General features: G+C 38.7%; 49 protein-coding genes, 2 tRNA genes and 3 rRNA genes (2 of these 54 running past the window's edge). 17 read left to right on the top strand and 37 right to left on the bottom strand.

The window, feature by feature from the left end; all coding sequences use genetic code 11:
• A protein-coding gene (locus MHH88_RS01255) for an Ig-like domain-containing protein (RefSeq protein WP_339261093.1) crosses the window boundary here: on the bottom strand, positions 1–911 show its 5' portion. The gene continues 514 nt to the left of window position 1, outside the view; the window shows 911 of its 1425 coding nt (coding positions 1–911); its start codon is at positions 909–911; its stop codon lies off the left edge, out of view.
• 513 nt (positions 912–1424) lie between these two features.
• Positions 1425–3458 carry a methyl-accepting chemotaxis protein gene (locus MHH88_RS01250; RefSeq protein WP_339261091.1) on the bottom strand — a complete coding sequence of 678 codons (2034 nt, stop codon included), beginning with the start codon at positions 3456–3458 and terminating at the stop codon, positions 1425–1427.
• A gap of 300 nt (positions 3459–3758) precedes the next feature.
• Between MHH88_RS01250 and MHH88_RS01245 the strand changes: the two genes are divergently transcribed.
• Genes MHH88_RS01245 through tatC form a run of 4 tightly spaced genes read left to right on the top strand, consistent with a single transcriptional unit; the run spans position 3759 to position 7333 of the window.
• Positions 3759–4502: a gluconate 2-dehydrogenase subunit 3 family protein gene (locus MHH88_RS01245; RefSeq protein ID WP_069508791.1), complete on the top strand. Its 744-nt coding sequence runs from the start codon at positions 3759–3761 to the stop codon at positions 4500–4502.
• Positions 4503–4521: 19 nt separating this feature from the next.
• Complete coding sequence (locus tag MHH88_RS01240; protein ID WP_339261089.1) at positions 4522–6234, top strand: GMC family oxidoreductase; 1713 nt, start codon at positions 4522–4524, stop codon at positions 6232–6234.
• Between the two features lie 45 nt (positions 6235–6279).
• Positions 6280–6483: a twin-arginine translocase TatA/TatE family subunit gene (tatA, locus tag MHH88_RS01235; protein ID WP_069508787.1), complete on the top strand. Its 204-nt coding sequence runs from the start codon at positions 6280–6282 to the stop codon at positions 6481–6483.
• A gap of 10 nt (positions 6484–6493) precedes the next feature.
• On the top strand, positions 6494–7333 hold the full coding sequence (tatC, locus tag MHH88_RS01230) for a twin-arginine translocase subunit TatC (RefSeq protein ID WP_339261086.1): 840 nt from the start codon (positions 6494–6496) through the stop codon (positions 7331–7333).
• Between the two features lie 72 nt (positions 7334–7405).
• Here the strand turns inward: tatC and MHH88_RS01225 are convergent, their stop codons facing one another.
• The 11 genes from MHH88_RS01225 to MHH88_RS01175 all read right to left on the bottom strand — a co-directional run bounded on the left by MHH88_RS01225 (position 7406) and on the right by MHH88_RS01175 (position 16954).
• The gene (locus tag MHH88_RS01225; RefSeq protein WP_103977982.1) at positions 7406–8221 is read right to left on the bottom strand and encodes a metallophosphoesterase; all 816 of its coding nucleotides are present in this window, start codon (positions 8219–8221) and stop codon (positions 7406–7408) included.
• 284 nt (positions 8222–8505) lie between these two features.
• A complete protein-coding gene (locus tag MHH88_RS01220) occupies positions 8506–9228 on the bottom strand; it encodes an amino acid ABC transporter ATP-binding protein (protein ID WP_339261083.1) in 723 nt (240 codons plus the stop codon).
• Positions 9221–9880, bottom strand: a complete 660-nt coding sequence (locus MHH88_RS01215; RefSeq protein WP_069508779.1) for an amino acid ABC transporter permease — start codon at positions 9878–9880, stop codon at positions 9221–9223. Before MHH88_RS01215 ends, MHH88_RS01220 begins: the two co-directional genes overlap by 8 nt.
• A gap of 80 nt (positions 9881–9960) precedes the next feature.
• Positions 9961–10749, bottom strand: a complete 789-nt coding sequence (locus tag MHH88_RS01210; protein ID WP_069508777.1) for a transporter substrate-binding domain-containing protein — start codon at positions 10747–10749, stop codon at positions 9961–9963.
• A 438-nt stretch (positions 10750–11187) separates the two neighbouring features.
• Complete coding sequence (locus MHH88_RS01205; protein WP_103977981.1) at positions 11188–11547, bottom strand: Na+/H+ antiporter subunit G; 360 nt, start codon at positions 11545–11547, stop codon at positions 11188–11190.
• Positions 11525–11809 carry a Na(+)/H(+) antiporter subunit F1 gene (locus MHH88_RS01200; protein ID WP_024360779.1) on the bottom strand — a complete coding sequence of 95 codons (285 nt, stop codon included), beginning with the start codon at positions 11807–11809 and terminating at the stop codon, positions 11525–11527. The genes MHH88_RS01205 and MHH88_RS01200 overlap by 23 nt, the downstream gene beginning before the upstream one ends.
• A complete protein-coding gene (locus tag MHH88_RS01195; RefSeq protein ID WP_069508773.1) occupies positions 11809–12291 on the bottom strand; it encodes a Na+/H+ antiporter subunit E in 483 nt (160 codons plus the stop codon). The genes MHH88_RS01200 and MHH88_RS01195 overlap by 1 nt, the downstream gene beginning before the upstream one ends.
• Complete coding sequence (locus MHH88_RS01190) at positions 12291–13796, bottom strand: Na+/H+ antiporter subunit D (protein ID WP_069508771.1); 1506 nt, start codon at positions 13794–13796, stop codon at positions 12291–12293. The genes MHH88_RS01195 and MHH88_RS01190 overlap by 1 nt, the downstream gene beginning before the upstream one ends.
• Positions 13789–14127: a Na(+)/H(+) antiporter subunit C gene (locus MHH88_RS01185; RefSeq protein WP_069508769.1), complete on the bottom strand. Its 339-nt coding sequence runs from the start codon at positions 14125–14127 to the stop codon at positions 13789–13791. The genes MHH88_RS01190 and MHH88_RS01185 overlap by 8 nt, the downstream gene beginning before the upstream one ends.
• Positions 14128–14130: 3 nt before the next feature.
• On the bottom strand, positions 14131–14553 hold the full coding sequence (locus tag MHH88_RS01180) for a Na(+)/H(+) antiporter subunit B (RefSeq protein ID WP_069508767.1): 423 nt from the start codon (positions 14551–14553) through the stop codon (positions 14131–14133).
• Positions 14543–16954 carry a Na+/H+ antiporter subunit A gene (locus MHH88_RS01175; RefSeq protein WP_339261074.1) on the bottom strand — a complete coding sequence of 804 codons (2412 nt, stop codon included), beginning with the start codon at positions 16952–16954 and terminating at the stop codon, positions 14543–14545. Before MHH88_RS01175 ends, MHH88_RS01180 begins: the two co-directional genes overlap by 11 nt.
• A 634-nt stretch (positions 16955–17588) precedes the next feature.
• Between MHH88_RS01175 and MHH88_RS01170 the strand changes: the two genes are divergently transcribed.
• A complete protein-coding gene (locus MHH88_RS01170) occupies positions 17589–18275 on the top strand; it encodes a histidine kinase (protein ID WP_339261072.1) in 687 nt (228 codons plus the stop codon).
• Positions 18276–18708: 433 nt separating this feature from the next.
• On the opposite strand, the gene MHH88_RS01165 is transcribed toward MHH88_RS01170, so the two are convergent.
• The gene (locus tag MHH88_RS01165; protein WP_069508763.1) at positions 18709–19917 is read right to left on the bottom strand and encodes an MFS transporter; all 1209 of its coding nucleotides are present in this window, start codon (positions 19915–19917) and stop codon (positions 18709–18711) included.
• Between the two features lie 119 nt (positions 19918–20036).
• On the opposite strand from MHH88_RS01165, the gene MHH88_RS01160 reads away from it, so the two are divergent.
• Positions 20037–20762 carry a DUF421 domain-containing protein gene (locus tag MHH88_RS01160; RefSeq protein ID WP_339261070.1) on the top strand — a complete coding sequence of 242 codons (726 nt, stop codon included), beginning with the start codon at positions 20037–20039 and terminating at the stop codon, positions 20760–20762.
• 16 nt (positions 20763–20778) lie between these two features.
• Here MHH88_RS01160 and MHH88_RS01155 read toward each other — a convergent pair whose 3' ends face one another.
• From MHH88_RS01155 to MHH88_RS01130, 6 genes are all read right to left on the bottom strand, one after another.
• Entirely contained in the window at positions 20779–21486 is a 708-nt protein-coding gene (locus tag MHH88_RS01155) for a CBS domain-containing protein (protein WP_024360788.1), read from the bottom strand.
• A gap of 312 nt (positions 21487–21798) precedes the next feature.
• Entirely contained in the window at positions 21799–22581 is a 783-nt protein-coding gene (locus MHH88_RS01150; protein WP_339261067.1) for an ABC transporter permease subunit, read from the bottom strand.
• Entirely contained in the window at positions 22578–23471 is an 894-nt protein-coding gene (locus MHH88_RS01145; protein ID WP_069508757.1) for an ABC transporter ATP-binding protein, read from the bottom strand. Before MHH88_RS01145 ends, MHH88_RS01150 begins: the two co-directional genes overlap by 4 nt.
• Entirely contained in the window at positions 23468–23668 is a 201-nt protein-coding gene (locus tag MHH88_RS01140; protein ID WP_069508755.1) for a PLD nuclease N-terminal domain-containing protein, read from the bottom strand. Before MHH88_RS01140 ends, MHH88_RS01145 begins: the two co-directional genes overlap by 4 nt.
• Positions 23669–24282: 614 nt before the next feature.
• A complete protein-coding gene (locus MHH88_RS01135) occupies positions 24283–24717 on the bottom strand; it encodes a dual specificity protein phosphatase family protein (protein WP_339261064.1) in 435 nt (144 codons plus the stop codon).
• Between the two features lie 20 nt (positions 24718–24737).
• On the bottom strand, positions 24738–25688 hold the full coding sequence (locus MHH88_RS01130; RefSeq protein ID WP_069508752.1) for a carbohydrate kinase: 951 nt from the start codon (positions 25686–25688) through the stop codon (positions 24738–24740).
• 446 nt (positions 25689–26134) lie between these two features.
• On the opposite strand from MHH88_RS01130, the gene MHH88_RS01125 reads away from it, so the two are divergent.
• From MHH88_RS01125 to MHH88_RS01085, 9 genes are all read left to right on the top strand, one after another.
• Entirely contained in the window at positions 26135–26698 is a 564-nt protein-coding gene (locus MHH88_RS01125; protein WP_339261062.1) for a GNAT family N-acetyltransferase, read from the top strand.
• Positions 26699–26716: 18 nt separating this feature from the next.
• Positions 26717–27625 (top strand): DMT family transporter, encoded by a 909-nt coding sequence (locus MHH88_RS01120; RefSeq protein ID WP_339261060.1) that lies wholly within the window; start codon positions 26717–26719, stop codon positions 27623–27625.
• A gap of 446 nt (positions 27626–28071) precedes the next feature.
• Positions 28072–29175: an extracellular solute-binding protein gene (locus MHH88_RS01115; RefSeq protein WP_339261058.1), complete on the top strand. Its 1104-nt coding sequence runs from the start codon at positions 28072–28074 to the stop codon at positions 29173–29175.
• Positions 29176–29379: 204 nt separating this feature from the next.
• Entirely contained in the window at positions 29380–30045 is a 666-nt protein-coding gene (locus MHH88_RS01110) for a hypothetical protein (RefSeq protein ID WP_339261056.1), read from the top strand.
• 319 nt (positions 30046–30364) lie between these two features.
• A complete protein-coding gene (locus tag MHH88_RS01105; RefSeq protein ID WP_339261054.1) occupies positions 30365–32071 on the top strand; it encodes an ABC transporter ATP-binding protein in 1707 nt (568 codons plus the stop codon).
• 45 nt (positions 32072–32116) lie between these two features.
• Positions 32117–33187 (top strand): ABC transporter ATP-binding protein, encoded by a 1071-nt coding sequence (locus MHH88_RS01100; protein ID WP_069508744.1) that lies wholly within the window; start codon positions 32117–32119, stop codon positions 33185–33187.
• A 12-nt stretch (positions 33188–33199) separates the two neighbouring features.
• On the top strand, positions 33200–34921 hold the full coding sequence (locus MHH88_RS01095; protein WP_339261052.1) for an iron ABC transporter permease: 1722 nt from the start codon (positions 33200–33202) through the stop codon (positions 34919–34921).
• Between the two features lie 27 nt (positions 34922–34948).
• The gene (argH, locus tag MHH88_RS01090) at positions 34949–36463 is read left to right on the top strand and encodes an argininosuccinate lyase (RefSeq protein ID WP_339261050.1); all 1515 of its coding nucleotides are present in this window, start codon (positions 34949–34951) and stop codon (positions 36461–36463) included.
• Positions 36460–37407, top strand: a complete 948-nt coding sequence (locus tag MHH88_RS01085) for a BadF/BadG/BcrA/BcrD ATPase family protein (RefSeq protein WP_339261048.1) — start codon at positions 36460–36462, stop codon at positions 37405–37407. The genes argH and MHH88_RS01085 overlap by 4 nt, the downstream gene beginning before the upstream one ends.
• Positions 37408–37862: 455 nt before the next feature.
• Here MHH88_RS01085 and MHH88_RS01080 read toward each other — a convergent pair whose 3' ends face one another.
• The 4 genes from MHH88_RS01080 to MHH88_RS01065 all read right to left on the bottom strand — a co-directional run bounded on the left by MHH88_RS01080 (position 37863) and on the right by MHH88_RS01065 (position 41885).
• Complete coding sequence (locus MHH88_RS01080) at positions 37863–39155, bottom strand: transglutaminase domain-containing protein (protein ID WP_339261046.1); 1293 nt, start codon at positions 39153–39155, stop codon at positions 37863–37865.
• 145 nt (positions 39156–39300) lie between these two features.
• Entirely contained in the window at positions 39301–40452 is a 1152-nt protein-coding gene (locus MHH88_RS01075; protein ID WP_069508735.1) for a transglutaminase domain-containing protein, read from the bottom strand.
• 372 nt (positions 40453–40824) lie between these two features.
• Complete coding sequence (locus MHH88_RS01070) at positions 40825–41085, bottom strand: metal-sensitive transcriptional regulator (RefSeq protein WP_024360805.1); 261 nt, start codon at positions 41083–41085, stop codon at positions 40825–40827.
• 101 nt (positions 41086–41186) lie between these two features.
• On the bottom strand, positions 41187–41885 hold the full coding sequence (locus MHH88_RS01065) for a glycosyltransferase family 2 protein (RefSeq protein ID WP_069508843.1): 699 nt from the start codon (positions 41883–41885) through the stop codon (positions 41187–41189).
• 162 nt (positions 41886–42047) lie between these two features.
• Between MHH88_RS01065 and MHH88_RS01060 the strand changes: the two genes are divergently transcribed.
• Positions 42048–43985: a tetratricopeptide repeat protein gene (locus tag MHH88_RS01060; protein ID WP_339261041.1), complete on the top strand. Its 1938-nt coding sequence runs from the start codon at positions 42048–42050 to the stop codon at positions 43983–43985.
• Positions 43986–44134: 149 nt separating this feature from the next.
• Here the strand turns inward: MHH88_RS01060 and MHH88_RS01055 are convergent, their stop codons facing one another.
• The 8 genes from MHH88_RS01055 to aceA all read right to left on the bottom strand — a co-directional run bounded on the left by MHH88_RS01055 (position 44135) and on the right by aceA (position 52919).
• A complete protein-coding gene (locus MHH88_RS01055; RefSeq protein ID WP_024360807.1) occupies positions 44135–44539 on the bottom strand; it encodes a hypothetical protein in 405 nt (134 codons plus the stop codon).
• Positions 44540–44611: 72 nt separating this feature from the next.
• Positions 44612–45982, bottom strand: a complete 1371-nt coding sequence (locus tag MHH88_RS01050; protein WP_339261038.1) for a HAMP domain-containing sensor histidine kinase — start codon at positions 45980–45982, stop codon at positions 44612–44614.
• On the bottom strand, positions 45979–46653 hold the full coding sequence (locus MHH88_RS01045) for a response regulator transcription factor (protein WP_069508731.1): 675 nt from the start codon (positions 46651–46653) through the stop codon (positions 45979–45981). Before MHH88_RS01045 ends, MHH88_RS01050 begins: the two co-directional genes overlap by 4 nt.
• A 71-nt stretch (positions 46654–46724) precedes the next feature.
• Positions 46725–47822: a DUF5808 domain-containing protein gene (locus MHH88_RS01040; protein WP_339261036.1), complete on the bottom strand. Its 1098-nt coding sequence runs from the start codon at positions 47820–47822 to the stop codon at positions 46725–46727.
• A 1-nt stretch (position 47823) separates the two neighbouring features.
• Positions 47824–48219 (bottom strand): GntR family transcriptional regulator, encoded by a 396-nt coding sequence (locus MHH88_RS01035; protein WP_024360811.1) that lies wholly within the window; start codon positions 48217–48219, stop codon positions 47824–47826.
• A 275-nt stretch (positions 48220–48494) separates the two neighbouring features.
• Positions 48495–49667, bottom strand: a complete 1173-nt coding sequence (locus tag MHH88_RS01030) for an alanine--glyoxylate aminotransferase family protein (protein WP_339261033.1) — start codon at positions 49665–49667, stop codon at positions 48495–48497.
• Between the two features lie 270 nt (positions 49668–49937).
• Entirely contained in the window at positions 49938–51536 is a 1599-nt protein-coding gene (aceB, locus tag MHH88_RS01025) for a malate synthase A (protein WP_339261031.1), read from the bottom strand.
• Between the two features lie 99 nt (positions 51537–51635).
• Positions 51636–52919 (bottom strand): isocitrate lyase, encoded by a 1284-nt coding sequence (gene aceA / locus MHH88_RS01020; RefSeq protein WP_339261029.1) that lies wholly within the window; start codon positions 52917–52919, stop codon positions 51636–51638.
• A 214-nt stretch (positions 52920–53133) separates the two neighbouring features.
• Between aceA and MHH88_RS01015 the strand changes: the two genes are divergently transcribed.
• Entirely contained in the window at positions 53134–53805 is a 672-nt protein-coding gene (locus tag MHH88_RS01015; protein WP_069508718.1) for a LytTR family DNA-binding domain-containing protein, read from the top strand.
• Positions 53806–53886: 81 nt separating this feature from the next.
• On the opposite strand, the gene rrf is transcribed toward MHH88_RS01015, so the two are convergent.
• From rrf to MHH88_RS00990, 5 genes are all read right to left on the bottom strand, one after another.
• Positions 53887–54002 (bottom strand): 5S ribosomal RNA (gene rrf / locus MHH88_RS01010).
• A 185-nt stretch (positions 54003–54187) separates the two neighbouring features.
• Positions 54188–57115, bottom strand: a 23S ribosomal RNA gene (locus tag MHH88_RS01005).
• Positions 57116–57332: 217 nt separating this feature from the next.
• Positions 57333–57408: transfer RNA gene (locus MHH88_RS01000), tRNA-Ala, on the bottom strand.
• Between the two features lie 13 nt (positions 57409–57421).
• Positions 57422–57498, bottom strand: a tRNA-Ile gene (locus tag MHH88_RS00995).
• Between the two features lie 96 nt (positions 57499–57594).
• Positions 57595–57671 (bottom strand): 16S ribosomal RNA (locus tag MHH88_RS00990) (it continues 1475 nt past the right edge of the window).
• Together the 16S, 23S and 5S rRNA genes with 2 tRNA genes alongside form the textbook arrangement of a ribosomal RNA operon.

Raw genomic sequence — 57671 nt, 5'->3', positions numbered from 1 at the left:
GCTGTTACTGTAATTGTGCTTGATCCGATTGCTTTCGGTTGTAGTGAGAGAGTAGTCCCATTTAAAGTAACAGCAGCAACTGCCTCATTACTTGAATTCACACTTAATGTTAAGGCATCCTGATCTCCATCGGTAAATACGTCTTTCAGTTCTATAGTCCAAATAACTCCATTTTCATTTCCTCGTTGATCTTTAATCGTTTTCGCTACGATTGGCGCATGATTAGAAGAAGCTGCTGTAACTGTTACTGTAAAGTTTGTTGAAATAGTGCCCCCATTGCCATCAGTAGCCGTTAAAGTAATCGTAGCTGCACCAACTTTTTGGGGTGAAATGCTCAAAATTGTGCCATTCAAACTAACAGTAGCTATGTCTGTATCATTCGATACGGCACTCAATGTTAAAACATCATTATCTGCATCTGTAAATACATTGCTAATATCAATAGTACTATCCGCGCTATTAACAGCTAATGTTTGATTTGTAAGAGCCTCTGCTACTACGGGATCTGTATTGGCTTGAGGTAAAACTTCCACTTCGAAGCTGGTCATAGCTCGTCCTAACTTCCCATCATCTGCAGTTACTTTTATTCTTGTATTGCCAGGTGCTACCCCTTCAATAATAAGTTGGTCGCCGTTAACTTGTGTCGAAACAATTCCAAAAGGAGCTGACATAACCTTATAAGTTAATGTGTCTCCATCGGCATCATAGAATACCTTACTTAAGTCAATCACCTTTTGCGGTTGTCCCAGTGTAATAGTTTGCTTTGGGATTCTCTCAGATGCTACAACAACAGGCAATTGATTGTTCGAAGCCGCATAAGTGAATTGTGTAGAGAAACTAAGAATAATAGAAATAACCAACATTAAACAGAGCGTTACTAAAATTTTTCTCGTATTTAATTTAATATCCAACACGAAGCCTCCTCTAATAATGTAATTGTGTTTTCTTTTGACAATGCTTGTTATGTAAACCTTAAAAACTTTAAAACATCTAAAAATGTATAGATGTCCTGACTGATTATATCAATCGAAACTCTCCAATTTCTCTCCAATAATCCAGTGTGTAAATCCATTCAATTCATAAAAAATGAGGCTGGGACAAAAGAGAAAAAGTGTTAGATTGATGGCAGTCAATCTAACACTTTTTTGCTATACCGTTGTTGTCCGCTATGGCGGTGCTTTCCGCGGGCACACACGTAAGCCGCAACCCTCGCTAACGCGCGGTCTGTTGCGTCTTACATTATGTGCTGCTCCCGCAGGAGTCACCGCCTCCGCTACCAACAACTAGTGAACACTTCTAATTTTTTATTTAATGCAAATGCAAGAATAGCTAAGTTTGCTAAGCTCCATATAGCAAAAAATTATGAACACCTTTCATCTGTTTCTTAAATTTTTTTAGTTATGTCCCAGCCTCTAGCTTGTATTTTATAATTTAAATTTTTGGATGGCTCCATGTAGACGGTTTGCCATGTCCGACATTTTTACAGTTTGCTTGTTCATTGCTTCTACCGTGTTCATTTGCTCGGCAGTAGCATTTTTCACTTCCGCTACATAATCACTTGCTGCATGGGCAGTTGCCGCCATTTCTTCCATAGAGGCAGAAACCTCTTCCGTATTAGCAGACATTTGTTCTGCGGAAGCATTCATTTCCTCAATTTGACCTGCTATTTCACCGACAGCTTGAACTATTTCTTCAAAGCGCTCTCCTACTGCTTCTATTGCTACTAGACCTCGCGCTACATTTTCTTCGCCATTTTCTGCTGCTTTCACAACCTCTAATGTGTGCGCCTGCACTCTATCAATTAATATATTAATTTGGGCAGCAGAGCCAGCTGTTTGTTCCGAAAGTTTTCTTACCTCCTCTGCGACTACCGCAAAGCCTTTACCTGCATCTCCTGCACGTGCAGCTTCAATTGAAGCGTTTAATGCTAATAGATTTGTTTGGTCTGAAATATCCGTAATCATTTTAGAAATTAGCTCTATTTCTTTCGATTCCTGTTCTAGCTTATGGATAATGTCGAGCTCTATGGCTGTTCCACGTTGTATTTCATCCATACGGCTAATCGACTGCTGGACTGCTCCGTTACTTTCACTTATTTTCTCGGAAATAAAATCAGTATTCGTAGCTATCGTTGAAGCAACTTCAGCAAAGTTTTGAATACCAAGTGCCATTTGCTCCATCGCTGAGGCACTTTCCTCTGCCATTGCCGTTTGACTTTGTGCGCCACGATCTACCTCACCTATTGCAAGTGCGATTTGCTCGGATTGTTTAGTGACAGCAATTACATCTCCCATTAACTCACAAGAGGTTTCATTTACCGCAGTCGCTTCTTTACCAGCCTGTGATATCATATCTCGCATATTATCTGCCATTTTATCTAAAGCCCGCACCATTGTCCCCATTTCATCAATACGCTTCAAATATTTAGCGGGGATTTCTTGCGTAAAATCTCCCTCAGATAATCCTTCACTAATACGAAGTACGTGGCGAAGCGGTTTACTTACAGATCTCGATATCGCAAACGAAATCAACAATCCCAAGATAGAGACAATAATCGTCATTACAATAAAGTTGGTCTTCAATTGAGAAAGCCCTGCTAGCATTTCATCCTCTAGTGCGATGACCCCCATTTTCCAACCATTATCTAACGTATGATATCCCATTAAACTCGTACCGTGGTCCTTCGTATCGAAAGAGAAATAGCCATTTGTATTACGTATCATTTCCTTTGCTGCTAACGATTCACCAGTTATTTCGCCAGATTCTTCTGCGGCAGAAATTGCATTCACCTGCTCTTTAACAAGAGCATGATTTTTATGTCCAATAACGGTACCTTTTGCATCTAACATAAGGGCATAACCATTTTCTCCAACTTGAATGTCTTCAACAATGTTAGATAAATAATAACCATCTATACGTGCTAACAATAATGCTTTTTCTCCAGTCACAGTATCGATTGGTGCTACGATTAAAATAACTGGTTCACCCGTGACACGGCTAATCGTGATTTCTGACATTACTGTCTTGCCTGTAAATCCTTCCTTTACATAATCACGATCACCTAAATCTGCTGTTGTATTATCTAAATAATGGGCTACCCCGTCAGATGTGATAATGCCAAAGCCTAAATAATTTTTACTATCATCCATACGCTTTGTTAAATAAGTTTTTTGCTCCTCAAACGCCATACCACGGATAACTGCTTGTTCCGCAATAGCCTCCACTTCCACTAAAGCTAGCTGAAAATGCTCCTCTATGTATTTTGATACATCTGCTGCTCTCGCTATCAAATTCGATTCAACCTGTTCTTCAACTGCTTTTGTACTATTCAACCATGTAGAAAAACCAAGGGTACCACATGTAACAAATACTAAAGCGATAATTGCTATAACTAATTTACCACCAATACCTTTAATCCACATATTCGCTTTGCTCATTTCTCCAAATTTATTTTTCATTATCATTTTAATTTTTGTAATTTTTTGCCCTTCTTCTTCAAGAGTAAGGTCACTAAAACTAGAAGTCAATAAAAGTTTTCCAATAAGAATAAAAATTGTCTAAAATTGTATTTATCATCATAAGCATAGTGCTTATAGTCTAATACATATTATCCACACACTTCCTAAATCGTTATTAAATAGATTTTTAAATGGATAAAAATAAAACTTTTTCCATGGTAATTTGATTATAATTTGCTTTTTTTGCTGATTATAAAACATAGAACACAATCTGTTTACTTTTGGAGGGGTGGATTTTTTATGAGTGCAGATAATAATGTCTCACGTCGTGATTTTTTAAAAACAACAGGTATTGCAGCTGGTACATTAGTCGGTGGTGGATTAATAGGTGGTCTTGTTGGCTATAACATCAACGGTAAAGGCACTTCTACATTAGAGCATGGTAATGGGACGACAAATGAAGCTGCTGGTTCACCTAAAGCAAAAATGTTTTTCATGAACGAGCGCGATTTTAAAATTTTATCGAATGCTACTGAACGTATTTTTCCCAAGGATGATTTAGGACCTGGTGCGATTGATTTAGATGTTCCTTACTTTATAGATCATCAGTTAGCAGGACAATATGGCAGTAATTCAAAAGAATATATGAAGGGTCCTTTTGGTGAGGGTTCCCCGACACAGGGCTATCAAAGTCGCTTAACACGCGCTGAAATTTTCAAACAAGGCATTGCCAAAATGGAAACGGAAGCTCAAAGTCGATTCAAAAAAGGCTTTAATGATTTAGAGGGCAAGCAAATGGATGAAATTTTAACAGCTTTTCAAAAAGGTGACATACAAATGAGTGGCGTAACTTCCGCATTCTTTTTTACGCTATTACGTGCCGCTACTTTAGAAGGAGCGTATTCAGATCCTTTATACGGGGGCAACCGAAACATGGAAGGTTGGCGTATGAAAGGCTTCCCTGGTCATCAAATGGCTTATATCACCATGATTGAAGATCCTAAGTTCCAAAAAATCGAACCAAATCAATTAGGTAATCACTAATCTAAGGGGGGTTTTATAGATGGCAACAACATTACCAAGTGTAGACGTTGTAACAGTAGGTGTTGGATGGACAGGTGGCATTGTCGCCGCTGAGTGCTCGAAAGCTGGATTAAAGGTAGTTGGTTTAGAACGTGGTCAGAAACGTGGCACCGAGGATTTTTTAAGTATTCATGATGAATACCGCTACGCAATTCGCTATGATTTAATGCAAAATCTTTCAAAGGAAACGGTTACTTTTCGTAATAATCGAAAGATGCAAGCTTTACCGATGCGTCAACTCGGTTCCTTTTTATTAGGTGAGGGGCTTGGTGGGGCCGGAACGCACTGGAATGGTATGACATTCCGCTTTTTACCGTATGACTTTCAGATTAAAACAATGACAGACGAGCGTTATGGGGCAAATAAATTAGGGCCTGACTATCTATTGCAGGATTGGGCACTAAACTACGATCAATTAGAGCCCTATTTTGATAAATTTGAAAAAACACTCGGCATTTCTGGGGATGATAAAAATCCGTTTGCGGGTAAACGCTCAAGTGCCTATCCAACACCTCCTATGAAAATGACGCCTATGCTACAACAATTTGAGAAAGCAACGAAAAAACTAAAATTATCACCTTATATGGTTCCTTCCGCCAACATTTCAGAAGTCTATAAAAATCCTGATGGTGAAACAATTAATGCTTGTCAATACTGTGGCTTCTGTGAACGTTTCGGTTGTGAATATGGGGCAAAATCTTCCGCGGAAATTACCGTAGTACCTACTGCTTTAAAAACAGGAAATTTCGATTTGCGCTTTAACTCTAACGTTGTAGAAATTTTAAAACAGGGTAACAAGGCAACCGGCGTAAGATATATCGACACGGTATCTGGTGAGGAGTTTATTCAACCTGCGAATATTGTCGTATTAACAAGCTATGTCTTTAACAACGCTAAACTGTTAATGGTTTCTAATATTGGTCAACTATATGATCCAACAACAGGTAAAGGAACATTAGGTCGCAACTATTGTTATCAAATATTACCTGGTGCTAGCGGATTCTTCGATGAACAATACAATACGTTCATGGGTGCAGGGTCTCTTGGTATGAGCATAGATGATTACAATGGGGATAACTTTGACCATAGTGAATTAGATTTTATCCACGGTGGCAATATAGCGCTTACTCAAACAGGTGCACGTCCTATTAGTTCAAATCCAACCCCTCCTGATACACCAACATGGGGACCAGAATTTAAAAAGCAGTCTATTCATTACTACACACGTTCGTTTGGTATTGGTGCGCAAGGGGCCTCTATGCCACATAAAGAAAATTATTTGTCTCTTGATTCCAATTACAAAGATGCGTATGGGTTACCACTCGTACAATTAACCTACAACTTTACTGATCAAGATCGTGCACTGCATAAATTTATTTCAGCTCGCGCTGCGGACATTATGAAAGAAATGGGTGCCAAAACGATTGTACCTAATGCAGAAATTACAGACTACAACATTGTCCCTTATCAAACGACACACAATACAGGTGGGACAGTTATGAGCTCAACACCTGATAAGGGCGTTGTGAATAACTATTTACAACATTGGGATGTAGAAAACCTTTTCGCTATAAGTGCTGGAAGCTTTGCTCATAATAGTGGCTATAATCCAACTGGTACCCTCGGCGCACTAGCTTATCGCTGTGCAGAAGGTATTGTGAAATATAGCAAATCAGGTGGTTCTTTAGTGTAGGGCAGCTATCTTTACTATGAAAATATTGGAGAGGAGGATGAAGCGATGGGAGGTCTTGGTGCAATCGGTATTCCTGGGTTAATTATCATTTTGGTCATTGTACTTATCGTTTTCGGTCCAAAAAAATTACCAGAAATCGGTGGTGCAGTCGGTAAAACATTTGCAGAGTTCAAAAAGTCAACAAAAGGATTAATGGATGACGACGATGAGCCTGCGAAAAAAATAGAAAAAAAATCTGATGTTTCGTAGGAGGTTTCCTATGGATCCTTATGAAGAAAAAAACTATTTAAGTCCGCTCGATAAAAAGCAAAAGGAGCCTCCATCAATACAGGAGGCTTTTGTTGAAATTGCCAGTATTGACGATGAGCAGACAATTGTCGAAGATAAACCAATTTTCCCTGTAAACTCTCTGCTCGAGCATATTACAGAACTGCGTAAACAAATCATTAAAGGGCTTGTTGTCTTTCTATTATTTTTTGTTGTCGCATTTTCTACCATTAATATTTGGTTTCCTTATGTAACTCGTGGCCATTCCCTTATTATATTAGGGCCATTAGAGGTCGTTAAGTTTTATATGACCATTTCAACTACTCTAGCCTTTGGACTATCGATGCCCTTTCTCGTTCATTTTCTTTGGAGCTTTGTAAAACCTGGCTTAAAGGAAGAGGAAAGCCGTTTTCTCGGGCTCTATGCACCTGTAATGTTTGTGCTCTTTCTATTAGGTATTGCATTCGGCTATTTTGTTGTAAACCCACTTAGCTATTCATTTTTAGTAAGCTTAGGTGCTGCTAATTTTGATGTAATGGTATCAGCCAGTGAATACATGCATTTTCTAATTATGACGACTGTACCACTCGGCTTATTATTTGAGTTACCGATCGTTGCACTCTTTTTATCGTCCATTGGTTTACTAACTGCCGATTCCATGAAAAAAATACGAGGCTGGTCCTATATCGCAATGGGTGTTGGCTCTGCAGTTATTACACCACCTGATTTCATTAGTCAATTACTTGTATTAATACCGATGATTATTTTATACGAAATTAGTATTCATCTTGTTAAACGTATCGAACGTAAACAATTAGAAAGCACTGCGTAACTAAAACGCAGTGCTTAACTATTGTTGTTGATTTTTGTTGTAGACTTGCTTTGAGTGCCTGGCACCTAGTGCTTATTTTTTCTTTAAATCCATGACAATAATTTCAGGTAGATTAAAAATTCGATAAGGTACACTACTATTTCCTAGACCTCGGCTAACGACCATTTTGGTGCGTTCTTCCTCGTAAAAACCAGCAGTGAACTTAGGAAACAGCCCCTGTCCTGGTGCTACCAGTCCTCCCATGCCAGGAATCCGTACTTGCCCACCATGTGCATGTCCTGAAAATACCAAATCTATTCCTTGATTTACATACGTACTAAACACTTCTGGTCGATGCGCCAGCAATAACTTAAGCATATCTTCTGGAACATACGCTGTCGCCAACTCTAGCATTTCTTCTGTCGATCTACCCATTAACGGATCTTCAATACCAATAATCGCCAAGCGCTCCCCGTCGCGCTCTAGCACGGTCGATTCATTAGCCATCACATGTACACCTAACGATGAGAGCGCCTCATAAATTTCGCTAACCTTATTCGACGCCACTTCATGGTTTCCTAGTACATAATATACATCCGCTAATTCAACTAGTCCTTTAACTGCCTGTAGACTTTGTTTTAAATCGTAACGATTGCTATCAATCACATCACCTGTGATAAAAATATAGTCAGGGTTTGTATCCTTAACCTTAGCAATCAGTTTTTGCTGATTGTTACCAAAGAGGGCATCATGTAAATCCGATACTTGTACAATGCGTAGCCCATCAAAGTTGGCAGGCACCTTTTCTGATTCGAATACATGTTTACTAACGACTAGCCAGTGATTGTTTACGTACAAAAAAATGACTATAAAAAGAATAAAAAAGATACCATATAATAATTTTTTCAATCGCAATCGCTCACTTTGCGGCTACTTTTTCAGAATAAAACTCTGACTACTCTATTATAAGCAAAAATCAGAGTGATTGTAAGTATATGCACTTTAATTATATAAAATGCACAAAAGTACTGGTCTTTACTCTTTAGCATATGGCATTATATCCAAAATCCACACTACTTTTAAATTTACACTTCTCTCTCATAGATTGACTTTGCACCATCCTTATTGCGAGCGTACAATCTCAAAAGCGCATTTAGTTCTCTTCTTTAAAAGAGCTAAATGCGCTTCACTATTTATAACACTTTTTCTAAAAAGTCTTTTGCACGTTGTGTAGAAGGAGATGTGAAAAATTCTTCTGGAGGTGCATCCTCTATTAGCTTTCCACCATCAAGGAATAAAATGCGATCCGCTACTTCGCGAGCAAAGCCCATTTCATGCGTAACAATTAGCATCGTCATCCCTGAATCAGCTAAGTTTTTCATAACTGCTAAAACTTCTTTAACCATTTCTGGGTCAAGTGCAGATGTTGGCTCATCAAACAGTATCACTTTTGGGTCCATTGCAAGTGCTCTGGCAATTGCCACACGTTGCTTTTGTCCACCTGAAAGGCGACTTGGATACTCATTGCGTTTTTCAAAAAGACCTACTTTTGTTAGTAAATCTTCAGCCGCTTTAATAGCTGTTGTCTTATCCATTCCCTTTACATTGATAGGTGCATACGTTAAGTTTTCCAATACAGTTTTATGTGGGAAAAGGTGAAAATGTTGAAATACCATACCTACTTCTTCGCGTATTTTCATAATATTTGTCCCTTTATCTGTCAGGATATCGCCAGCAATTGTTATCTTCCCACTCGTCGGTTCTTCTAGTAAATTTAAGCAGCGTAGGAATGTAGATTTACCAGAACCGGAAGGCCCAATAATAGCAATTACTTCTTTTTCTTTTATTTCAGTTGAAATACCTTTCAACACTTCATTTTGCCCATATGATTTGTGTAAATCTTCAATTTTAATCACTTTTTCTCATTCCTTTCTCGATTCGTTTACCAAGGAACGTTAAGACAAGCGTCATAATATAGTAGATTACCCCTGCAAATAATAAAGGTTCAAGATATCGATAAGTTGAACCCCCAACAATATAGGCACGGCGCATAATATCAAGAGCACTTATTACTGTTACAACTGCTGTTTCTTTGTTTAATGTAATAAATTCATTTACTAAAGAAGGTAAAATATTTTTCACAGCTTGTGGAATAATAATATCCTTCATCATTTTTGAATATGGGATGCCTAGTGCTTGAGCTGCCTCCATTTGACCTTTATCAACGGCATTAATACCCGCACGAATAATTTCTGAAATATAAGCTCCAGAGTTTAAGCCAAACGCAATAATTGCAGTTGGAATTGGCTGAATTTGAATATCTAGTAGCTGTGGAACAGCATAGTAAATAATTAATAATTGTAATACAAGTGGCGTCCCGCGGAAAATTGACGTGTAAAAGTCCGCTAGCCAGCGTAGCATTTTTACTTTCCCAATTTTACATAATGCTAATAATATACCAACGATAAACCCAATGAGAGAAGCACCGATTGCTATTTGAAGTGTAACACCTATTCCTTTTAAAATATAAGGAATAGAGGGAATGATTGCTGAGAAATCTAAATTCACAGCGTACCCTCCTTTCTCGTTTCCTTTTAGTGAAATGGACAAGCGATAGCCCTAAATAGGGCTATCGCATATCAATACTATTATTCAGCTTTTTCTAACCATTTTTCTTCAAGCTGTTGAATTTTTCCTTCATCTGCTAATTCTTTTAATGCCTTGTTAATTTTATCTTTTAAATCGCTACCTTTTTGAACAGCGATTGCTTTGAAATCTTCTGGTTGTTCTTCTACTGGGAATGCCGCTAGTTTATCGTTTGTTTTCAGATAACCTTTCGCTACGCCACCTTCTAGAATGGCTGCATCCAAGCGTTTAGACATCATATCTTGGATGATTTCAGGAATACGTGTGCGTCCTTCAACTGATACATCTACTTTTTTAGCAATGGCATTACCTAAATTTTCTTGAATAGAAGCTGTTTGAACACCGATTTTTTTACCAGCTAAGTCCGCTTCTTTTTTAATTCCACTATCTTTTTTAACGACGATAACTTGTTCTGTTTCATTGTATTTATCTGAGAAATCTACTACTTTTTCTCGCTCTTCATTTGGTGTCATACCAGAAATAACAACATCTACTTTACCTGCTTGTAAAGCTGGCACAAGGCTGTTAAAGTCCATATCTTGAACTTGCATTTCTACACCTAATTTTTCACCAACTAATTTAATTAAATCAATATCGAATCCAATGATTTCTTCACCTTTAGCAGCGTCTACATATTCAAATGGTGCATAGTCTGCTGATGTACCTACTTTTAATACTTGTTTATTTTCTGTATCTGAGCTTGTATTTGTTGCTTTATCTTCTTTAGTGCCACATGCTGCCAGTAAACCAATTACTAGAACAAGCATAAGCATGAAAAATTTGTTCTTCATCTTTTATATCTCCTTTTGATGTTTTTTTATTGTCTATGAGACAGGAATGTCTCGAAAATAGTCGATTGGATATTTATTCATATAGCAGAATAAAAAATCTATCTGCTAATTAAGATATACTCTTTCAAAATAATTTTCAAGCTATACATGAAATTTTTTAGCAAAATATTTTACACAGAATTTTCTAACAAATCAATGTTTTTTTATTTTTCGGTTAATATATTTTTAAAATGCTCCTTTATAGGTGATACTATACTATTTTCCTTCTTCTAAATTTTTATTCCTGTCGTTAAGTAAATACCCCATATTTCCTTTAATATAAACATCCTTTTATAAGTCATAAAGCAATGTAGCTGGCCAAATAAAAAAGCAAGGTAACGACGTTTTAAACGCCCTATACCTCGCCTTGCAAACGATATCAAATTTTTAGTGCTGTTACTATTCTTTTTCTGGAAATAGCTTTGATTTTAATTCATCTTCACCAGAACCTTCTGCTAACGGTACACGAGATCGATAGGCGGCACGACATATTAAATGCCCTGCTACTGGTGCTGTGACAAACACAAAGAGAATACCTAATATTAATCGCACACTCACATACCCGTCATGTATCCAAAAATAAATAAATGCGCCTAACAAACAGGTTAGTACAGATAACGTTGAACTTTTTGTTGCAGCATGTGAGCGCGTGTAGACATCTGGCAAACGAATCATACCAAACGCACTAATAACACTTACAATAGAACCGACAAGTATCAGGATGACTGCCGTCCACTCAATCATTTGATTTACGTTCAACAATCACACCTCTTTCAATATATTTTGTAAAAGCAATTGTACCGATAAACGCCAATATACCTAAAATTAAAATCGCCTCTAAATACGCTTTTGTTTTTAAGACAATCGAAACGATAGCAATGGCCGAAAGAAGATTAATACCTATTGTATCAAGCGCTATCGCTCGATCGGGCATGGATGGGCCTTTAATGACACGATATAGGGACAATGCAATTGACACACTAAATAACGCTAGTGCTAAAAGTAAAATTTTTTCAACCATTAGCGTGTCACCTCCATAATTGCTTCTTCAAATTTTCCGATGGAGCGAATAACGGCATCTTTAGATTGTTCTATATCCATAGCATGGATATAGAACATATCTCCCTCCTCCGAGACCTCCATCACTACTGAACCAGGTGTGAGCGTTAGCAAGAGTGCAAGAGCTGTAATTTCCCAATCTCCGTTCAGCTTTGTTTTATACGTAAAGATGCCTGGCGTAATATTTAACTTTGGGGTTGTGATTTGTTTTAGCACATTATAGCTTGAAAGTAATAGCTCCCAATTAAATAGCCATAGTAGTTTAATAATAGAGAAAACGCGGCGCAAATAAAATTGCGTTCCATAAAACCGATGCATCGCATACAAAATCCCAATACCGACGACAAAACCCATTAAAAAGGTGGAAAACTGTGGCGTGATTTCGTCCTGTAGCAATAACCATAAGGTAGCGATAAATAAATTTAATATAAACTGCATAGCCATTACTTATTCACCTCACCTTGCCATTTTTCTCCATTTAATACTGCATCAATATAAATAGAAGGTGTATGAAGCGTTTCTGCCGCATCCTTCACATAAGGCGCCATCGACTCGGCTCCGATACCTAAAGCAATTGTGCAAACAGAAAGTAATGTTAAAGGCAATACGATTCGCTTTGGAAGTGGTTTTTCATCTTCAATACTGAGGATCGTTTCGCCAAAAAAGGACGATAGAAAAATGCGCAGTAACGAATAGAGGACAATTAAGCTAGAGAGAAATCCTAGCCCTAGTAGTACAAAATTTCCTCCCTCAATCGCGCCTTGTCCTATTAAAACCTTGCCTAAAAATCCACTTAAAGGTGGAATTCCTGCAATTGAACACATCATAATAAAGAACAGCCATCCAAAAAAGGGATAATTTCGAATAAGTCCACTCATATTATCAATAAGTGTTTCACCTGTTACATATATCATCATCCCTACCGCTAAAAACAACATCGCCTTGACGACCATATCATGCATTAAATAATACGTTACACCTTGCAGTGCTGACTCTGTTCCGATAGCTAGTCCAGCAACAATAAAGCCAACACCAATTAGGACATTATATGAAGCGATTGTCCTCACATCTCTTCCAGCAAGGGCACCCATACAACCAGCAAGTATTGTTAGCCCAGCCATAATACCGAGAATTGTATGGGTTACCTCAGTATTCGTTGTAAATAGTAATGTAAATGTACGAACAAGGGCATAAATTCCGACTTTAGTTAAAAGTGCAGCGAAAAGCGCAGCTATAGCAGTTGGAGGTACACTATAAGAACCTGGCAACCAAAAGAATAGAAGTAATCCTGCTTTCAGGCTAAAAACAATTAGAAACACAAGTCCAACTGTAGTAATAAGTGGATCAGCTCCAGCTTCTGTAACCCGCAATGAAATATGAGCCATATTTAATGTTCCGATAGTTCCATATAAAAATGCTAATGCTACTAAAAAAATCCATGATGCAACAATATTAATAAGTACATATTTTAAAGCCTCTCGTAGCTGAACTTTCCCTCCACCTAAGCTAATAAGAGCATAAGAGGCAAGCAGCATCACTTCGAAGCATACAAACAGATTAAAAATATCTCCCGTTAAAAACGAACCATTTACACCTGCTACCATCAAGAGCACAAAAGGATAGAAATACATTTTTTCATAGTGTTCCCCAATTGTAAAAAAAGCGTAAACTATACAAATTGCTGCGACAATATTCGCTACTAAAACAAGTAATACTGCAAAAGAGTCTGCAACAAATAGGATGCCGAATGGTGGTAGCCAGCCACTAAAATCAATGCGCATTACACCTTGCTGTTGAACTTCTAGCAAAAGGACAACGCTAATGAATATAACGAAGCCCAAAGTACACAAACTCAAAATACGTTGAATCATTATATTTTGTCTTAAAAACACAAGTAAAATAGCCGTTATCACCGGCACGATTAATGGTAAAACGATTATATTACTCATCAGGCGTACCTCTCAATTCATCAAATTCCCCAGTGCCATTTGTTTTATAAGCACGATAGCCGAGAACGAGCACAAATGCTGTCACAGCAAAGCTAATGACGATAGCTGTTAAAATCAATGCTTGTGGAAGTGCATCTGTATAAGGACCTGCTGATTCCCCAATCAGTGGCACATCCCCTTTTTTAAGGCCACCCATCGTTAAAATCAGTAAATGTGCAGCATGTGAAAGGACTGCTGTCCCTAAAATGACACGTAATAATTGTTTAGAGAGGATAAGGTACGTCGCCACAGCAACTAATACACCAATTAATAATAGTATTAAAGACTCCATTGGCTATTCATCCTCACTTATACTTAAAATAATAGTTACAACAACGCCAACGACAGTTAGCGCGACGCCAGCCTCAAAAATAGTAACGGTCGAGAAGCCCATTTTCCCGAAAATCGGTACATTAACATATTCATACGTCTGCGTTAAAAATGGCACATCAAAGAAAAGCGAACCGATGGCTGTCCCTGTCGCGAGTAATACGCCCAGTGCAGCAACCTTTTTGAAATCAAATGGCATTCCTTTATGAACTGTTTCAATGTCATAAGCTAAATACAATAGCACTATTGCAGAAGCAAGCACAAGACCGCCGATAAAGCCCCCACCAGGAGCGTGGTGGCCTGCAAAAAATAAATACACACCAAGCGTTAAAATTATAAATACGATAGCCTTTGTAATCGTACGTAAAATAACATCATTAATTTTCATGGTCTGCCTCCTCTTTTCGCGGCTTTAGTTTTGTTAACGTGTACACGCCTAAGCCAGCTATTAAAAGAACGACAACCTCTAACATCGTATCAAATGCACGAAAATCTCCTAAAATGGTGTTAACGATGTTTGAACCACCTGCTAAATCATAAGCATCATTAAAATACAGTGCTACCGTTTCAAAACGGTCATAATGTACAACAGCCAAGCCGACTAATGTCACCGTAGCCCCTGCAAAAATAGCAATAATAGCATTTGACCACTTCACTCTCATGCGTGAGCTTTCAGGCATTAAATCCGGTAAATATTTAAAACATAGCAGGAACAATGCTGTTGTCACGGATTCAACAACTAGTTGTGTCAGCGCTAAATCAGGTGCTCGAAATATAACGAAGAAGAAGGCAATCGAATAACCGAGAACTCCATTTAAAAGCATTGCTGTAATTCGCCCTTTGGCAAATATCATCCAGATTGCAGCAAACATCATGACAAACACTAAAACTAACTCATAAGATTCAACAGGTGAATCCTTAGTAAATTCAAATACCATGGCATCAGACCAAATAAAGTATCCTGCAATCAGCGCAACAAAAAATACATAGATATAGACAAAGTAATGAGTTAAATTGCCAGACATATAGCGGTTCGTAAGCTTCATTGAACCTTTTTCACTAAAATTAATAAGATGATTATAATAGCTATTAAATGTATAATTTTGCGAAAAGACTCGGTATAGTGGCTTCCAGCTTTTTAATGTTTTAAATAATATAAAGCCAATAATGATTACACCAAAGGTCATTAATAATTCTGTATTCACACCATGCCATGCAGAAATATGTGGTGTTAACTCACTAACCGTTGGAAAAGTTGGATATATACTAGCCATCGCAGGCTGTAAGATATAGTGTCCGAGAACATTTGGAAAAAAGAAAATAGTCACTACTAATAAACAAAGTATTACTGGCGAAATTAGCATCCCAATTGGTGCCTCGTGTGGTTTTTTGTCCAACTTATTCGGCTGTAGCTTCCCAAAGAAAGTATGGCCAATTAAAATCATGCTGTATACAAACGTAAAAATACTTGCAACCCATGCTACAACGGGGAACAATATGCCCCACGTACCGATGGAAAAGACCTCAACCTCACGAATAGCCAAAACCGCGGCAAAGAACATTTCCTTACTTAAGAAGCCATTAAACGGTGGTAATCCCGCCATCGAAAAACCACCTATTACTGCAATCGTAAATGTCACAGGCATCAAAGCCATTAAACCACCAAGGCGTCGAATATCGCGTGTACCAACTTCATGATCGACAATACCGACCATCATAAATAACGCCCCTTTAAACGTGGAGTGATTAATAAGATGGAACAATGCCGCAAAGCTTGCCTGTGTGTATATAATGGAACTTTCTGCATAGCCAAAATAGTGACCCACAGAGCCCAAGCCAAATAAACTCATAATCAACCCAAGCTGGCTGACAGTTGAAAAGGCAAGTAAAGCCTTTAAGTCTGTTTGACGTACAGCATTGAACGAGCCCCAAAATAATGTTACAAGGCCAATTCCACTTACTAACCAAAACCAAACTGGCTCACCACCAAATACTGGAGAGAAACGCGCAACTATATAAATTCCAGCCTTCACCATCGTAGCTGAGTGGAGGTAGGCACTAACTGGAGTTGGCGCCTCCATCGCATCAGGCAACCAAATATGAAATGGAAATTGAGCTGATTTAGTAAAAGCACCTATTAAAATTAACAATAGCGCAGGAACAAACAATGTGTGCTCGCGTATCATCTCAACGTTAGACACAATGTCACGGATACTAAATGTGCCAGATGCTACATATAGCATTAGAAAACCTGCGAGCATGGAAAGACCACCGAAGACTGTGATCGTCATGGCTTTTCGTGCACCAGCACGTGAAGCTTTACGATGATGCCAGAAGGCGATTAACAAAAATGATGAGACGCTTGTTAATTCCCAAAACGTATATAGCACCATTAAATTATCTGAAAAGACGACGCCGAGCATAGCGCCCATGAATAGTAATAAGTAGCAGTAAAAATGATGAAGAGATTCTTTCGTTGATAAATAAAAAATTGAATATAAAATAACTAAACTACCTACACCTGTAATCAGCAATCCAAAAATGATACTGAGTCCATCGAGGTATGTCGTGAAGTTTATATTAAAAGAGGGAATCCACTCATATGTATCAATAAATGTTTTACCCTCGGCAATTTGAGGAATGTACCGTGCGAGTAAAATAAACAATATGATTGGAACGGATAAAACAAACCAGCCTAAATGTGCCATTCGCCTTAGTCGCCTGTAAAGCAAGGGAATCAGCGCAGCACAAACAAATGGTAAAAGTATCGCAAAGAGAACTGTGGCCAAATGAAAACCTCCTACAATCAAATTCGTCCAGCGAATTAGCATCTTCAATTTTGTATGTTTCATAAGCACTGCATAATACAAGTCAGTTAGAGCATGAATATTGTATTAGCATAACTTTCTACAAAAATTTTTGATACTCGCCTTTGTGCTTTTATTTACACAGCAAGCATCGAAAAACCTACCGATAAATCAAAAGCGTGTTATATCTACCATTCTTTGAAGTAAGGTAGATTTTATACGTAAAAAGATGAACAAATATATCAGAATTCTTTTACATTTTGGTATTTCTATACGCCATGGCTGAGCGTATGAGACATTTATCTACTGAAAAGCGTCTCAATGCATCAATACTTGACTATCCATTTAACTCACTGCATAATAATGTGGCATATGGAAGCTATTTATTTAAACGCACGCCATGCATAAACAAAGAAGCCTTAGAACATGGACATTAACCAAATTCCTTAAGTGTTTTCTGTATACCGTCATTAACTTTTATTCATTTTTAAGTATACAATATAAATAAGCATAATGCACTGTAACAGCATTGATTTTAGCTGTTTTAGGATAATTTTTTCATATTACACAGTACAAATAACAAAATAACAATAGGATAAAGAGGTGTATATTTTAAATGAAGCATGTAAAAGGGAGATTGGACGAAAGTATTTTAGTATGTGTCTATTATGGGCTTAACGGGGAACGCTTAATTCGTCGCGGTCATAAAATGGCTACGATGCTCGATTGCCCACTTTATATTCTTTCAGTCGATTCACAACCTCTCGATGCATTTGATGCAGAGAAATCTGGTTATATTGAACAGTGGAAAAACCTATCTGAAGAACTTGATGTTGAAAAATTTATTTTAGTAGATAATGAAAAACGCCCAATTCAAAAGGTTATTGCTGAAGTGGCTAAAAATTACGGTATTTCACAAATTATCGTAGGTCAAAGTGCACAAAGTCGTTGGGAGGAAATTACAAAGGGCTCTTTCCTAAACGTTCTGTTAAAGGAAGTTCCTTTTGTAGACTTTCACATTGTCGCTGTCCAACGACCAACTGAAGATGATACCTATGATACATATGAAAAAGGGGTACGTGCTTATTTGATTAAAGAACAGGACAATTTCAAAGTAGCCTTTACCTGTCCAAAATATGTTTCAATTGAAGGTATTTTCTTTAAAGAAATTGGCACTGATTTTGACAATGGGATTTTTAAATTCACGTACAATGATAAAATGCATGAAATCCATATTTCTGAAGGTCTAGTAACAGATAAAGAAAAATTGCCACAAGAGTTTACTTCTCCGTTACGTCAATAGTTGCCTGTTATTTAAATATTGCAGGGGCAAAAATATTCCCTGTGTAATTAAGACAAACTAAAAATTTTAACCGCCAACAACGGCATAGCAAAAAAGAGGTTGGGACAAAAGAGAAAAGGTGTTAGATTGATGGCAGTCAATCTAACACTTCTTTGCTACGCCGTTGTTGTCCGCTACGGCGGTGCTTTCCGCTCAGCACAGTAAGCCGCAACCCTCGCTAACGCGCGGTCTGTTACGTCTTACATTGTGCGCTGTTCTGAGCAGGAGTCACCGCTTCCGCTACCAACAACTAGTGAACACTTCTAATTTTTTATTTATTGCAAAAGCAAGAAAAGATAAGTTCTCCATATAGCAAAAATTTATGAACACCTTTCCTCTGTTCTTTAATTTTTTTTAGTTATGTCCCAGCCTCTTCTTCTCTTTTGCCCAACCTTTATAAAGCCGAAGCCGGTGTATCTTTAGGCAAGAAAAATGCCACTAGTAATAACAATGGTAATAAGGAAACGACTAGCATTGTAAAATCAATACCTTTATGATCCATTAAAACACCAATAACAATAGCACCAATTGCTCCCATACCAAATGCAAAGCCAGTTGTTAGCCCAGCCATTGTACCAATTTTAGTTGGTACGAGCTCTTGCGCATAGACAACCGTTACAGAGAAGCTAATCATAATTAATGTTCCGATAATGACTAAAAATATTGTTGCAGTCCATAGCGGTACATAAGGCAAAGCTAAACAGAATGGCATCGGCACGACAACTGAAAGTAAAATAACATTTTTTCGTCCAATACGATCTGATAATGAACCCCCAAAAAAAGTACCAACAACGCCAAAAGCCATAAAAGTAAATATTAATATTTGTCCAAGACGTAGACTTACATCATAATGATCCATTAAATAGAAAACATAAAAACTTGTTATATTTGTTGTATAAAATGATCTTGCAAAAATAATAGTAAATAATAATGTTAAAGCAATTCCCACCTGTTTCTTTGTTAATGGTGGTAAAGATGATACCAATGTACGTTTTTTCTTTGCTAACCGTTCTTGCTCCAATTGCTTCTTATACCACTTAGCAATTTTACTCAATAAAAGAATCCCAAAAGTTGTCGCGATTAAGACGAACGCTGCTCCACGTTGTCCAAAAATATCTAAAATATATGCACTGATTAATGGTGCTAGCGCTTGTCCAGAGTTTCCACCGACTTGATAAATTGATTGTGCAAGGCCTCGTTTAGAACCTGCTGCCATAAAAGATACGCGTGAACCTTCTGGATGAAAGATAGCTGAGCCAAAACCTAAAAATAACACAGCTACAAGTATCACCCAATACTGCGCTGTAAAGGCTAGAATAGCAATACCTATAAACGAGCTAATCATTCCTATTGGTAAAGCATAGGGCATCGGTTTTTTATCACTGACATAGCCGACAACTGGTTGTAAGGCAGAAGCAAACATGTTTAATACGAATGAAATAAGCCCGATTTGTGTAAAGGTCAAACCGAGCTCACTCTTCAATATTGGAAACATCGCAGGGATTACAGCCTGCATTGTATCATTGATTAGATGGGCAATGGCAATAGCAATCATAATCGGAAATACCGGGTTGTTGTGAGAATGCGTCATTTGTTTGTTCATGCTACCACCACACTTCCTTTATCTATTTGGTTCTTTAATTTAATTTGATTGTCGCATACAATTCCTCTTTTTGCACAAGCTATTCTTCGACGATAGCAGTTTAAGGAGTTGATTGTTGTATGACTGTAGATGAATTTTTTCACGCCAATGTTTTTGAAATGATACTTAGAGCATCTCTATCCTTTTTTGCACTACTCATCATTACACGAATACTTGGTAAAAAACAGCTAGGACAGCTTACATTTTTCCACTATACAACAGGTATTACGTTCGGATCCATTGCTTCTGAAATAGCGGCACAGTCTGAAACACCTTTTTTAGAAGGACTTATTGCATTAATTTGGTGGAGCGTTTTAACGTATCTTATGACCATTATTACGATAAAATCTAAAAAAGCACGTGTGCTGATTGACGATAAGCCCACTATTGTTATTCAAAATGGGCTTATTTTAGAATCTGCACTCAAGAAAAATCGTTTACACATGGATGAGTTAACGATGATGTTACGTGAACAAGCTGTATTTTCCGTGCAAGATGTCCAATATGCCATACTGGAGACTACGGGTAATTTAAGTGTATTAGCTAAGCCTACAGAGCAGCCCGCTACAAAACAAGATGTAAAGGCAGATGTTACCCCACCTACCTATTTACCAACAGAAGTCATTTCCGATGGACAACTGATAAAAGAAAATATCGTCGAACTGGAATTGACCGAAGATTGGGTTATGAAAAAACTAAAAAAACAAAATGTCCAAACTTACGAAGATGTCTTTTTTGCACAAGTTCAAGCGAATGGCTCTTTATATGTCAGTCTAAAAGATAAAGCGAGACGGTCAAGCCCTTAAGCTTGTTTCGTCTTGCCTATTCTACTTGCATTATATCCAATGGTGTAATAATACCAATCAGTTTTTGGTGTGTTTTGCCGTGCTCTGTAATCAACAACGCTTCAAAACGTCTTCCTCTCTCCACACCTTGCTTAAATATTTCCTCTGCCTCATAAATCGTTATGTATCTACTCACAAATTTGTAATTCACTCTATTTTTTTCGTGTAATAATATATCATGCAATGTAGGAACGTGCCTCGGTACATGATTGCCTCCCATGACAGATGCAAGCCAGTTAGTAATACCAACAGTCGTCACGAGACCTTTAAACTGTGTTTTATTGTAAACCGGAAATTGAGTGAATTTCCGACTACGAATCACTTTTAATACATGCTTTAAAGAATCATTTTCTTGAAAGACCAGCACCTTTTTTCGGAACATTTGTCCTACAAGTGTTGGTTTTGCCAGCGTAGCGTCCATATATTCAATGCGCTCTACGACATCTACATGCGGTTCTGCAATTACATATTCCATAGATGTACGATGGTGGACAATGGCATTGCGTAAATCGGCATAGGACCGTAAATCATCCTCATATTTACGTACCAATACATCCTTTTTCTTCGCCTGATCTACCAAACGGTAAAATGGCATAAAATCTTTTGCACCAATAATATCTCTTAGCCTATGGTCAATTCGATTAAATGCCGTTAGAAAGCGATCAGAATTTTGAGTAGTAACCAATCTTATCACCTACCATAGCAATAGTTTATATTTTTTGAGTTATTTTACAAATATTGAGTTATAGCTACATTATATTCCTAAGTTATGGATATTCCAAGAAAAGTTCATGCAATAAGTTTGGGTGCCTGGCACTCACACAAATGTGAAAAATCTGAATTGCTCAGGTGCCTGGCACGTAAAAATCCACTTCGCTTTCCGCAGGCTCAAGGTAAGCCGCGAGAATCAAAGTGGATTGGGGTGTCAGGCACCTAAACAAATTTAAATATTCTGAATTATTCGGGTGCCTGGCACTATATTTTTCAAGAAAGCCAGTTATATTTTCGTCAATGATGCATTTTTCTTCATTGAGAAAACACCAATACTCATACACACACATATAAGAACAACTGTCATAACTAAGCTCCACCAATAATCGGGCATCTCCATCGTGCCACGAATAAGCTGAACACCGTATAGTGGTAATTTCCAAGGTGATATAGTCCAAAACGTACCTACAAGCCCATCAATAATTTGACCAATAAAAATAATAATAAATGCACCTGTTGCCGCAACAGTTGTTTTAAATGCAGCGCTCATCATTAACGTTAATGCTAAGACAAATAATACCCATATAAAATACGTACCGATACTTGCCAAAAGCGTATCAACTTCAAATGTTCCATACAGCACAATCGTATAGTACACACTTGCTGTAAACCCCGCCACTATACTAACAAAGCCAACTGCGCTGATCACAATAAACTTACTTATAAAAAAAGAAGCAAATGAAATAGGTCGTACATATAATAAGGTGGCTGTTCCATTTGAACGCTCCTTACTAATAGCCCCTACAAAAGAAGCCATCAGTACCAGTAAACCAATTAGTTGAAACTGACTAATTGTTGCAAGTAACAGATCGGCTGGTACTAATTCTGGCATCAACATTTCAAAACCTTCAGGCATATTACCAACCGCTTCTAGAATATCCATCATATAATAGTTAGTTAGTGGTTCACTCATACCTAAAAGTGCGAAAACAAGTGGAATCCATAAAAACTTTCTACTACGCCACGCTTCTCGGAATTCCTTCTGAAGAAGTACGTTCATACCGCTCATACTCGTTTCGCCACCTTCATAAAAATTTCTTCGAGCGATGCTGTTTGACGTGCAACATTTCGCACTAAATACGGATAAGCTGTAAGGCTTTCAAGCAATTGCTGCATGCTCGGTTTATCTTCTTGAATGGCTACAGACACATAGCAACCATTGACTGTACATTTAAATGTAGATTGACTGACAAAATACTGCGCCTCTTCCACTGTGCTAAACTCTACTACATAATTTGGCTCATCATAACGTTGGCGTACTTCACGTAATGTCCCTTGTTCGACAAGTTTGCCATCACGCAAAAATAATAACTGGTCTGTCATCTCTTCCGCATCATTTAAAATATGTGTGGAATATAAAATCGTCGTCTGCTGCTGTAAACCTTTTAATAAATCAAGTACTTCCCTACGTCCAACAGGGTCTAAAGCAGATACTGGTTCATCTAACAACAGTAGTTTAGGCTTATGAACAATTGCCTGGGAAATACCTAAACGTTGTTTCATCCCACCGGAAAACGTTGCAATTTTTTTATGAAGATCATTTCCTAAGCCGACAAATTCTAATGTTTTTTGAGCTTCCTGCTTTGCCTTTTTAGCGGATACACCGCTTAACTTCGCAACCATTTCCGTAAACTCTAATGCACTTAACCACGGATGAAATTGTGGATATTGCGGTAAAAACCCAATATTTGCTCGTAAATCTCCCCCCACCATATTTACACTTCCGAAAGAGGGTCTTAATAAACCTGTTAACATGGATAAGGTTGTTGTCTTTCCTGCTCCATTTGGTCCAATTAACGCTGTAGAGGTATGCTCTTCCAGAACAAAATCAATGGCATCCACTACAGTTTTTTCAGCAAAACGCTTCGTCAACCCTGTTACCTGTAGTAATGTAGTCATGATTGTTTTCTCCCAACGATAAAATATGCTATTGGCCCAAGTAGATTAATAAATAATATTATCAATACCCATAAAATTTTCGGTCCATTCGTTGCATGAATTTTACTAAGATCAATTAATGCAACAATGACTAAAATAATTTGCACGCCGATTAGTGGCGCTATTACCGCCCAAGGGATATTTGCTAATTCCTCCATCTTCCAAACCACCTCGCCATTTGTTCTAATATAACTATAACAATTTTGTTATAATATGTATAGAACAATTTTTATCTTGCTTGTAAATTTTTCAATAAGCGCTAAATCAAGAAAGCGTGGATTTCGGTAGATGTCTCAAGTACGGCTGAGACGGCTCTGGCAGAACTGTAACTTGTATATCTGACTTATCTACAAATTAGTCATACCGCAGTTACTTAAATTTATTATAAATTATAAAAGAGGCTGGGACATAACTAAAAAAATTTAAGGAATAGAGGAAAGCTGTTCATAAATTTTTGCTATATGGAGACCTTAGCTATTCTTGCTTTTGCAATTAAAAAAATTAGAAGTGTTCACTAGTTGTTGGTAGCGAAGGCGGTGACTCCAGCGGGAACAGCACATAATGTTAGACGCAACAGACCGCGCGTAGCGAGTGTTGCGGCTTACGGTGTGCCCGCGGAAAGCACCGCTGTAGCGGACAACAACGGCATAGCAAAAAAGTGTTAGATTGATTGGGTTCAATCTAACACTTTTTCTCTTTTGTCCCAGCCTCTGCGTTTACATTTAGATTTGTTTCGTAAGACGATATCATTTTGATGCTAATGTTGATAGCACTACTTTTCATACAATTTCTTTAAAGCAGTAGCCATATTTGGGCGTATCATTACTTGGGAACGAGCCTTTTTAACGGCTACCTCCGCTTCCTCCAAAGAATCAGCCAAACCAAGTTCCATTAACACAGCCGTTGCAGCTACACCTGCTCGTCCACCCCCACTTCCACAATGGAAGTAAACCTTCTGTCCAGATTCGTAGGCAGCGACTATTTTTTTCGCTACTGTGTCAATAGATTGAGCTACTTGTGCTTCTTCATCAGCGATAGGCAGATGGTTGTAGTTATAGTGTGCTGCTTGCTGTTCTAGTTCAGTTAATCCATTTACTCGAACATCAATGACAACATCTACCTGCTCATTTGAATAAGCAGCTTCTGCATCCTGCGCACCACCAAAAAATAATCGATCTTTCACTAACACATCATAGTTTTTTTCCATCCTATGCACGCTCCGAACTCTTATTTCTCTAATAAATGTTTGATATCTTCATAATACGGTAACGCAGTTAACGCACCTGGCTTTGTCGCTGCCATCGCACCTAAGCGATTACCAAAGCTCACACAACGAACTAGCTCCTCTTCCGTTGTTGGTAAACCGTTGTAATGGACATCGCGCAGAACGCCTGCCATAAATGCATCTCCCGCACCCGTAGTGTCCACTGGCACAACTTTCTCGGTCGGTACATGTATAACCTCACCGTTTAATACTGCATACGTGCCCTCTTCCCCTACAGTTACTAAAATAATCGGCACTAAATAACTGTTTAATTGTTCAATACCTTCTGCTAAAGTAGTCGTCTCTGTTAAGAAAAATAACTCATCATCCGTGACTTTTAAAATATCTACATTTTCAAAGAAAGAAGTAATGGTCTCACGACAAATTTCTTCACTGCTCCAACGCAAAGGTCGAATGTTTGCATCCATTGCGATAATAGCACCTTTTTCCTTTGCCATATCAACAGCAGCACTAGTCGTTGCAAGTGCAGTTGGATGGAACATTGTGCCTGAGCACACAATGAGAGCAGAAGCATGTTTAAAGGCCGCTTCATTTAATTGTGTTGCTTCCACCTGTAAATCGGGTGTCTCATCGACATAATCTTTGAAAATTCGCTCACATGCTTCTGTTAAATGTACGTATACACCACTTACACGTTTTGCAGGGTTAAATACCGCAAAATCGAGGTTCACGCCTTCTTGTGCAAGGCCATCTCGAACAAATTGTGAGCCTTCGTCATCTCCTGTAATCGTAATTAGCGCAGATGGAGCACCGATACGGCTAATGCCTGCAGCCACATTTACCGTTGCGCCACCCATATATTTAGTAAAAGATGTATTCGTTACATCATCAGCAATATAGTCAATAAAAGCATCTCCATAGACTAAAATATAATCCTTATCTTCCTTTGTCATTGTAGTCCCCCCGAAAGTCTATTCATTCTAGATTAACATGAAAGTTGAATTCCAATAAAGTTTTAAACTTTCGGAAAAATAATGAAAGACATACATCATTTATATCAGCACCACTTCTTTAGCTCAATTTGGCCATCCAAAGAAGGAAAACCCGCCCGTAAAGGCAACCAACAGCAGTGTTTTCTATATTTTATTTGAAACATTTTTCTGTTTTATTCTTCTAACGATTATATTTTTTTCCTGTCGCCAATGTCGGTATCGTCGTATAGTTCGTAAGACGAGGGAATCTTAGCGTCTGCAAGGGTTGTGCTGAGCGGAAAGCACCGACCACAACGTCTATCCATAGCCATACTATTTGCTAAAATATAAAGTAGCGAATATTTCAAAAGCTTGAGACATCATCTATCTTTGTTATACTTGCCTATAGAAAGGTAGGGATTTTAACAATGAGTATTACGATTCGACAAGCACAACCACAGGATGCCCGTGCCGTTGTGCCACTAATTATTGATGCGATTGGTGAGATTGCCAACCGTTTAACAGGAGAACAGACAGCTTCAATGATTGAACAAGAACTAATGGTCCTCTTCAAGCGTGAAGACAACAGACACTCTTATTTAAATACTTTTGTTGCTGTGGAAGATGAACAAATATTAGGCATTCTTGTTTACTACAATGGTGAACAAGCCATTCAAATGGATGCCAATCTTGTAAAATGGCTTGAAGAGAAAAATGCTCCTTCGATCACCATCGATCAAGAGGCGCATCAAGATGAATATTATATTGATACAGTTTGTGTAGCACCAGAGGCTCGTGGAAAAGGAATCGGTACACTATTAATCCAATTCGCCATTGAGCAAACAAAACAACGAGGCTTTACAAAATTATCACTGAATGTTGAAACGCAAAAAGAAGATGCTCGTCGCTTATATGAACGTATGGGCTTTGTAATTACTGAACCATGGTCCATCATAGACGAACCTTTCCATCATATGGTGAAACAGATTTAGGATGTGGATTAATTAAGCATGAAAACAAATGTATTATATCCTCTGCTGATTGTCATCGCTTCTAGTAGCTATGGCATTTTATCGACCATCGTGAAAGTAGCTATGTTGCATGGCTTTACATCATCAGAGGCGGTATCGAGTCAATACATCATTGGCTTTATACTTGTTTTAACAATTTTTATCATCACCCAAAGAAAACTACCGAAACTTTCAAAACACGGACTATTTATATTAGTCAGCGCAGGGATTTTTACAGGTATTACTGGCATCGTTTACGGCGAGTCATTAAAATATTTACCTGCATCTCTAGCTGTCGTTATGCTTTTCCAATTTACTTGGATTGGTTTGTTGTTGGATTGCGTTATCCATAAACGTCTGCCAAGTCGACCAGAAGTCATTTCGATACTGATACTATTTGCGGGGACTATTTTAGCTGCCGGTGTATTGAATGTCGATTTAAGCGATATTGCGATTCAAGGCTGGTTATTTGGGTTAGCTGCTGCATTTACATTTGCCTGCTTTATCCAATTTAACTCTCGTCCCGTTGAAGGTGTTACAACGACATCAAGAGTTTTAATTGTTTCTTTTGTAGCACTAATTATGATTAGTATTTTCCTCAGTCCTGAAATTGCATGGAATGGCAAATTATTTGCAGAAGGCTTATGGAAATATGGATTAGCACTCGGACTATTCGGTATAATCTTACCCATTTATTTATTTTCAATTGCAGTACCCAAAGTGGGTGGCGCATTGGCCTCTATTTTAAGTGCGATTGAATTACCTGTAGCTGTGACTGTTTCTGTTATCGTATTGCATGAATCACTCACTGTTTTACAAGTAATTGGCATTGCTTTAGTTATTATCGGCATGATGCTACCTAGTATGCTTGCCAATCGAAAATCACCCGTAAAAGAGGCTGGGACATAAGAGAAAAAGTGTTAGATTGACTGCCATCAATCTAACACTTTTTTGCTATGCCGTTGTTGTCCGCTACGGCGGTGCTTTCCGCTCAGCACAGTAAGCCGCAACCCTCGCTAACGCGCGGAATGCCAGCGTCTAACATTATGTGCTGTTCTGAGCTGGAGTCACCGCCTTCGCTACCAACAACTAGTGAACACTTCTAATTTTCAAAGCAAGAATAGCTAAGGTCTCCATATAGCAAAAAATTATGAACACCTTTCGTCTGTTTCTTAAATTTTTTTAGTTATGTCCCAGCCCCTTTTAATTTTTACAATCTATCGTTGAAAACAGTCAATTTTTTAAATTATGATAGTAATAACGTTAGAATTTTTTAATTATTCTAACATTAATGCTTTATTTTAGTATTATACTGCACTATGTAAGCAACTCACTAAAGGAAGGGGAAGATGATTATGAAAAAAACACGTATTTTTGGATTTTTGCTTGTGTTGGTGCTGATCGTTGTAGCTGCTTGTAGTAGCACTAACGATCAGGGTTCGACAAAAGATGCTGCAAAAAGCGACACGGCATCTAATGCTGAAAAAGCAGATGGAAACACATCTCCGTCAGGTAAGCTGGTCATTTACACAGGGCGTGATGAAGAAATGGTGCAAGGCGTAATCGATCAGTTTAATGAGAAGTACCCGGACATTCAAGTGGAGTTTTTAACAATGGGGGCTCAACAAATATTAGAGCGTCTACGGGGTGAAAAAGCAAATCCTCAAGCAGATTTTTGGTGGGGTGGTACTCAATCCGCCTTAATGGTTGGAGCAAACGAGGATTTACTCCATGCATGGCAACCGAGTTTTATCGACACAATAGATGCAAACTATAAAGATACAGAAGGTCGCTGGTTCGGTGAAATGCTATTACCTGAAGTCATTATGATTAATAGTGACTTATTAACAAAAGAAACCGGTCCACAAGATTGGGATGATTTATTAGATCCGAAATGGCAGGACCAAATTTTAATTCGTGGTGTATTAGCGTCAGGAACTATGCGCACGATTTATTCATCCATGATTGTTCGTCAAGGTGCCGACACACCTGACAAAGGTTATGAATGGCTATTAAAATTAGATGCCAACACAAAAGAATATACGCAAGATCCTAATGCACTTTATTTAAAGCTTACACGTCAAGAAGGTAGTGTTTCATTATGGAATCTACAAGATATCCTATTGAAAAAGTATACAACAGATTATCCGTTTGATTACATTTATCCAAAGAGTGGTGCACCTATTTTAGTAGATGGTGTTGCGGTTGTTAACAAGGCAAAAAATTTAGAGAACGCAAAATTATTCGTTGAATTTTTATTTGAAAAAGAGATGGTTACGAAATTAGCGAACGACTATTACCAAATTCCAACACGCTCCGACATTGATCAAGCGACAATGCCAGAATGGTATCAGGAATTAGATTTAAAAACGTTTGATATTGATTGGCAATTAATGTCGGAAAAAGAGGCAGAATGGATGGAACACTGGGATACAAATATAAAAGGTAGAGGAAAGTAATATAATACGCCTTGCTTAGTAAAGGCATCTTCAAGTACTTTAATAAAAAGTGGGTCCTGTAAAAGGGTCCGCTTTCTCTTAAAAAAATTTAGTAAAATAGCAGATTTCACAAAAATAAAATGTCTAATATTAAATTAATTTGTATTTTCTGATTATTCAGTTTATAATAATTGTAATTACACTTAAGATAAAGGAGGATTTTTTATGGTATTAAATAAGAGTATATATTTGGAAGAAAGAGAGCATGAATCACATATTCAAAAAGAAGCAAGCTCCTATTTTCCAAAAGATACTTATAGAGTTATTAAAGTGAATGCTCAAGGAGAAAAAGTAGCAGAAATTTTAAGTGCTCAAGGAAAATTACCATTATTAGAAGGTTCTTTAATTGGTGTAAATGATTTAATTCTTACGCATAACAGTTTAGTGGAAATCCGAGATAATAATGGATTAATTTTCAGGCTAGGAGAGCATTCTGAATTTTCTTTAGAGTTAACGGTTATTGGAATTGCCCCTGTTTTCTTCGGATCAGTATTTAAAACAAGGTTCAGTGGCTTTCCACCTATGATGTGCGGTGGAAAATATAGAACAAGTTGTTATCTTAGATGTTCAACTACCCTACATACAGAAAATGTCGAAAAGGGTTTAGATGTATTTTATTCTCTTTCTGAAGAAACAGAGATTTGGGAGTATGATGAAAAAGGGAAGAAGTTCCCTATTATTAACGTAGAAGAAGGATATAAAGTTTATTTAAGATTTATTGAAAACAAACCTATGCGAGAACGTTATTGCATTGAGAAAATAGAACCGATTTCTCATAAAGAATATGATTATATAGCAATGAATTATATGAATCCTAAACACTGGATTTAAAATCACGTAATTTAATATCCTCTTTTAGAATTTATAAAAGTAAATACTACATTATTTTTATAATTTCTTAAAGGGGATTTTTTTTTTTTTACACTCTTCCTTAAATTGATGCCCTTTTATATTTGTATCCTTGTGCTTTTTCCCTAAAGTCAATTGCCAATTGATTAATTAATTCGCGTTTAAATTAAAGTTGGAATATAAGTAAAATATATACTGTATAATTAGGTGAAGAATCATGAATACAATCTACTCTTATGTCAAACTTACCTTAAAAACCTTCCCTCTTTTTTGGAGGGCTTCCAAGTTTTATTCTATTATTTTGTTCGTTATTATTCCCTTTCAAGCTATATTACCATCTCTAACTCTATGGTTTTCGAAAGGATTAATCGATGCTATTTCTACTACCGACACCATCGTTTATTCTATCATTATTTTCTTTGTACTAGCCTGGATAGTTGTATCATTTTTGAATGCCATATTAGGACCATTAGAAATGACTTTTCAAGGTTTAATAACGGATAAATTAATTGCCAAGTTAAATAAAAGCTTGATGGATAAATCCTCAGAAATTAAAGGATTATACTACTTCGAAAATCCGGAATTTTATGACGATATCCAAGTGCTTGAGCAAGAGGCTGCATGGCGACCAGTAAACCTAATTGTTTTTACTTCGGGCATGATTAGTAGTGTACTAACAGGCATTTCGATGCTGGTGTTATTGACGAACTTTAATATATGGATTGCATGCATTATTTTTGTTGCGATTATTCCGCAGGCTATCGTTACCTATAAATTACAAAAAGAGGCATTTGAAACACTTGTCACGAATAGTCCGGAAGCAAGGAAGATGCAATATTATAGCTCTGTCATGCTGTCAAAAGAACATATTAAAGAAGTGAAATTGTATAACACAGCTGCCTTCTTCATTAATAAATACATGATGACATTTAATAGAATCCATACAAATATTAAAAAAATTAGATATAAACAAGCTTGCTACTCCATAGTATTTGTTGGAATTGGCATGGTCGGCATTGGCTTTAGTTTTTGGTGGGTAGTTACTGGTGTACTGAATAACACATTTACTGCAGGAGATATATTAATTTTTGCTTCGTCTATTTTACTTGCCCGTCAAAGTTTGGCGAGTTTTATCGAAAATTCAAGCTTGCTCTATGACACGCTACTTTATATGGAAAAATACTTTAAGTTTATCTCTTTAAAATCAGATATTACATCAGGTGAGAAAATATTGTCGCTAGAAAAAAATGAATTTACGATTCGATTTAACAATGTATCCTTTCAATACCCTAATTCCTCCAAACCTATACTGCATAATGTAAGTTTTACAATCAACATGGGACAAAAGATTGCATTAGTCGGCGAAAATGGTGCTGGGAAATCGACAATCGTTAAGCTGATTACAAGATTATATGAGCCAACCGAAGGAATCATTGAATTAAACGGCATTGATATTACCGAATATGAAATCGACACATACCGCAAAATTATCGGTATAGTGTTCCAAGACTTTTCGCGTTACCAGTTAACTTATAAAGAAAATATTTTAATTAGTGACACAGGGAATACTAATGATGATGGAATGTTAGCAATTGTTACCGAAAAAAGCGATCTTGTGGATTTGGTTGCAAGTTTTGATCATGGCTACGAGCAAGTTTTAAGTAAAAACTTTGATAATGGAACCGAACTTTCAGGTGGTGAATGGCAAAAGGTAGCAATTGCTAGAGCATACTTCCGCAATGCAGCATTTCTTATTTTAGATGAACCTTCAGCATCTCTTGACGCAAGAAGTGAGCATCAAATGATTGAATCATTAGCAGACCTCTCATCAACGAAAACATTACTATTAATAACACATAAATTATCTGCTTTAAATATGGTGGATCGTATCATTGTATTGCAAGACGGACATATAGCAGAGGAAGGTTCGATGCAAGAACTGTTGACCAGCAAAGGCTATTTTGCGGAATTGTATCAACTACAGGCTAATAAGTATGTCAATTGGTGAAATCAATGCATAACTGTCTTTTCAAAATAGAAAGGAGCATTGCATTTGAAAAATGTCAAAATCGAAAATGTCTCTAAGCAATTTGGGAAAGTGCAAGGTGTAAAAGATTTAAATCTCGAAATTAAAACGGGTGAATTCTTTACCTTCCTTGGGCCTAGTGGCTGTGGGAAAACGACGACATTGCGAATGATTGCAGGGTTTTATTATCCTACTGAAGGAAAAATTTTTTTCGATGATCGCGATGTGACATTACTTCAGCCAAACAAACGCAATATTGGTATGGTGTTTCAAAATTATGCCCTGTTTCCACACATGACAGTAGACGAAAATATTGCTTTTGGCTTACAAGTACGAAAACTCTCTAAACAGGAAATAACACAAAAAGTTGACCGCATTCGAGGACTTGTACATTTAGCGCAATACGGCAGCAGGAAAATTAATGAATTATCTGGTGGTCAGCAGCAGCGTGTTGCCCTAGCTAGAGCACTTGTAATTGAGCCTGATATTTTATTACTCGATGAACCATTGTCGAATTTAGATGCAAAGTTACGTGAGGAAACACGAATTGAAATTAAAAGAATTCAATCCGAATTAGGTGTTACAACCATTTATGTAACACACGATCAAATGGAAGCGATGTCCATGTCGGACCGCATTATGGTGATGGACAATGGTTACGTAAAACAAATCGGCACACCACAAGAAATTTATAATCGGCCAGTAAATCGCTTTGTTGCCGATTTCATCGGGGAAACCAATTTAATCGAAGCGACAATCTTTGCCATTAACGCAGATGAAGTGCAAGTAAAAACAAAGAATGGACTTGTTCTAACTGGGCGAAAGCAACACAGCTCCCCTACTTTAACGCATATGATTGGAGACAACGTGTTTATTTCGATTCGTCCAGAGTCTGTCAATCTAGGCCCTGGAGAAAATACATTAACTGGAACAATCACATTTGTCGAATTTACAGGAATAAGTGTAAATTACATTGTCGATTTTATTGAATTCTCCTTGAAAGTGATGATTATCAATAAAAATGCACAATTAAAAAACATTGGCGAAAGTATTACTTTAAATATAGCGCAGGAATCACTATATTTTTTAGGAGAATAGGAGGCAGACCACATGGAAAAACCACCTGTACATTCTTATCAAAGTAATGCTTGGACACGGCTAACGCAATCTAAATGGTTTGTCTATATTTTAATTTCACCTTTGTTTTTAGTATTGTTTGCTTATGTCATTTATCCTTTCTATCAAACTTTTCTTCAAAGTTTTTCAGGAGAGCGCGCACTTAGTCATTATCAAAAGTTTTTTAACCTTGCTAGTCCTGCTAATCTTGAGGCGCTATGGACTAGTTTATATATATCCATTATTAGCGTGATTTGCTGTGCACTTGTTGGTGTAACAATGGCATTTTTATTAGAACGCTATGAATTTCCAGGTAGACGTATATTATCTATATTAGTATTAGTGCCAATGGCTCTTCCACCACTTGTTGGCGTACTCTCTTTTACATTCTTATACGGAGAAAGTGGCATTTTCCCACGCGCAATTCAGCATTTATTCGACTTAAAGCAAGTACCCTTTTCTTTAAAAGGTATATGGGGTGTTATCGTTGTCCATACATTTACCATGTACACATATTTCTATTTAACCGCTTCCGCTGCTATTAAAGGGCTCGATCCATCATTAGAGGAAGCAGCAACTAGTTTAGGTGCAGGGCGTATTCGAGTATGGACAAAGGTTATTTTACCGATGTTGACACCTTCTATTATTGCATCTGCCCTGCTCGTCTTTATGATATCCATGGCATCCTACACAGCACCATTAATGTTTGGTGTCGAACGAACGATGACCATGCAAATTTACTTATCACGGACAAATGGTAATTTAGAAATGGCTGCTACACAGTCAATGATCTTATCGTTTGTGTCCATTTCATTTTTAGTTATTATGCGCTGGTACCAAAACCGTAGAAATTATCAAAATTTGAGTAAAGGCATTAGTGTTCATCGCTCAGAAGTATCTTCAAAATTCATGAAAATAATTGCTACAATAGCTTCTTTTGGCGGAACACTGATTTTAATTTTACCAATTTTAGTGCTGATTTTAATTTCCTTTTCAGTCGATGGTGCATGGAAAACCCAAATACTGCCCACCGACTACACCGTCGATCATTATGTGGCACTATTTACTGATGAACGAACGTGGAGACCTATTTGGAACTCCATCCAAATGGGCATTGTCGCAACGTTTGGTAATGTACTTTTTGGTGTCGCTGCAGCCTACGCAATGGTACGTCTCAACTTTAAAGGGAAAACATTGCTCGATATTTTAATTATGGTTCCTTGGGCACTGCCTGGAACTGTTGTTGCCGTCAATTTAATTGCCGCCTTTAGTACTGAAAATATTTTTGCTTTTAACCAAGTACTCATCGGTACATTTTGGATTTTACCGCTTGCTTATTTTATTAGACATTTGCCACTTGTTTTCCGTTCAACATCAGCCTCCCTTGTGCAATTAGATCAGTCGATCGAGGAGGCATCGCGAAGCTTAGGTGCGAATTGGTGGTATACGTTTCGACGTATCGTCCTGCCGCTAACTTTTTCGGGCATATTAGCAGGTACATTACTAGCGCTTGTCCAAAGTTTAGGTGAATTCGTAGCTTCTATTCTGATTTATAGTACTTCTACGATTCCGCTATCTGTCGCTATATTTCAAAAGTTATATGCCTTTAAATTTGGAACTGCTTGTGCCTATGGTGTTTTACAAATTTGCTTAATTTTATTAGTACTTATTATTTCGGAAAAGCTATCAAAGGGCAGTGCTGGCTCAGCCATATAACTGTTATTCTATTAGGAGGCCATTAATATGTTTGAAGATTTCCGCAACAAAATTCAGCAAGAGGATGGAATAATTTTTCCTTCGAATATTTATCGTAAAATTGTATTGCAACCGGCTTATGACGAAGCAAAGAAAAATTTTTTAACGATTATGCTTCAAATTAATATTGCCCATTTAAAAATGCTAGAAGAACAAGGACTTGTAAAAAAAGAAGATGCGAAGCAAATTGCTTTGGCACTGAAAAAACTAGACTTGAACTATTATCGAATAGAAGATTATAGCCCGCAATACGAGGATTTATTTTTCCGCATTGAAAATAAATTAATTGAACTTGCTGGTGATGTTGCTGGAAATCTTCATATTGGTAGAAGTCGAAATGATATGGGGATTGCCATTTATCGAATGACACTGCGCAAAAAATTATTAATGCTTATGGGAGAATTGCTTAAATTACGCGGTGATTTAATTGCAGCTGCCGAGGAGCATATTGATACGATAATGATTGGCTATACACATACGCAACAAGCTCAACCAACCACTTTTGCCCATTATTTAAAAGCTGTGATTGATCAGCTAGATCGTGATTTTGAGCGCATGCAACATTGCTATAAAACGATTAATCGGAGCAGTATGGGGGCAGCCGCCTTAACGACAACTGGCTTTAACATTAGCCGCGAGCGTATGCGAGACTTATTAGCTTTTGACGATATTATTGAAAATGCGTGGGATGCGGTTGCTGGAGCTGATTATATTGCTGAAACAGCTAGTATTGTGCAGCTTGCGGCACTGAACCTCGGCCGTACTTCACAAGACTTTTTACTATGGGCTACGCAGGAATTCAACGCCTTTACACTTGCAAGTCCATACGTTCAAATTAGCTCTATTATGCCTCAAAAGCGAAACCCTGTGTCCATTGAGCATACGCGCTCATTATTATCTGCGGTTGTTGGAGATGCAAGTACAGTGCTACAAATGGTACATAATACACCGTTTGGTGATATTGTTGATACAGAGGACGATATGCAACCGTATTTATGGCGAGCGATGGATCGATTAATAGGTATATATAAATTATTTGGCTCGCTTGTTGTCACAATGGATGTCAACAAGAAAAAGCTTCGAAACCGTGCAGAAAATAGCTTTGCCAATGTAACAGAACTTGCTGATACGTTAGTACGTTCGGAAGGTATTTCATTTCGCCAAGCCCATAGTATCGTAAGTAAATGTATTAAAGTATTGCTTGCGCACGGTGAAGAATCATTGGCAAGTCTTACGTGGGGATTAGCCAATACACAAGCCAAATTGGTTACTGGCAAACCGTTAGTTATTTCTGAAGAAGATTTCTATCATACTTTAAAACCCGAGTTCTTCGTAAATGTCCGAACATTACTAGGTGGCCCCTCCCCTGAAACGATGCGGGCTTCAATCGAACGTTCGAAGGCACAAGCCAATACCTTACTTGAGTGGATTCAACAGAAAGAATTAGCTATTACAGAGGCGGAGAAGCAATTAATTTTGTTTATAGAGGAATGGGATCAATGAATAAATGGCTACTAATAATAGACGGTGGTGCAACTAAAACGGCATGTGCCATCGTACATGCCGAGTCAGGTGAAATTCAATATACAACAACAATGGGCGGATCCAATTATCAGGCGATCGGCATAGCGTCTGCAACAGAAATACTACGAGCGTTATTAAGCAAAGCTCGTGTATTTTTGCAGGAACAAGCTATCTCTAAAATCGCCGTCGCCACGTTTGCTATGGCTGGAATTGATTCTCCAAAGGATCATCAAAATGTGACCGCAATGGTTCATGAGGCAATTACAGCGGAACAGCTAGACATTCAGACGTTAATCGTCGAAAATGATGCACAAGCTACTTTATTAGGTGTTACTGCTGGACAAGCAGGTGCGCTACTAATCGCAGGAACTGGGGCTATTGCCTATGCATTCGATGGGCAACAAATAGCCCGCACTGGTGGTTGGGGCCATCGTGCGGGCGATGAAGGAAGTGGCTATTGGCTTGGGCAGGAAGTTATACGTGCCATTTTCCGGATGGAAGATGGCCGAGGGGAAGCGACGCTATTAAAAAATTCTGTTTATAACTATTTACGTATTCAGGATGTCACTGAGCTCGCAGCATGGTTGTTCCGCCCTTCTTATACAAATGCACAATTAGCCAAAATGGGGGCATTTTTGGCCGATGCCGTTGCCAAAAAAGATACATGTGCTATTCAAATATCCACTCAGGCAGCCCATGAATTAGTGCTCCTTGCTTGTGCGGTACTTAAAAAAATCAGTTATCAAGGCGAACCATTGAACTTTTATTGTAATGGGGGCGCTATCAAACATAACCCTCTGATTTTAAAAATATTTTCACAAGAAATGACTTCAATGTATCCAAAAATCAACATTTCTTTATGTCAACATCAGCCAATATCTTATATTATCAATCGTTCAAAAAGGGCGTATGACAATTTGTAATGTCCTACGCCCCCCAAGTATCACAAAGAGGCTGGGACATAACTAAAAAAATTTAAAGAACAGAGGATAGGTGTTCATAAATTTTTGCTATATGGAGAACTTATCTTTTCTTGCTTTTGCAATAAATAAAAAATTAGAAGTGTTCACTAGTTGTTGGTAGCGGAAGCGGTGACTCCTGCTCAGAACAGCGCACAATGTAAGACGTAACAGACCGCGCGTTAGCGAGGGTTGCGGCTTACTGTGCTGAGCGGAAAGCACCGCCGTAGCGGACAACAACGGCGTAGCAAAAAAGTGTTAGATTGACTGCCATCAATCTAACACCTTTTCTCTTTTGTCCCAACCTCTTTGTGATTTTTTATCCTTTTAATCGCTTTATAAATATATGATTGCAGTACAGAGAAACATCCTGCTGTAAACTGCGCAACCAGCAACGCAACAGCAACCACTGCATTCAATTATAGTTGCATTTTCTTTAGTTCATTCGTCATGAAATATAAATAACCGTCCTTAATAAATAAATCTTTCGTGTCTTCCTTATTTAGCAGTTGTTCGCCGCTTCCATCGGGACGAATTTTCGTTAAATAAGCACCATGTGAATAATTACTAAAGTATAGCCATCCATCTGCATAAACGATATATTGGGCACGCGTTTTCGTAACACGCTGTGCTTTGCCGGTAGTCATATCAAGCACATATAATCTATTGTCATCAGAAATACTGCTATAGAATAGTTGATTTCCTACCTGTGCAGGAAAATCAATATCTTGATAATAGCTATAAGCGGTACTTGTTGCTTTCGGATAATCGTCCGCTATCCATGTGTGATCGCGTGCCATCGTGCGATCATCCACTAAAAAATATTGATACCTTATAGCCCCTTTACGATCAGGCACCGGATCATTCCACGTTGTATCAAGATGATACCATTGACCGTCGAGTTTTACTAAATTCCAAGCATGGCCTTCTTGGCCGACATAGCCCACAATATATTTTGTCTCGAAACCAAGTTTTTGCAGCATTGAGTGTGCTAATAACGCATAGCCCTGACAAACACCACCATGCTCGGCCAGTACCGTATAGGCACTATGTGGGCTTGACTTTGTTTGCTCAGTATAAGCTGTATTGGCTACTATATAATCATTTACTGCTTTAATCTTTTCTACATCCGTTTTCGCGGTTTTTGCAATCGTAGCAACGATCTCTTGCGCATTCATCTCCACATAAGCCGCTTGCTCCGGTGTCATTAAATAGCTCTGTTCTCCAAAAATCTTAGCTGTTTTTTTACCATATTCAAAACGTATGGAATGCTTACTAATATGACCATAGACATAATCGTCTCGTTTAATGGCACTATCATAAGCCTCCTCCACAATTTTCTCGATTCGTTGCGTACTTCCTTTATATTGAATTTCAAAGCTAGGCGAAAAACTACTATAGTAGGCGTACATTGCATCCGCCATTTCCTTCGCATTAGTAACAACAAGCTTTGTTTCAGGCTGCTGTACAACTGGAGCAGTGACCGATAGCTCTTGGTTCTTTACATCTTCAGGGTTGGCTGTTTGAATTGAGGCATCTTCTGAAAATTTGGTGGTAACATCAACAATTTTTTCTTTTGTTGCTAGTAGCATCGTTTCGATGTCATCATTATTTGCCCAAGTTACGACTTGCTTAACTGTCGCTTTACCCGCTGTATAGATTGGTTCCATAAAAACGATAAATATTACTATAATCGCTAGCTTCTTCCACAAAAATCTTCACCTCACACAGTTTCACTACTTTCATTATATACAAAAAAAGCACAAAGAACTCATTTAAGAGTCCTTTTGTGCTTATAAATAATATATGCATTCAACAGGTAATCTAGAAACTTCCTGCTGGTTCGTCCACTGCATACTAGTTAATTTTTTGCTTTTGTTCTTTACCGTTAACTTTATACACTAAATAACCGCTACTAATCATTAAATCCGTTACAGATTGTTTCACTACTACATTTGTTTTTAATGTTTTAAGATTTAGTTTGGTTAAGTAACCGCTATTACTATAATCGCTATAATAAAGATAATCGCCAGCGCCTGTAATGTACAGTGCACGAGTATCAATCACCTTCGTCTTCTTACCACTTACCAAGTCAAGTTTATACAACTTATCATTATCCGCTGTATTGCTGAAAAATAAAGTATTTTGGATTTGGTGTGCAAAATGTACATTTTGCATGAAATTATAAGAAGTACTTGTGGCCGCAGGATAATCTGTAGTAATCCAAGTATGATCTTTGTTTAGTTGTGCATCGGTTACAAGGAAGTAATCATAGGAAGATGCCCCTATTCGATTTGGTAACGGATCATTCCAAGTTGTATCCAGATGATACCACTTGCCATCAAGCTTCACCATATTCCAGGCATGTGCTTCATTGCCATTCACAAAACCTACTACATATTTTGTTTCAATCCCTGCTTGCTCTAGCATTTTATAAGCTGATAACGCATAGCCTTGACATACAGCTTGTCCTTCGAATAGTAATGCGTAAGCGCTATGAGGACTTGCTTTCGTTTTTGTACCATAAGTAGTATTTGACACGATATAATCATTGATTGCCTTTACTTTTTGAAATGGTGTCATAGAAGGCTTAATAATCGTCTTTAAAATGCTATCAATCTTCTTTTGTACAGCCGCTTCTTGTGTTGCATTTGTAAAGTATTTTACTTTATAGGTTACATTCCCGACAGAGTCAGCAGACATTGAAATGCTTTGAAGATGACCGCTAGCATACGTAGCTTGTTGCTGCGCCTTTTCAAATGCCTCCATAAACTTATCCATATCCGTCATTGAACCACTATATGTAACTTTAATTTCAGTCGCAAAATTATTAAGTTGCTTTGCTATTTCTTTTGTTAATTGATCGACAGTTGCTATCTTCGTACTAGCCATCGCATTGTATACAATCGGTGCAGGAGTATTGAATGGTTGAGTCTGTGTACTTTGTGCATTGGCTACTGTTGGGCTTAACATCAACAATGTTGCACTGCTTAATAACCATTTTTTCAAGATAGATTCACCTTCTCTTATATAATATCTTTATACTAATTATAAAAGAAAATACAACTTTAAATCTATCATACAAGTTCACTACATACGACTTTTTTCTACAATAATCCATTCCAACACTTAGGTTTTTACACCTACCTTTACTATAAATCTACTAAATTAAAGTAATTTTTTGCAAAATTCATAAATTCATTTCTTCTAGACTACTACATGTAAGACGACACAAGCCCCGCTACATCGACTTTTATTGAAAAACGAATTCGTCGAGCCTTCAGAAGGCTTACCGTTGTCCAATGAAAAGTGAAGAAGCAGGGCTTGTCGCTTTAACAATAATCCATTTTAATTTTATGCTTTTTATATTAGCCTTAACAATCAACGGCTTTTAACAACTAAATTAACTGCCTCTTGAATCAATTCATTCATTTTCTCGCCGTCACCTTCCGCATTTTGGACACATTCCAACAGATTCGTACTCACAATAACACCTACTGTACGATCTACTGCTGAACGCACTGCTGATAATTGCGTAATAACAGCCTTACAATCCTTTTCTTCTTCCATCATTTTTAAAATACCGCGTAGCTGACCTTCCATGCGCTTTACACGATTTTTTACTTGATCTGAATATTCCACATTCATTACCCCTTCTTTTTATACTCGTGACGTCCAGTTGAGTAATTATTATTCTTATCCTAGCACAAAATATAAGAAATACACCTGTCACATCATTCTTGCTAAGGTTTTAAATATTTTATAAGCATTTTAGTCATGACAGTACCTGCATTTGTTAGTTCATCGTATTGAATAATTGAATTCTTTTTTATGCGTAGCTGACCAATTTCTACTTCGAAAATGGGACATTTCCTTCTTAGAGCGACGACAAGCATATTTGTATCGTAGTCAAAACGATCACCTTGCACTTTAATCAACCATGGTAATTCATTAATTGCTATGTAACGCAAACCTGTTTGTGTATCCATCAGTTTTTTATGGAATAGTAATTCAAACAACAAACTAGTCGCTCGATTTCCCCAATAGGAAAAAAATGTACTATCTGAAGAATGAAAATTTCGTATACCTAGCACAATACCTTGTGAAAAAACTTTTGTCATGTTCAATACTAGTTTGATATCTTGTAACGTATGTTGCCCATGTGCACCTACTGTTAATACACCATGAAACTTCTCACGTTTAGACCATACATAGGAGAATGCAGTTTTTAATGCGCCTCCCTTTCCAATATTGTGTTCATGCTGAAGAACCTTGCAGCTATCTATTTTCTTTAACTCTTCAAAAATACTTGTATACTTTTGATCGCTACCGTCATTCACAATAATAACTTGAGTAATGGAGGTAGCTAATAATTGATGTACGAATGTTACAAATGATTGTTGCGGATTATATGTTGGAATAATTGCTGCAATGTTTTTCATCAATTAAACAATCCCCCCAATAACTATAAACAAACTCTTATATCAAATAGTACCATGGAATGTCGACAATTCAACTGATGAATTCATTGTCAAAACATCAATAACTTTAATATTTTCCCGATATATGAAAAAAGGCTGCTACCGTAAATTGGTTAAGAAGAGGTGAGTACAATCGTTATACAATATGAAATCCTACATGAACAATGTAAAAAGTTACACATATTATCGTTTACGCATTTAGCAGAAAGCCTAGAAGAAGCTAGCACTCATGCTATATTCCAGCCTTCCATTTCCTTACATAAGTCACGCCTCGTTGTCGAGGAGATTGTTTATGACTTTTACGAGCTGGAAATGCACGCTAAACCTAAAATAAAAAATATGCGAACACTATTAAATAATCGTACGTTTATAGCAAAAATACATCCTCGTCGCATTTATTTATTAATGGAGCTTGTCCTAAAAATGACAAGTACTAGCAATAATGACATTGTTGAAGCAAAAGCAGCCAAAATTGTCCTAGATTACGTTAGTGATATCGTTGAATGGTTTATTCATCGTTATGATCGGAAACTTAAAATTTCCATGTCCTCGCGAAAAGACGCTAAATTTGAAGATATTTTGCCGCCAATCGATACGAAGACGCTGGATCACTACTCTGCGAAGGACTATGAACATGCGGCTAGTTGGTTTGAATTAGCTGCTAAAAAAGGCAATGCAAGTGCACAATACAATTTAGGCTTCCTTTATAATCATGGTCGTGGTGTCCAAAAAGATTATAATGCTGCAAAAACATGGTATGAGAAAGCAGCCGCACAACATGATGCGAACGCACTTTATAGTTTAGGGGTGCTTTACCATTTAGGACAAGGTGTTGCACAAAATTATGAAGAGGCTGCAAAATATTATAAATCAGCCGCGGATTTAGGAAACGCCGACGCACAGTACAATCTAGGTGTACTTTATAATCAAGGGCTTGGGCTTCCTGTTAATTATACAGAGGCTGCAAAATGGTATATTTCAGCTGCCAATCAAGGGAACACTAGTGCACAAAATAATCTCGGTTTTCTTTATCATAATGGAACTGGTGTGCAACAAAGCTTTGAGGAAGCGATAGCCTATTTTGAAATGGCAGCACTTGCTGGAGATGCAAGCGCGCAATATAACCTTGGGTATATGTATCTTAAAGGTCGTGGTATCTCACAAAATATGGAGGAAGCCGCAAGATGGTTCCATTTAGCCGCTCTTCAAGACCATACCAATGCCGAATTTCAATTAGCGATGCTATACAATTCAGGATTAGGTATACAGCAGGATCACGTTGAAGCAATGAAATGGTTTAAACTTGCTGCCCATAATGGACATACCAATGCGCAATATTGCCTTGGTATCCTCTACCAAAAGGAGAAGGATAACACACGAGCAGAAAGTTGGTTACAACTTGCCGCCGACAGCGGTCATATTAGTGCTGGCTACGAGCTGGGGCTTCTTTATGTTTATCAACTTCAACAGCCCGATAAAGCATTGCCCTATTTTAAAATGGCTGCTGACAAAGGCTATGCTGATGCTCAATTCGAGCTGGGGCTTCTTTATGCAAAAGGCACAGGTGTTACATTGAATTATACTGAAGCAGTGAGATGGTGGAGAGCTGCAACTGACCAATCTCATATTCAGGCGGAGTATCAGCTAGGATTATTATATGAACAAGGTTTAGGGGTTCCCCAAGACTTAGATGAAGCTCGACGTTGCTATAGGCTTGCCGCTCTTCAAGGACATTCAGGTGCGCAATATCAACTTGGTAATTTATTTGATAAGGGGAAAGGTGTAAAGCAAGATTTTACAGAGGCTGCAAAATGGATTGAACAAGCGGCGAGTAAAGGACATGCTAAAGCTCAATTCCAGTTAGCCCAAATGCATAGTCATGGACAAGGTGTGCCTAAAGATTTTGCCAAAGCAGCACAACTTTATCGACTTGCTGCCAATAAGGGACATCAAAAAGCGCAATTTCAGCTTGGTATGCTTTATAAAAAAGGACAAGGCGTTGCTCAAGATTATAATGAGGCAACACGTTGGCTAAAAAAATCACTAGAACATTTAACATAAGTGCGTCCAGGCGAACTAGTGCGAGTCGTACTTGTAAAAAAGGAAGCACCTATAAGCAATCGTCCGTAAAATTAAAAATGTAGGCAAATTCAAATTTTATTGAATTTGCCTACATGCTAACCGCGTTAGTTATTGACGCGGTTTTTATATTAGTTTTTCATTTCTTCTTTTTGATTAATCATAAATGTTACAACGATAAATAGCGCAAAACTAATTAATAAAGTTGTACCACCGACAATAAAGAAAACTAAAGTCAATGTATGATTAAAGTTGAATGGATTAATATTGTAGAACCACATTCCAAGTGTTAAGCCGAAGACGCCAATAATTGCCGTCCAGCCGTGTAATGTCACTAACTTTTGTGATTTTACTTTAAAAGCACGGTAGAAAATCCCCCATGCAAACATACTTAACCAACCAACAAGTAAAACGTGTGCGTGAATTGGTCGAAACTCATAACTTCCTGACCCTGACATATGCGAACCTAAATACGTACCCACCAATGCGAAAATCGCAGCGAGTCGAATAAGACGTATACTCCATTTTTGCTCCATACGATAACTCCTCCAAGTTTTAACTTACGTAGAAGTGTATCGTTTGAATATGAACTTTACATGAACTCCATATTACAATTTTGGTAGGTGTATACAAACACTTGTCCCTTCGTTCATAGCACTTTCCATTTGCACTTCACCACCGTGCAATTCAACAATTTGTTTAACAATTGCAAGACCGAGACCTGTCCCCTGCTTCGTTCTAGACTCGTCAGCTCTATAAAATCGGTCATATACCTTTTGCAATTGTTCTGTAGTCATACCAATGCCGCTGTCCTTTACTAATACCTCTACAAAAGTCGTTTGTTCCCGAAGTTGGATATGGATGTCTCCACCATTAACATTATATTTAATGGCGTTTGTTAATAAATTATCCCAGACATTTTGCAATAGACTTGCATCGCCATTATATATAACTGGCTCAATCTGATACGATAATTGCACATTCGCTTCCTCTAACTGCCATCGATATTTTCGCACCGTTTCTTTCAATTGCTCATCTAACGGATACGGTTCTCGCTTTAGCATTCTGGTAGATTGATCGAGTGATGTCAGCAACAATAGTTGCTTAGTCAATGTCGATAGTCGCTTTGTTTCTAGCTCTATAATCGTTGCGTATTCTTGCCGTTCAGGTTCTGCAAGCGTAGGATTTTTCAATAAATCGACATACCCTTGAATATTCAATAATGGCGATTGAAAGTCATGGGATACATTACTTATAAACTGTTTTCGCATTCTGTCATTTTCTTGTAGTTTTTCTGTCATGACATTAAAACTATCTGCCAGTTGTCCAATTTCATCTGCTCGGTCAATTTCAAGCAACGTATCAAACTTTTCATGGGCAAGTTGATGAGTTGCTTCGGTTAACTTTGTAATCGGACGAATAAGTGCCTTTGCAAATAATAACATGGCAAGTAAGCTCATCACCGCCATGCCAAGAATAAGACCACCTAATAATGTATGAGCCTCTGAGAACAAGAATCGAATATCTGGTCGAATAAACAATGCATATTGCTTGTTATGATACGTAAAGGGTACACCAATAGTATTTATTAACTCATTCGCAAAAAAGCCCGTCATAAAAGTCTCTTTTGGAAAATCTCGCATCCCATGATAGACTTCCCCTTCTAATACTTGCTGGATAATATCTGTGGGCAATTTCTTATCGCGGTATTCGCCACCAAAAAAGCGATGTTCCTCTCCAGTTGTAACATATATTTGATACCCAATATCGCCAAGCGTTGTTAAATAATTATCTAAATCCATTTCTTTCGCTGATTCAATATAGTCGGCAATATCTTGTGCAATCGCAACGTTTTTCGCATCATTTTTTTCTTTAGTCACTTGGTGATAATATGTATTCGTCATTAAAAATCCAATACATAAACTGCCAATCATAATGAGCATGGTCGTGATAACAAATTTACTATATAACGTTTTCATGGTGCACTTACCTCAAGCTTATAACCGACGCCACGCACCGTTGTAATTTCGACATCTGTATTGTAACGATGCAATCGCTCACGAATCCGCTTCACATGTGTATTTAATGTTTGTTCATCACCTTCATAGTCGTAACCCCATACTTGCTCCATAATAATGCTACGTGTAAATACTTGATTTGGACGAGAAGCCAGTAGCGCTAACAGCTCAAACTCTTTTAAAGGTAACAGAAGCGTGTCCCCACCAATTGTAACCTCAAAGCTGCGGCGATCAATTTCCAGCTTGCCGACCTGTATCGTTACTTGATTTTTTTTATCAAGCCTACGCAAAATAGCCGCAATACGAAACAGTAATTCCTTTGGCTCGAACGGCTTAACGACATAGTCATCCGAACCTGCTAAAAAGCCGCGTTCCTTATCTTCAAGCTCTCCCTTAGCCGTTAATAACAGCACAGGGATATCATAATCCTTACTTAAAATTTCTGTTAGCGTAAAACCATCCATTCCTGGCATCATGACATCCACTACTGCCAAATCGGGCATATTTCCATCCAGCAATTGCAGAGCTTGTTCCCCATTCTCTGCCTGCATGACTTGATAGCCTTCGCGAGTTAAATAAATATTCACTAACTGCAAAATATGCACATCATCATCGACAACTAAAATTTTCATTCCCTCTTGCCTCCGTTCAATATACTAGCGCCTTCTATCCCAAATTATCAGAATTGTTTGGGTGACTGGCACTAAAAAGAAATTATAGAAATCAGCAGCAATAGCAGTAGTGGTAAAACAATGACAATATAGCCTCTTGGATTTGCAAAATTCATTGTCCAGCCTACACCAAAACGTTTTTCTACAAAAACAGATGGGTCCTGACGATTCATATAAATAAGACCGCCTTTCCAGTAACGATCCTCATCAATATCCATTACCTCTGACACCACATTATCTTCATATTTCAACCGTAATTGTCGCTTTTTCCATGCATACACTAGCACTGAACCTAAAATTAAAAATAGAAATGCAATAAAGAATGGTAATAGTTTATCGCCTTCAGCCATTGAAGGATAGATATTACTTAGCTGTAGTATGGTCAATAATGCGGTTAAACTATAGCTAATCAATGCTATATTCCAGCTCATAAACTTTCGTGTTTTTAATTCATTTTCTAATGACTCCTGCTGACGATTAATAGACATTCGAATAGCCGAACGCTTGAGTGAATCTGCAGTGCCCCACATCATACATTGCATCATCAACATAACTAGTGGTAATGAAATCGCAATAAAATAGGTTTTTTCTCGCCATGCATCCGCCGCTCCACTTGGTCCCCAATGCACCGCTACAGCATTTGGTATTTGACTATAATGTAATAATGTAAAAATAATAAGAAAAATCGTAACGCCTATAGGCACCACATAGAAGGGCCATGGCAGCATTTCATCACGACTACGAGCAGTTAAATCAACTGCTCGCACCTGTTTTATATTCATACCCCATTGCTCGCGTATTTTCAACTTCATCACTTTCTGATGATTTAACCAGTATAACACCATACTAATCGCCAGCATGCCAAATAAACAGCTTAGTAAAAGGATGCCTTGTGCACTTTCAGAAGGTGCAAGCGACCAGTTAAGCATTAGCATAAGTATTAAAATCAGCACGCCAAAAAGCCCTACTGTTTGCGCATAACGTTTTTTCGCAAGAGCTAATGCAGAATGCTTTATATTTTGTTCTGGTACAGTAACGCCAAACACAATAGTCTCACGTACAATATAAGGGACAAAAACTTGCATGGCTAATGTCATGACATACATTATTGTAAAAATACCTAGTAGCATGCTACACCCCTTCTGCTGGCAGTTGCAAGTCAGCGAATACCTTTTTCATCATGTGCTCTATTTGATCTACTGTTGCACCGAGCACCATTCCTTCTGCCACAACAGGCTTTAAATTTTTTTCAATCTGCTGCAATTGTTCTGGCGTTAATGCACGCTCCTCCGTTGAACGAATAATTGCTCCTGATTTAGCACGAATCGTTATAATGCCCTTCGCCTCAAGTTCATGGTAACTCTTATTAACCGTATGCATATTGACACCTAAATCGGCTGCTAAACTTCGTACCGACGGCAATGTATCCCCCGGTCCCATGTCCCCTCTCGCAATGCCCTCTATAATTTGCCGTGTAACCTGTTCATAGATCGGTACATTCGATAATGGCTCTATTTGAATAAACATCTAGATCAACTCCATATTTGTTATATAATAAGTATAACAAATATCACATTTTATGCATAGAAAAAGGAGCTATTCTGTAAGGGCTTAAATTGTTTTGCAATGAACTTTCTTACAAAGACAATTTGCTTCTCATTTTCTTTGTACAGGTAGCAACTTTATTACTATCATCCCAAACATGCTTGCCGATTTTCTACTCTGAACCTTATTTGCAAGCGATTCTTAGGTTAAATAACAAAAGAGATGTCTCATGCACTTTTGAGACATCTCTTCTAATATTAATTAGTTCCTACTGCTAATTGTTCTTTTAAACGTGCAACTGCTTCTTCTACTACTACTGCATGTCCTAATTCATTAAGTGATTCACCAATTCGTCTCACGGCTTGTTCAAGCATTGCAGGTGTTGTATTGCCCATATGCCCAATACGGAATGCTTTACCTGCTAAATGAGCCAAAGCCCCAGCAACAATTACACCTTTTTCAGCAAGTTTCGCACGGAACCTGGCATCCTCTACGCCCTCTGGATAGAGCATACAACTTAAAGTTGGAGCTGCTACTGTCTCGTCAGCTAGTGCCTTCATGCCATACGTAGATAATGCTAAACGCACAGCGCGACCGTACGCTAGATGACGTGCCTCACGCTTAGCAATCCCTTCATCTAAAACCATCTTCATAGCGACATCATAAGCATAAATTAAATTTACAGGTGGTGTTGCAAAATATTTCCCTGGATCATTCATAACCGGAATCCAATTTTCTATATCACTATAGTATGCGGGTATCGTTCCTAGTGCTTCACGAGCCTTTAATGCCGATTGATTAAAGGCGATAATGGCTAAACCTGGTGGTATCCCGATTGCTTTTTGTGAACCAGTTAGTACAACATCTAATTTATAGTCAGGATGACCATATGTTTTATTCATATTTTCATCTAGCGCTGCTGTTGCGACAACACCATCTAAAATAATTAAAGCCCCCGCACTTTTAATAATAGGTACCAATGCATCTAGATCCGAAGCGACGCCTGTAGATGTATCTGCATGTGTAATAGTGACGGCCTTATAATTAGCTTCAGCTAATTTTGCCTTTACTGTTGCTGGTTCAACTTGTTTTCCCCATTCTGCTTGTAACACGTCTACCTGAATACCATAAGCAGTTGCTAAAGGTGTAAAACGATCACCAAAATATCCGTGACTAATAACGAGTATTTTTTCTCCCTTACCCACTGTATTAACAATCGCCATTTCCATTGCTAGCGTTCCAGAACCTGCTAGTACAAACACTTCACCATCCGTTTGGAATAGTTTTTTTGTTTGTGCTAATGCATTTTTATAAATTGCAACAAAGCGTGGATCTGTATGCCCACGTGTTTCGCTTGCCAAAGCATCATATATTTCCTCAACTACTGGTGTAGGACCAGGAATTAATAGTATTTCTTTATTAGTACTCATCTCTTTTCCCCCTCTAATTAATTTTCTAAGTATAGAAAAATGCCTTACAAGCCCCCATCAAAGCTTGTAAGACATCTTGCACCCCATTTTTAAATCTCAATACTTACGATTAATATAAGTAGACCCCTTTTATTAAACAGTGCTCATTTTTTGTAAGAAACGGAGGAACAGACTCCGCTCGTTACTTTAGTGGAAATAGTGAGCTGCATTCGAGTTCAGCCCACAGTGTTTAAGGAAAGTTAGATATGTTCGTTAGTAGATTTCTATCAATTAACTTAATTTTTCATAGCCTGGAAGTGTCAAGAATTCCACGAATTCATCTTGCTCAATTAAAGATTTAAACAGTTCAGCAGCTTCAGCATAGCGACCACTATTATAGGCTTGTTCCCCAACAGCCTCTTTAATTTTCACAAGCTCTTCTTCCAATATTTCTAGCACAAATGCTAATGTAATACCACGTCCATCATCTAAAATACCCTTTGGATGACGAATCCATTGCCATACTTGTGTACGGGAGATTTCTGCAGTTGCAGCATCTTCCATCAAGTTGTTAATTGGTGCAGCTCCGTTGCCTCGTAACCAAGAAGCAATGTACTGAACTCCTACGCTACAGTTAATACGAAGGCCTTCAAGGGTAATTGTCCCTTCTGGAACAGCTACTAAATCTTCAGCCTTTACATTCACATCTTCGCGTTTTTTATGGATTTGGTTTGGTGTTTTCATAATCGCATCAAACTGCTCCATAGCTGTTGCCACCATGCCAGGGTGTGCTACCCAAGTTCCATCATGACCATCCGTTGCTTCACGACGTTTATCTTCCGCAACCTTTGCAAATGCTACTGCATTCGCCTCATCATCGCCTTTAACAGGTATTTGTGCAGCCATACCACCCATAGCAGGTGCGTTGCGTTTATGACATGTTTGGATACATAAAGACGTATAAGCCTTCATGAATGGAACTGTCATTGTTACTTGACCGCGATCAGGTAAGATTACATCAGGTTGATTGCGCAGGCGTTTAATGTAGCTGAAAATATAATCCCAACGGCCACAATTTAGACCTGCTGAATGATCGCGGAGCTCGTATAAAATTTCATCCATTTCAAATGCAGCTAATATTGTTTCAATTAAAACTGTTGCTCTAATTGTACCTTGTGGAATACCAATGTAATCTTGTGCAAAGACAAAGACATCATTCCACAAGCGAGCCTCTAAATGACTTTCTAACTTCGGTAGATAGAAGTATGGACCCGTGCCTTTTGCCAATGCATTTTTAGCATTGTGGAATAAATAAAGACCAAAATCGAAGAAACTACCTGAAACAGGCTCGCCATCTACCAACACATGTTTTTCAAGTAAATGAAGACCACGTGGACGTACTAGTAATACCGCTGTTTCTTTATTTAATTTATACGTTTTACCGTTTGACGCTTGAGTAAATTCAATCGTCTTATTAATGGCATCACGCATATTAATTTGACCAGAAATCATGTTTTCCCAAGTCGGAGCTGAAGCATCCTCAAAGCAAGCCATGAACATTTTTGCACCAGAATTTAATGCGTTAATAACCATTTTACGGTCTACTGGTCCAGTAATTTCTACGCGTCGATCTTGTAAATCCGCAGGCAGTGGCGCAATCGTCCAATCTCCCTCACGAATATGCTTCGTTTCTGGTAGGAAGTCGAGTTTCTCACCAGCATCTAGACGCTTCTGACGTTCTTGACGAGCCTCTAAAAGCTCTTTACGACCAGCATCAAACTTTTCATGCAGGGCAAGAACAAACTCAAGGGCCTCCGGTGTTAAAACTTCCTTTGTTTGCTCGTTTTGTTCCCCAACAATTTTAAGCTTACCTGTAGTTGCCTGTTCCATTAGTAGTTCCCCCACCTCTCGTGATTTAAGTTTCCCCCGCTTAGGAGGTGCGAGGGAAACTTATCTATGATTATGAATTTAGGAATTAACGTAATTGAATTAAACGAATTGTTCTGTTTCTGTAGAACCAGCCATAGCTGTTGTTGAAGAAGTACCACCTGAAATAACTTGTGACACATCATCGAAGTAACCAGTACCTACTTCGCGTTGGTGGCGAGTAGCTGTATAGCCTTTAGATTCAGAAGCAAACTCAGCTTGTTGTAGTTTAGAGTATGCAGCCATGCCATTATCTTTATAGTCATGAGCTAGTTCGAACATAGAGTGGTTTAATGCATGGAAGCCAGCTAATGTAACGAATTGGAATTTGTAACCCAATTTACCTAACTCACGTTGATATTCTGCAATTTCTTCTTCTGAAAGGTTTGCTTTCCAGTTAAATGAAGGTGAACAGTTATAAGCAAGCATTTTACCAGGGAATTCAGCATGAATCGCTGCTGCGAATTCACGAGCTTCTTCAAGTGACGGCTTAGACGTTTCACACCAGATTAAATCTGCATATGGTGCGTAAGCTAAACCACGAGCAATCGCTTGTTTAATACCTGGTGTTGTACGGAAGAAGCCTTCTGGTGTACGTTCGCCAGTAATAAATTCAGCATCACGTGGGTCAATATCAGAAGTTACCATATCTGCAGCATCAGCATCTGTACGTGCGATTAAGATTGTATCTACGCCCATTACATCTGTTGCAAGACGAGCAGCAATTAAGTTACGAACTGCGTTTTGTGTAGGAAGTAATACTTTACCACCTAAGTGTCCACATTTTTTCTCAGAAGCTAATTGGTCTTCTAAATGTACACCGGCAGCTCCTGCTTCGATCATTCCTTTAACTAGTTCGAATACGTTTAAAGGACCACCGAAGCCTGCTTCAGCATCAGCTACGATTGGTGCAAACCAATCGAAATCGTCTACACGTCCTTCAGCATGGTCGATTTGATCAGCGCGTTGTAACGCTTGGTTGATACGTTTTACTACAGCTGGTACAGAGTTAGCTGGGTATAAAGATTGGTCAGGGTACATTTGACCTGAAAGGTTAGCATCAGCAGCTACTTGCCAGCCAGATAAGTAGATTGCTTTTAATCCAGCTTTTACTTGTTGAACCGCTTGATTACCAGTTAATGCACCTAATGCATTAATAAACGGTTCTTCTTGTAATGATTTCCAAAGTCGTTTAGCGCCTTTAGTTGCTAAAGTTTGTTCAATTACAACAGAACCTTGTAATTTAACTACCTCTTCAGCCGTATAAGCGCGTTCAATACCAGCCCAACGTGGGTTTTCTGCCCATTGTTTTTCTAAAGTTTGAATTTTTTCTTGACGTGTTGACATATTGAAATTCCACCTTCCCCTTTGTATAAAATATACTCTGTTAAAAAACTTTTTAATTTCTGTTCCATAACAGGTTTATTTGTTGTAAATTAATATATAACAGTACATCTGAATTTTCACTATTTTTTGATAAAAGACCAAATTTTGATGATGAAACCGCTTTTTTAAGCGACAAAATTTGGTAAACTGTTTACAAACAAGGGGGCTATTCACAATGAAAAATGAAATCAATGCTGTACAAAAAAGTATTGCACAACAATTTATTACGATGTTACAAGACTGGATTCCACCTAACTCGTCCATCGCCATTGCTGTAGACAACTCCTATATTTACTTTAACTCTGGATATCATGGTATTCATCTAGAAGTAGGACGGCAAGTTGAACCAGGGAGTATTGCAGAGCAAGTATTACGCACAAATAAACGTACAGACGCAATATTAGATAATACTTTATTTGGTACACCCTATTATGGTATTGGCTACCCAGTACATATTCAGGACACACCAGCGGCATTAGTAGTTGTTTTACCTTCAACTTTTACTGCACAAAAATTGGAACCTTATCAATTTTTAACAGGGAAACAGGAAGAAGAATGGACCCCTGTAGTAATCGATAAAATTTCTTATATTGAGAGTCTCCAGAAAAAAACTTGGTTTTATGTAGAAAAGGAACAGTTTAAAACAAGCATTACACTTAAAGAATTACAAATGCGTTTACCTCCGTTTTTTATACGCATTCATAGATCCTATATAGTGAATATTCATTTCATAAAAAAAATGGCGCGTGATCTTACTTCGAATTTCATTGTTACTTTAAAGGATGGTACAGAATTACCTGTCAGCCAATCCTATCTTAATAACCTACGTAATGCACTCGAATTTTAACAAAATAAAAACAGCTGCAAAAGGCAGCTGTTCAAGTATTGACACAAAAAAACCTGAGAATAAATTCTCAGGTTTTTATTTGCCTAGCGACGTCCTACTCTCACAGGGGGAAGCCCCCAACTACCATCGGCGCTAAAGAGCTTAACTTCCGTGTTCGGTATGGGAACGGGTGTGACCTCTTTGCCATCATCACTAGACTATTTACGGCTTTCAATATACATCGTATTTCTTTGTCAGCTTCATTCGTTCAGTCAGTCACGTACAGATGTACGCTCCTTCCTTCTCTCAATTGCTTCCGCGAACTACTCGTATCTTGAAACCCTTTTATGAAAGATTGTTCTTTCAAAACTGGATAAACGGTTCATTGAATGTTTCAAACTTTTTGGTTAAGTCCTCGATCGATTAGTATTCGTCAGCTCCATGTGTCACCACACTTCCACCTCGAACCTATCTACCTCATCGTCTTTGAGGGATCTTACTTACTTGCGTAATGGGAAATCTCATCTTGAGGGGGGCTTCATGCTTAGATGCTTTCAGCACTTATCCCGTCCACACATAGCTACCCAGCGATGCCTTTGGCAAGACAACTGGTACACCAGCGGTGTGTCCATCCCGGTCCTCTCGTACTAAGGACAGCTCCTCTCAAATTTCCTACGCCCACGACGGATAGGGACCGAACTGTCTCACGACGTTCTGAACCCAGCTCGCGTACCGCTTTAATGGGCGAACAGCCCAACCCTTGGGACCGACTACAGCCCCAGGATGCGATGAGCCGACATCGAGGTGCCAAACCTCCCCGTCGATGTGGACTCTTGGGGGAGATAAGCCTGTTATCCCCGGGGTAGCTTTTATCCGTTGAGCGATGGCCCTTCCATGCGGAACCACCGGATCACTAAGCCCGTCTTTCGACCCTGCTCGACTTGTAGGTCTCGCAGTCAAGCTCCCTTGTGCCTTTACACTCTACGAATGATTTCCAACCATTCTGAGGGAACCTTTGGGCGCCTCCGTTACCTTTTAGGAGGCGACCGCCCCAGTCAAACTGTCCGCCTGACACTGTCTCCTGCCCCGCTAAGGGGCATGGGTTAGAATTTCAATACAACCAGGGTAGTATCCCACCGACGCCTCCTTCGAAGCTGGCGCTCCGAGATCTCTGGCTCCTACCTATCCTGTACAAGTTGTACCAAAATTCAATATCAGGCTACAGTAAAGCTCCACGGGGTCTTTCCGTCCTGTCGCGGGTAACCTGCATCTTCACAGGTACTATAATTTCACCGAGTCTCTCGTTGAGACAGTGCCCAGATCGTTACGCCTTTCGTGCGGGTCGGAACTTACCCGACAAGGAATTTCGCTACCTTAGGACCGTTATAGTTACGGCCGCCGTTTACTGGGGCTTCAATTCGCAGCTTCGCTTGCGCTAACCACTCCTCTTAACCTTCCAGCACCGGGCAGGCGTCAGCCCCTATACGTCACCTTACGGTTTTGCAGAGACCTGTGTTTTTGCTAAACAGTCGCCTGGGCCTATTCACTGCGGCTCTCATGCGCTTGCACGCTCAAGAGCACCCCTTCTCCCGAAGTTACGGGGTCATTTTGCCGAGTTCCTTAACGAGAGTTCTCTCGCACACCTTAGGATTCTCTCCTCGACTACCTGTGTCGGTTTGCGGTACGGGCACCTCTCACCTCGATAGAGGCTTTTCTTGGCAGTGTGAAATCAGGAACTTCGTCCATACGGACTCGCCATCACAGCTCAACGTTACAGTGTGCGGATTTGCCTACACACACGCCTTACTGCTTGGACGCGCACAACCAACGGCGCGCTTACCCTATCCTACTGCGTCCCCCCATTTCTCAAACGGTGAGGAGGTGGTACAGGAATATCAACCTGTTGTCCATCGCCTACGCCTATCGGCCTCGGCTTAGGTCCCGACTAACCCTGAGCGGACGAGCCTTCCTCAGGAAACCTTAGTCATACGGTGGACGGGATTCTCACCCGTCTTTCGCTACTCATACCGGCATTCTCACTTCTAAGCGCTCCACCAGTCCTTCCGGTCTGACTTCAACGCACTTAGAACGCTCTCCTACCACTGACATCGTAGATGTCAATCCACAGCTTCGGTGAATCGTTTAGCCCCGATACATTTTCGGCGCAGCGTCACTCGACCAGTGAGCTATTACGCACTCTTTAAATGATGGCTGCTTCTAAGCCAACATCCTGGTTGTCTGTGCAACGCCACATCCTTTTCCACTTAACGATTACTTTGGGACCTTAGCTGGTGGTCTGGGCTGTTTCCCTTTTGACTACGGATCTTATCACTCGCAGTCTGACTCCCGTGTATAAATATCTGGCATTCGGAGTTTGTCTGAATTCGGTAAACCGGGATGGCCCCCTAGTCCAAACAGTGCTCTACCTCCAGTATTCTCATCACGAGGCTAGCCCTAAAGCTATTTCGGAGAGAACCAGCTATCTCCAAGTTCGATTGGAATTTCTCCGCTACCCACACCTCATCCCCGCACTTTTCAACGTGCGTGGGTTCGGGCCTCCAGTAAGTGTTACCTCACCTTCACCCTGGACATGGGTAGATCACCTGGTTTCGGGTCTACGACCACGTACTAATTCGCCCTATTCAGACTCGCTTTCGCTGCGGCTCCGCCTTCTAAAGCTTAACCTCGCACGTAATCGTAACTCGCCGGTTCATTCTACAAAAGGCACGCTATCACCCATTAACGGGCTCTAACTACTTGTAGGCACACGGTTTCAGGATCTCTTTCACTCCCCTCCCGGGGTGCTTTTCACCTTTCCCTCACGGTACTGGTTCACTATCGGTCACTAGGTAGTATTTAGCCTTGGGAGATGGTCCTCCCGGATTCCGACGGAATTTCACGTGTTCCGCCGTACTCAGGATCCACTCTGGAGGGAATAAACTTTCGACTACAGGGCTTTTACCTGCTCTGGCGGACCTTTCCAAGTCGCTTCATCTAACTCATTCCTTTGTAACTCCGTATAGAGTGTCCTACAACCCCAAGAGGCAAGCCTCTTGGTTTGGGCTCTTCCCGTTTCGCTCGCCGCTACTCAGGGAATCGATTTTTCTTTCTCTTCCTCCAGGTACTTAGATGTTTCAGTTCCCTGGGTCTGCCTTCAAGACGCTATGTATTCACGTCAAGATACTACGCGATTAAACGTAGTGGGTTCCCCCATTCGGAAATCTCCGGATCAAAGCTCACTTACAGCTCCCCGAAGCATATCGGTGTTAGTGCCGTCCTTCTTCGGCTCCTAGTGCCAAGGCATTCGCCGTGCGCCCTTAATAACTTAACCTGCAGCTTCCGATATACATCGTAATCCAGCGTCAGCTTCATTCGTTCGGTCAGTCACGTACAGAGGTACGCTCCTTCTCTCACTCAATCGCTTCCTTGTCTTACTCGTATCTCGAAACCTTCATTTGTTATTAAGCCTATAAAAAACTTAAAAAAATAAATGTGTTTGTTACAATTTCAATGTCGTTTTATCCAGTTTTCAAAGAACAAATAAAAATTGGTGGAGCCTAGCGGGATCGAACCGCTGACCTCCTGCGTGCAAGGCAGGCGCTCTCCCAGCTGAGCTAAGGCCCCAAGAGGTTATATATGGTGGGCCTAAATGGACTCGAACCATCGACCTCACGCTTATCAGGCGTGCGCTCTAACCAGCTGAGCTATAGGCCCTCTTGGAAGTTTTATAAAGTTAGTTATAAACCTTCAAAACTGAACGCAAAACGTAATCTTACAAACCCAAGGTTTGTATTCCGAAAATATCCTTAGAAAGGAGGTGATCCAGCCGCACCTTCCGATACGGCTACCTTGTTACGACTTCACCCCAATCATCTATCCCACCTTCG

Source organism: Lysinibacillus sp. FSL K6-3209 (assembly GCF_037976175.1).
In the GTDB taxonomy this organism is placed as follows: Bacteria; Bacillota; Bacilli; order Bacillales_A; family Planococcaceae; genus Lysinibacillus; species Lysinibacillus sphaericus_D.
The sequence above is the reverse complement of the archived record's forward strand: the minus strand, read 5'-3'. Positions and strand labels throughout refer to the sequence as shown.

Coding starts and splice junctions, on each gene's coding strand:
- MHH88_RS01035 (WP_024360811.1), bottom strand. CDS start 48,219: ATGTTTATTCAAATAGAGCCATTATCGAATGTACCGATCTATGAACAG.
- MHH88_RS01245 (WP_069508791.1), top strand. CDS start 3,759: ATGAGTGCAGATAATAATGTCTCACGTCGTGATTTTTTAAAAACAACA.
- MHH88_RS01125 (WP_339261062.1), top strand. CDS start 26,135: ATGAGTATTACGATTCGACAAGCACAACCACAGGATGCCCGTGCCGTT.
- MHH88_RS01130 (WP_069508752.1), bottom strand. CDS start 25,688: ATGACAAAGGAAGATAAGGATTATATTTTAGTCTATGGAGATGCTTTT.
- MHH88_RS01115 (WP_339261058.1), top strand. CDS start 28,072: ATGAAAAAAACACGTATTTTTGGATTTTTGCTTGTGTTGGTGCTGATC.
- MHH88_RS01165 (WP_069508763.1), bottom strand. CDS start 19,917: ATGAACAAACAAATGACGCATTCTCACAACAACCCGGTATTTCCGATT.
- MHH88_RS01180 (WP_069508767.1), bottom strand. CDS start 14,553: ATGAAAATTAATGATGTTATTTTACGTACGATTACAAAGGCTATCGTA.
- argH (WP_339261050.1), top strand. CDS start 34,949: ATGTTTGAAGATTTCCGCAACAAAATTCAGCAAGAGGATGGAATAATT.
- MHH88_RS01195 (WP_069508773.1), bottom strand. CDS start 12,291: ATGGCTATGCAGTTTATATTAAATTTATTTATCGCTACCTTATGGTTA.
- MHH88_RS01160 (WP_339261070.1), top strand. CDS start 20,037: ATGACTGTAGATGAATTTTTTCACGCCAATGTTTTTGAAATGATACTT.
- MHH88_RS01145 (WP_069508757.1), bottom strand. CDS start 23,471: ATGACTACATTACTACAGGTAACAGGGTTGACGAAGCGTTTTGCTGAA.
- MHH88_RS01050 (WP_339261038.1), bottom strand. CDS start 45,982: ATGAAAACGTTATATAGTAAATTTGTTATCACGACCATGCTCATTATG.
- aceB (WP_339261031.1), bottom strand. CDS start 51,536: ATGGAACAGGCAACTACAGGTAAGCTTAAAATTGTTGGGGAACAAAAC.
- MHH88_RS01240 (WP_339261089.1), top strand. CDS start 4,522: ATGGCAACAACATTACCAAGTGTAGACGTTGTAACAGTAGGTGTTGGA.
- MHH88_RS01250 (WP_339261091.1), bottom strand. CDS start 3,458: ATGAAAAATAAATTTGGAGAAATGAGCAAAGCGAATATGTGGATTAAA.
- MHH88_RS01200 (WP_024360779.1), bottom strand. CDS start 11,809: ATGGTTGAAAAAATTTTACTTTTAGCACTAGCGTTATTTAGTGTGTCA.
- MHH88_RS01055 (WP_024360807.1), bottom strand. CDS start 44,539: ATGGAGCAAAAATGGAGTATACGTCTTATTCGACTCGCTGCGATTTTC.
- MHH88_RS01040 (WP_339261036.1), bottom strand. CDS start 47,822: ATGCTACTAGGTATTTTTACAATAATGTATGTCATGACATTAGCCATG.
- MHH88_RS01150 (WP_339261067.1), bottom strand. CDS start 22,581: ATGAGCGGTATGAACGTACTTCTTCAGAAGGAATTCCGAGAAGCGTGG.
- MHH88_RS01110 (WP_339261056.1), top strand. CDS start 29,380: ATGGTATTAAATAAGAGTATATATTTGGAAGAAAGAGAGCATGAATCA.
- MHH88_RS01210 (WP_069508777.1), bottom strand. CDS start 10,749: ATGAAGAACAAATTTTTCATGCTTATGCTTGTTCTAGTAATTGGTTTA.
- MHH88_RS01030 (WP_339261033.1), bottom strand. CDS start 49,667: ATGAGTACTAATAAAGAAATACTATTAATTCCTGGTCCTACACCAGTA.
- MHH88_RS01015 (WP_069508718.1), top strand. CDS start 53,134: ATGAAAAATGAAATCAATGCTGTACAAAAAAGTATTGCACAACAATTT.
- tatA (WP_069508787.1), top strand. CDS start 6,280: ATGGGAGGTCTTGGTGCAATCGGTATTCCTGGGTTAATTATCATTTTG.
- MHH88_RS01170 (WP_339261072.1), top strand. CDS start 17,589: ATGAAGCATGTAAAAGGGAGATTGGACGAAAGTATTTTAGTATGTGTC.
- aceA (WP_339261029.1), bottom strand. CDS start 52,919: ATGTCAACACGTCAAGAAAAAATTCAAACTTTAGAAAAACAATGGGCA.
- MHH88_RS01185 (WP_069508769.1), bottom strand. CDS start 14,127: ATGGAGTCTTTAATACTATTATTAATTGGTGTATTAGTTGCTGTGGCG.
- MHH88_RS01085 (WP_339261048.1), top strand. CDS start 36,460: ATGAATAAATGGCTACTAATAATAGACGGTGGTGCAACTAAAACGGCA.
- MHH88_RS01045 (WP_069508731.1), bottom strand. CDS start 46,653: ATGAAAATTTTAGTTGTCGATGATGATGTGCATATTTTGCAGTTAGTG.
- MHH88_RS01140 (WP_069508755.1), bottom strand. CDS start 23,668: ATGGAGGAATTAGCAAATATCCCTTGGGCGGTAATAGCGCCACTAATC.
- MHH88_RS01065 (WP_069508843.1), bottom strand. CDS start 41,885: ATGAAAAACATTGCAGCAATTATTCCAACATATAATCCGCAACAATCA.
- MHH88_RS01190 (WP_069508771.1), bottom strand. CDS start 13,796: ATGAGTAATATAATCGTTTTACCATTAATCGTGCCGGTGATAACGGCT.
- MHH88_RS01120 (WP_339261060.1), top strand. CDS start 26,717: ATGAAAACAAATGTATTATATCCTCTGCTGATTGTCATCGCTTCTAGT.
- MHH88_RS01095 (WP_339261052.1), top strand. CDS start 33,200: ATGGAAAAACCACCTGTACATTCTTATCAAAGTAATGCTTGGACACGG.
- MHH88_RS01135 (WP_339261064.1), bottom strand. CDS start 24,717: ATGGAAAAAAACTATGATGTGTTAGTGAAAGATCGATTATTTTTTGGT.
- tatC (WP_339261086.1), top strand. CDS start 6,494: ATGGATCCTTATGAAGAAAAAAACTATTTAAGTCCGCTCGATAAAAAG.